39 protein-coding genes, 1 tRNA gene and 9 pseudogenes (1 of these 49 cut by a window edge) are annotated in these 51498 nt (G+C 59.7%); 35 read left to right on the top strand and 14 right to left on the bottom strand.

Annotated elements, in window-relative coordinates; all coding sequences use genetic code 11:
• Positions 1-108: 108 nt before the first annotated feature.
• On the bottom strand, positions 109-2541 hold the full coding sequence (locus tag JCM15831_RS06315; RefSeq protein ID WP_084490577.1) for a TonB-dependent receptor: 2433 nt from the start codon (positions 2539-2541) through the stop codon (positions 109-111).
• Between the two features lie 538 nt (positions 2542-3079).
• On the opposite strand from JCM15831_RS06315, the gene JCM15831_RS06310 reads away from it, so the two are divergent.
• The gene (locus JCM15831_RS06310; RefSeq protein WP_084490576.1) at positions 3080-3844 is read left to right on the top strand and encodes a DUF2167 domain-containing protein; all 765 of its coding nucleotides are present in this window, start codon (positions 3080-3082) and stop codon (positions 3842-3844) included.
• 257 nt (positions 3845-4101) lie between these two features.
• On the opposite strand, the gene JCM15831_RS06305 is transcribed toward JCM15831_RS06310, so the two are convergent.
• Positions 4102-4175, bottom strand: a tRNA-Gln gene (locus JCM15831_RS06305).
• A 199-nt stretch (positions 4176-4374) separates the two neighbouring features.
• Here JCM15831_RS06305 and JCM15831_RS06300 point away from each other — a divergent pair.
• Together JCM15831_RS06300 and JCM15831_RS06295 are read left to right on the top strand one after the other, a co-directional pair.
• Positions 4375-5508, top strand: coding sequence for a Ppx/GppA phosphatase family protein (locus tag JCM15831_RS06300; RefSeq protein ID WP_198024258.1), 1134 nt, complete (start codon positions 4375-4377; stop codon positions 5506-5508).
• 5 nt (positions 5509-5513) lie between these two features.
• On the top strand, positions 5514-6311 hold the full coding sequence (locus tag JCM15831_RS06295) for an RlmE family RNA methyltransferase (RefSeq protein ID WP_035773993.1): 798 nt from the start codon (positions 5514-5516) through the stop codon (positions 6309-6311).
• On the opposite strand, the pseudogene JCM15831_RS17120 reads toward JCM15831_RS06295, so the two are convergent.
• Positions 6312-7246, bottom strand: a pseudogene (locus JCM15831_RS17120) (ROK family protein).
• A gap of 132 nt (positions 7247-7378) precedes the next feature.
• On the opposite strand from JCM15831_RS17120, the gene JCM15831_RS06285 reads away from it, so the two are divergent.
• The 9 genes and pseudogenes from JCM15831_RS06285 to JCM15831_RS17115 all read left to right on the top strand — a co-directional run bounded on the left by JCM15831_RS06285 (position 7379) and on the right by JCM15831_RS17115 (position 15336).
• A complete protein-coding gene (locus JCM15831_RS06285) occupies positions 7379-7648 on the top strand; it encodes a sulfurtransferase TusA family protein (RefSeq protein ID WP_025823532.1) in 270 nt (89 codons plus the stop codon).
• Positions 7649-7801: 153 nt separating this feature from the next.
• A pseudogene (locus JCM15831_RS20925) lies at positions 7802-7984 on the top strand (exodeoxyribonuclease VII small subunit); the annotation flags it as partial.
• 73 nt (positions 7985-8057) lie between these two features.
• On the top strand, positions 8058-8978 hold the full coding sequence (locus tag JCM15831_RS06275; protein ID WP_025823530.1) for a polyprenyl synthetase family protein: 921 nt from the start codon (positions 8058-8060) through the stop codon (positions 8976-8978).
• A 4-nt stretch (positions 8979-8982) separates the two neighbouring features.
• Complete coding sequence (gene dxs, locus JCM15831_RS06270) at positions 8983-10977, top strand: 1-deoxy-D-xylulose-5-phosphate synthase (protein WP_025823528.1); 1995 nt, start codon at positions 8983-8985, stop codon at positions 10975-10977.
• Positions 10977-11717: a TlyA family RNA methyltransferase gene (locus JCM15831_RS06265; protein ID WP_025823527.1), complete on the top strand. Its 741-nt coding sequence runs from the start codon at positions 10977-10979 to the stop codon at positions 11715-11717. Before dxs ends, JCM15831_RS06265 begins: the two co-directional genes overlap by 1 nt.
• Before the next feature lie 122 nt (positions 11718-11839).
• Complete coding sequence (gene rlmN, locus JCM15831_RS06260; protein WP_025823526.1) at positions 11840-13033, top strand: 23S rRNA (adenine(2503)-C(2))-methyltransferase RlmN; 1194 nt, start codon at positions 11840-11842, stop codon at positions 13031-13033.
• A 96-nt stretch (positions 13034-13129) separates the two neighbouring features.
• Complete coding sequence (locus JCM15831_RS06255; protein ID WP_025823525.1) at positions 13130-14392, top strand: argininosuccinate synthase; 1263 nt, start codon at positions 13130-13132, stop codon at positions 14390-14392.
• Positions 14383-14871, top strand: a complete 489-nt coding sequence (locus tag JCM15831_RS06250; protein ID WP_156938760.1) for an FKBP-type peptidyl-prolyl cis-trans isomerase — start codon at positions 14383-14385, stop codon at positions 14869-14871. Before JCM15831_RS06255 ends, JCM15831_RS06250 begins: the two co-directional genes overlap by 10 nt.
• Positions 14872-14931: 60 nt before the next feature.
• Positions 14932-15336, top strand: coding sequence for a c-type cytochrome (locus JCM15831_RS17115; RefSeq protein WP_156938759.1), 405 nt, complete (start codon positions 14932-14934; stop codon positions 15334-15336).
• Between the two features lie 43 nt (positions 15337-15379).
• On the opposite strand, the gene JCM15831_RS06240 is transcribed toward JCM15831_RS17115, so the two are convergent.
• A complete protein-coding gene (locus JCM15831_RS06240; protein ID WP_232228023.1) occupies positions 15380-15913 on the bottom strand; it encodes a thymidine kinase in 534 nt (177 codons plus the stop codon).
• Between the two features lie 122 nt (positions 15914-16035).
• Here JCM15831_RS06240 and trpS point away from each other — a divergent pair, with 122 nt between their 5' ends.
• Together trpS and JCM15831_RS06230 are read left to right on the top strand one after the other, a co-directional pair.
• Positions 16036-17031, top strand: a complete 996-nt coding sequence (gene trpS, locus JCM15831_RS06235; RefSeq protein WP_025823520.1) for a tryptophan--tRNA ligase — start codon at positions 16036-16038, stop codon at positions 17029-17031.
• 50 nt (positions 17032-17081) lie between these two features.
• Positions 17082-17498: a secondary thiamine-phosphate synthase enzyme YjbQ gene (locus JCM15831_RS06230; protein ID WP_025823518.1), complete on the top strand. Its 417-nt coding sequence runs from the start codon at positions 17082-17084 to the stop codon at positions 17496-17498.
• Positions 17499-17515: 17 nt separating this feature from the next.
• On the opposite strand, the gene JCM15831_RS17110 is transcribed toward JCM15831_RS06230, so the two are convergent.
• The 3 genes and pseudogenes from JCM15831_RS17110 to JCM15831_RS06215 all read right to left on the bottom strand — a co-directional run bounded on the left by JCM15831_RS17110 (position 17516) and on the right by JCM15831_RS06215 (position 20242).
• Positions 17516-18274: a ribonuclease T2 family protein gene (locus JCM15831_RS17110; protein ID WP_232228022.1), complete on the bottom strand. Its 759-nt coding sequence runs from the start codon at positions 18272-18274 to the stop codon at positions 17516-17518.
• On the bottom strand, positions 18271-19125 hold the full coding sequence (gene fghA / locus JCM15831_RS06220; protein WP_025823516.1) for an S-formylglutathione hydrolase: 855 nt from the start codon (positions 19123-19125) through the stop codon (positions 18271-18273). The genes JCM15831_RS17110 and fghA overlap by 4 nt, the downstream gene beginning before the upstream one ends.
• Positions 19122-20242 (bottom strand): annotated as a pseudogene (locus JCM15831_RS06215) (S-(hydroxymethyl)glutathione dehydrogenase/class III alcohol dehydrogenase). Before JCM15831_RS06215 ends, fghA begins: the two are co-directional and overlap by 4 nt.
• 132 nt (positions 20243-20374) lie before the next feature.
• Here JCM15831_RS06215 and JCM15831_RS17105 point away from each other — a divergent pair.
• The 6 genes and pseudogenes from JCM15831_RS17105 to JCM15831_RS06185 all read left to right on the top strand — a co-directional run bounded on the left by JCM15831_RS17105 (position 20375) and on the right by JCM15831_RS06185 (position 25306).
• Positions 20375-21249, top strand: a pseudogene (locus tag JCM15831_RS17105) (bestrophin family protein).
• A gap of 52 nt (positions 21250-21301) precedes the next feature.
• Positions 21302-21890 (top strand): annotated as a pseudogene (locus tag JCM15831_RS17100) (CarD family transcriptional regulator).
• Positions 21891-21990: 100 nt separating this feature from the next.
• Positions 21991-22791, top strand: coding sequence for a glucose 1-dehydrogenase (locus tag JCM15831_RS06200; protein WP_025823512.1), 801 nt, complete (start codon positions 21991-21993; stop codon positions 22789-22791).
• A gap of 20 nt (positions 22792-22811) precedes the next feature.
• Positions 22812-23177: a response regulator gene (locus JCM15831_RS06195; protein ID WP_025823510.1), complete on the top strand. Its 366-nt coding sequence runs from the start codon at positions 22812-22814 to the stop codon at positions 23175-23177.
• A 3-nt stretch (positions 23178-23180) separates the two neighbouring features.
• A complete protein-coding gene (locus JCM15831_RS06190) occupies positions 23181-24680 on the top strand; it encodes a tetratricopeptide repeat protein (protein WP_025823508.1) in 1500 nt (499 codons plus the stop codon).
• Positions 24677-25306 carry a nucleoside/nucleotide kinase family protein gene (locus JCM15831_RS06185; RefSeq protein ID WP_025823506.1) on the top strand — a complete coding sequence of 210 codons (630 nt, stop codon included), beginning with the start codon at positions 24677-24679 and terminating at the stop codon, positions 25304-25306. The genes JCM15831_RS06190 and JCM15831_RS06185 overlap by 4 nt, the downstream gene beginning before the upstream one ends.
• A 43-nt stretch (positions 25307-25349) precedes the next feature.
• Here the strand turns inward: JCM15831_RS06185 and JCM15831_RS22495 are convergent, their stop codons facing one another.
• The 3 genes and pseudogenes from JCM15831_RS22495 to JCM15831_RS17090 all read right to left on the bottom strand — a co-directional run bounded on the left by JCM15831_RS22495 (position 25350) and on the right by JCM15831_RS17090 (position 31588).
• Positions 25350-27710, bottom strand: coding sequence for a translocation/assembly module TamB domain-containing protein (locus JCM15831_RS22495; protein ID WP_232228021.1), 2361 nt, complete (start codon positions 27708-27710; stop codon positions 25350-25352).
• Positions 27635-29560, bottom strand: a complete 1926-nt coding sequence (locus JCM15831_RS22490) for a translocation/assembly module TamB domain-containing protein (protein ID WP_232228020.1) — start codon at positions 29558-29560, stop codon at positions 27635-27637. The genes JCM15831_RS22495 and JCM15831_RS22490 overlap by 76 nt, the downstream gene beginning before the upstream one ends.
• Positions 29560-31588: pseudogene (locus JCM15831_RS17090) on the bottom strand (autotransporter assembly complex protein TamA). Before JCM15831_RS17090 ends, JCM15831_RS22490 begins: the two are co-directional and overlap by 1 nt.
• 302 nt (positions 31589-31890) lie before the next feature.
• Here JCM15831_RS17090 and JCM15831_RS06165 point away from each other — a divergent pair.
• The 12 genes and pseudogenes from JCM15831_RS06165 (at position 31891) to JCM15831_RS06110 (ending at position 45499) form a co-directional block, all read left to right on the top strand.
• Positions 31891-32853 carry a lysophospholipid acyltransferase family protein gene (locus tag JCM15831_RS06165; RefSeq protein ID WP_025823504.1) on the top strand — a complete coding sequence of 321 codons (963 nt, stop codon included), beginning with the start codon at positions 31891-31893 and terminating at the stop codon, positions 32851-32853.
• Positions 32854-33111: 258 nt separating this feature from the next.
• Entirely contained in the window at positions 33112-34494 is a 1383-nt protein-coding gene (gene miaB, locus JCM15831_RS06155; protein ID WP_025823499.1) for a tRNA (N6-isopentenyl adenosine(37)-C2)-methylthiotransferase MiaB, read from the top strand.
• A gap of 76 nt (positions 34495-34570) precedes the next feature.
• A pseudogene (locus JCM15831_RS17085) lies at positions 34571-35658 on the top strand (PhoH family protein).
• A 97-nt stretch (positions 35659-35755) separates the two neighbouring features.
• Positions 35756-36169, top strand: coding sequence for an rRNA maturation RNase YbeY (gene ybeY / locus JCM15831_RS06145; RefSeq protein WP_232228019.1), 414 nt, complete (start codon positions 35756-35758; stop codon positions 36167-36169).
• Positions 36166-37086, top strand: coding sequence for a hemolysin family protein (locus JCM15831_RS06140; RefSeq protein WP_025823495.1), 921 nt, complete (start codon positions 36166-36168; stop codon positions 37084-37086). Before ybeY ends, JCM15831_RS06140 begins: the two co-directional genes overlap by 4 nt.
• Before the next feature lie 160 nt (positions 37087-37246).
• Positions 37247-37849 carry a thioredoxin domain-containing protein gene (locus JCM15831_RS06135; protein WP_025823493.1) on the top strand — a complete coding sequence of 201 codons (603 nt, stop codon included), beginning with the start codon at positions 37247-37249 and terminating at the stop codon, positions 37847-37849.
• Positions 37850-37972: 123 nt separating this feature from the next.
• Positions 37973-38664: pseudogene (locus JCM15831_RS20070) on the top strand (AAA family ATPase); the annotation flags it as partial.
• Between the two features lie 176 nt (positions 38665-38840).
• Complete coding sequence (locus JCM15831_RS17080) at positions 38841-42488, top strand: coiled-coil domain-containing protein (protein ID WP_051528350.1); 3648 nt, start codon at positions 38841-38843, stop codon at positions 42486-42488.
• Between the two features lie 96 nt (positions 42489-42584).
• Positions 42585-43301, top strand: coding sequence for a metallophosphoesterase (locus JCM15831_RS06125; RefSeq protein WP_035773966.1), 717 nt, complete (start codon positions 42585-42587; stop codon positions 43299-43301).
• Positions 43294-43596, top strand: a complete 303-nt coding sequence (locus tag JCM15831_RS06120; RefSeq protein ID WP_025823489.1) for a chorismate mutase — start codon at positions 43294-43296, stop codon at positions 43594-43596. The genes JCM15831_RS06125 and JCM15831_RS06120 overlap by 8 nt, the downstream gene beginning before the upstream one ends.
• A 15-nt stretch (positions 43597-43611) precedes the next feature.
• Complete coding sequence (locus JCM15831_RS17075) at positions 43612-43905, top strand: SixA phosphatase family protein (RefSeq protein WP_051528349.1); 294 nt, start codon at positions 43612-43614, stop codon at positions 43903-43905.
• 277 nt (positions 43906-44182) lie between these two features.
• Complete coding sequence (locus JCM15831_RS06110; protein WP_025823485.1) at positions 44183-45499, top strand: citrate synthase; 1317 nt, start codon at positions 44183-44185, stop codon at positions 45497-45499.
• Between the two features lie 113 nt (positions 45500-45612).
• Here the strand turns inward: JCM15831_RS06110 and JCM15831_RS20920 are convergent, their stop codons facing one another.
• Entirely contained in the window at positions 45613-45849 is a 237-nt protein-coding gene (locus JCM15831_RS20920) for a hypothetical protein (protein WP_084490575.1), read from the bottom strand.
• A gap of 177 nt (positions 45850-46026) precedes the next feature.
• On the opposite strand from JCM15831_RS20920, the gene JCM15831_RS06100 reads away from it, so the two are divergent.
• Together JCM15831_RS06100 and JCM15831_RS17070 are read left to right on the top strand one after the other, a co-directional pair.
• Positions 46027-46824 (top strand): orotate phosphoribosyltransferase, encoded by a 798-nt coding sequence (locus JCM15831_RS06100; RefSeq protein ID WP_025823482.1) that lies wholly within the window; start codon positions 46027-46029, stop codon positions 46822-46824.
• On the top strand, positions 46779-47540 hold the full coding sequence (locus tag JCM15831_RS17070; RefSeq protein ID WP_232228018.1) for a glutamate racemase: 762 nt from the start codon (positions 46779-46781) through the stop codon (positions 47538-47540). Before JCM15831_RS06100 ends, JCM15831_RS17070 begins: the two co-directional genes overlap by 46 nt.
• 111 nt (positions 47541-47651) lie before the next feature.
• Here the strand turns inward: JCM15831_RS17070 and JCM15831_RS17065 are convergent.
• Positions 47652-48598 (bottom strand): annotated as a pseudogene (locus tag JCM15831_RS17065) (polyprenyl synthetase family protein).
• Between the two features lie 275 nt (positions 48599-48873).
• Between JCM15831_RS17065 and JCM15831_RS06085 the strand changes: the two are divergent.
• A complete protein-coding gene (locus JCM15831_RS06085; protein WP_051528348.1) occupies positions 48874-49689 on the top strand; it encodes a tRNA1(Val) (adenine(37)-N6)-methyltransferase in 816 nt (271 codons plus the stop codon).
• Between the two features lie 94 nt (positions 49690-49783).
• On the opposite strand, the gene JCM15831_RS06080 is transcribed toward JCM15831_RS06085, so the two are convergent.
• Together JCM15831_RS06080 and JCM15831_RS06075 are read right to left on the bottom strand one after the other, a co-directional pair.
• A complete protein-coding gene (locus JCM15831_RS06080) occupies positions 49784-50809 on the bottom strand; it encodes a ribonucleotide-diphosphate reductase subunit beta (RefSeq protein ID WP_025823477.1) in 1026 nt (341 codons plus the stop codon).
• Positions 50806-51498, bottom strand: partial view of an META domain-containing protein gene (locus JCM15831_RS06075; RefSeq protein ID WP_025823475.1) — the 3' portion only. Its footprint extends 123 nt past the window's final position; 693 of the gene's 816 nt are visible here — the last part of the coding sequence; its start codon lies beyond the right edge, outside the window; the stop codon is at positions 50806-50808. Before JCM15831_RS06075 ends, JCM15831_RS06080 begins: the two co-directional genes overlap by 4 nt.

Raw genomic sequence — 51498 nt, 5'->3', positions numbered from 1 at the left:
CATCTGGCGCCAAAAAGTTCGTTCAACGTCTCTTGATGAGGGAACAAAAAAAGGGGGCCGGGGCCCTCCCCTTTCGAGCTACCTGCGCTCGATGAAGACGCCCGGCGATCAGAAATCGACGCTCGCCGTCCCCCCGACAAAGAAGGGCGCTGCGACGAGATAGGTTGTGCTGCCGGCCGCGATCTTGCCGCCATAGACACCCGTTGTCGCCAGACCGTTCGATGCAGAGCCGTTCACGAAGCCAAGGTAGTGCTTGTTCGTGATATTCTGCAGGTTCAGCTGCAGAACAGGGTTCTTCATGAAACCGAAGCTCTTGAAACGATATCCTGCATGGACGTTCATCGTCACATAGCTCGGGATCGAGAGATCGTTGTTGAATGTCGAGTACTGCTTACCGACATATTTGAGATTGAACCCACTGAAGAGATGGCCATCGTCGTAATCGAGGTTGAAGGCCACCTGCGTCTTGGCAGTCTGCGGCGCAAACTTACCCTTGCTCGCGACATAGTCACCGCTACCACCCGCAGCGACATTGCTGTCGGTGCGGGCGTCGATGTATTCCGCCGACACATAAGGACGCAGGTGGTAGAGGATCGGGCGTGTCCCGATTTCAAAATCGACACCATTAGCGTGGGATCCACCGCCGTTGATGCTCTGAGAGTAGGTGCTGCCATTGGGCAGAATGACTGTCTGCGAGTAGAGACGGTTCGTGAAGTTGTAATGGAAATAGGTGAGCGTACCGTTGAACAGCGAGCCCTGATATCTCACACCGGCTTCTTCCGAGATCGAGATTTCCGGCTTCTGATTGAGATTCGCCTGCGTGCTGTAGCCCACACCCTTGGTGTAAGTTCCCGCATCGTAGAGCGACGTGTTCATCGGGATACGGAAATTGGTCGTTCCCGAAACGAAGAGCTGGAACTGATTGTTCAGCTTATAGCGGATCGAAGCCGCTGGAAGCGGTTCGTACCAGCTTCCGCTGACATAAGGTCCAGTTGACGTGTCGGGAAGGTTGTTCTGACCGCGACGAGTGATCATCGCGTATTTCAGACCCGCCTCCAGGGTCAACCGGTTGTTCAGCAGCGAGAGCGAGTCATCGATGAACAGCGTGTGGATCCGCGTTTGCGTCAGCGTATCGCGATACTGCGCGGTCACCCCGTTCGACAGCACCATGTTGGGCCCATTGCCGTATTCATCCAGCGGTGCGCCGGTCTCCATATTGATCAGACTGTAAGGGCTGGTCTGGATCTGTTTGGAGTATTCGAACCAATAGCCAACCATCAGACGGTTCGCACCCGTATGGAGTGCGAACTTGGTCACGGCACCCGGGCGATAGGTCTGCGTGTTGGACGGATTATAGACGAGCAGGCTCTTCGTATTTGACGAATTATAAGGCCCAATCGACGCAGAAAGATTTTGCGACCCGTATTGCTGGCTGCTCAGGCTCTCGCTGTAAGCACCGCCGCCATTACCGTTGCCGTACCAGAAATACGGCGTTTCGGTCAGTGTCAGGTGATCCGTAAGCGTGAACGTTGAAGGCGCACTGGCATAGATATTGGTGAACGGGTTCTGACGGAGCTTGTAGTAATTGGCGCTCGGGTTTTTAGGATCCCATGTTCCGGAATAGGTATAAGTCGTTCCGAGCTTCTTCCAGTTGGCGAGAGACATGGAGGGGAAAAGCGTATTGTTGAGCTGATTGCCGACAATTGCGAGCGAGATACGGTTGCCCTGACCCCACTCATTGACCCATTTCGTCTCACCATGAAGTTTCTTCTGTGCGCCCGGACCACGCCATGAATCTTCATGCGCTGCCGAAAACGAAATGTACCCCTTCAGATGGGTATTGCCGATACGTCCAGTGTCGACGCGACCGAAAATACGGCGCGCATTGTAGCTGCCGTACGTGCCGTCGAGATGCCCACCAAAATGGTCTTTAGGATCGAGCAGGTACATATTGACCGCACCGCCGGACGCGCTGATATGCGGACTGTCGAGATCGGCAGAGCCCTGTTCGACATTGATGGTGCGCAGGTTCTCTGAATCGACGATTTCCTGCGGATAAACGGCGTAATTCCCAATGTCATTGATCGGGAAGCCTTCAAGCGTAAAGCCAATCTGGCTCGCATTGAGGCCGCGCATTGTCAGGTTGCCACCATTGAGCCCGAGCGGATCGACCGACGTCGTGTTTACGCCGGGAAGCGACGCAATAAGCTGCATCGGGTTCAGGCCCGGCGCCTGCTTGGCAATGAATTCCTGAGTCACGGTTGAGCGCGACTTCGCAGCATCCTCATGCACCATCAAGCCACCACCGGGCGAGGTGTGACGGCTGGCTCGCACCTGGACCGTCTCTGTCTTGGCTGCGTCGGTTGGCGAGGTCGATCCCATCATTGAGGGACCATCATCAACCGTGTTCGTCGGCTTCTGAACAGCGCGAGGTTGGGAAGATGCTGCGCTTTGCGAGATGCTCTCCTGAGCCGCAGCGGTCGAGACCTGAAGCGCCAGAAGGGAGGTGGCACAGAGAAAAAAACGGGCTCTCAAACTCATCGGTGTTCCTGAAGCGCAAGCGCTGATCGTTAATGATTTGCCGGGGATGAACGGCGATGCACTAACACGCTGTCGTAACGATCACGATGAAAGTTTGATGACGAAACTCTTTATAAAAGTTGTTTAGTTTCAGTTACATAGAGAGATTTATTGTATCATTGACGAGCAATTATCCGGATACTCTCCGCGAGGAATGGCGCAGTAATTAATGTATTTCTCGCCCTCATTCTCACCTCCCCTGAGAAAATAGAGATAAAATTATGAAATTATCCTGAAAAGGCACTCTATTTCCATCGCGATATCTGGTGTTGTGTAATGTAACATAATATGACTTGTTTTTACTGACGTTAGAAAAGGTTACTATTGTGAGTACGAGACAGCGCCCCCTCTCCCTGATCGGCATGATTGCCTTCTCGACTCTCACACCCCTGTTCTTCGCTTCGCAGGGCGCCCTAGCTGCAGCCGATCCTCAGCCTCCCGCAACAGAGAGCCTCGGCGCGCAGGTGTCCCATCTGCCTGGGTCCACGGACCGAGCACACTGCGCATCGAAGGCAATTCGGATCTCAAGATCCCCGCCGGTTACGAGGCCCTGCCGCCACCGCACGGAAAACGCTTCCTCGCGCTGATTGGCAATCTCGTTTCAGAACGCGACGACCGCGACTACATTCTGCAGCCGGAAGCACGCGATAAAGACTGGTTCATGGATTTCAGCTACGCAGATTCCGGCCATGTCGACGACACCGATCAAATCGACGCTGGGAAACTCCTCGACGGGGTCCGTGAACACTCAACAGAGGAGAACAAGGAACGGCGCGCAGCGCACCTGGCTGAGCTGAACCTCCTCGGATGGCAAACCCCACCTCATTATGACCAGCAGCTGCATCGCCTTGAATGGGCATACAAGTTCAAGTCGAGCGAAGGCGATCTGATTACCAATCTCAACACCAGGGTACTCACCCGCACGGGGTATTATCGCGTCCTGATGGTTGGCGATGTAGAGACCTATGCGACCGACCGTCAGGAATTCAATCAGGCGCTGACATCCCTTCAGCCCATTCCGGGCAACCGCTACAGCGACTACAAGACGGGCGATAAAATGGCCAAATATGGCCTGATGGGTCTGATTGGTGGCGGTGCGGCAGCGATCGCCGTCAAGACCGGTCTTGTCGGCGCAGCAATCGCCTTCATCGTCAAAATTGGCTCGGCTCTTCTGGGATCCAAAGCGATGGTTGCTGTGATCGGAGCCTTTGCCGTGGCGTGGAAAGGTCTGAAGGCTTTCTTTTCCCGCAAAAAGGAGAAGTGACATGCATCCTCTGGATGCTCCTGTCGCCTTCGCCGTTTGCGCCGCCCTCGGTTTCTGGGCGGTTGCAAAGCTCGTGCCAAAGCGCGAACCCAAAAACACATCAGTTTCGACGCAACCGACACAGGAGGAGGCAAACTGGGACAGAGGGGCTTACCCCCACAGATTTGGCCACCAACCTAAAAACGAGCAGGTTGAACGAGAACCGTGAGAAGCCTTGAGCGGCTATCCCAGTATCGTCTTTAATTTTTTGGAGTTTTTGGCTGGGGGACCTGGATTCGAACCAGGGCTGACCGGGTCAGAGCCGGTAGTTCTACCGCTAAACTATCCCCCAGCATCTGTGCAGAAGCTGTTTGCCTTGCGGTGGCGGTGAGATAGCACCCTGCCTGATGGGCGACAACCCCTGTTTTCGCATTTTTTTTCATCAATCGGACATAAGGAGACGATAAAGTGCTTGCTGCGTTGTCATGACGCTATCACATTGTTTTTTGTCGTAACATTTCCGATGGATTCAGGACGAGGGGAGGATGATCATGGGCTACCGAAGCTACGATTCACTGCCCGCGTCCCAGCCTGGAGGTTTTTTACCGAGACATTACGCAGCGCTCGATCTGGGTACCAATAATTGCCGACTGATGATCGCGAAACGCACAGCGCATGGCGTACAGATCGTCGACCGTCAGAACCGCATGGTGTGTTTGGGCGAAGGTCTTGTGGAAACAGGGGCGTTGAGTGCCCACGCCATGGAACGTGCGGTGCGTACGCTCGATTCCTATGCCGCACGTATGAAAGACCTGCCCTCCCTCCAGATCCGCGCCGTCGCCACCGAGGCGTGCAGGCGGGCTGTCAACCGCGAGAGCTTTCTGTCGCGCGTGCGCTCGGAAACAGGCCTCTCGCTTGAGGTCATCTCTCCGAGGGAAGAAGTCGAGCTGGCAGTAGAAGGCTGCCGTACACTGCTGCACCGGGAGCAGAAACCCGGCAGCAGAGCCATTGTTTTCGATATTGGAGGCGGCTCCACAGAAATCGCGTGGCTGCGTCTGTCGCCGGAAACACGCGGACACGAACTTGTTGGGTTGGTCAGCCTTCCTTTCGGGGTCGTCACGCTTTCAGAGCAGTTCGGACATTCGCGCCTCTCATCGGGCAAGCAGACGACGACTGAGCTCTACCGTTCAATGATGGATGCTGTTCGGGAGCCCCTGCTCGCATTCGAAGCCATCCATCAGATTGGACGCGAGATGCGACGCGGCGCGGTGCAGATGCTCGGCACGAGCGGTACGGTTACAACCCTCGCGAGCCTCGCCCAGAGACTTCCCCGTTATAGCCGTCACGCAGTCGACGGGTTTACGCTCTCGGCCGACGCCGCTCACGATGCGATCTCGCTCATTCAGAACGCAGCCATGAAGGCTGAGCCGCCCCCGCCCCCTCTCACCCCCGAGCGGCAGCATTTCATGTTGCCGGGCTGTGCGATTTTTGAGGCCATTCATTCTGTCTGGCCTGCTGAACAAATCATCGTGGCTGATCGCGGGTTGAGAGACGGCATGGTGGCGCGCATGGCAGCTCAGTCGAAAACTGGACGCGCAACCGGTTCAGCGCAGACAGGAAGCAACGCGATGAGACGAAACAACGCGGAATATCGTGGCCATGTGGCGTCGTCTTCCTTTATGTGACGCCTATGAGCAAAGATAGCGACAAACGAGGCGGCAAAAACGCGAAGTCTCGAGAGAAGAGAGTTCCCGGCAAGGCCCTCAAGAGTTCCACCGCACCGGGTGAGTCAGACAGCACCCTCGACGGCAGCTCGGTTCAGACTGCACGAAACAAGACGGTCATGCTTCGTACGGCGCGAGGCCGAACGACGGCCCAGCAGCGATGGCTGAATCGCCAGTTGAACGACCCCTATGTGGCTGCTGCCCGTAAGCAGGGCTGGCGCTCACGCGCGGCATTCAAGCTGATCGAGATCGACGACAAGCTGAATCTCATCAAGCCCGGCATGAAGATCATCGATCTTGGAGCGGCCCCCGGTGGGTGGACCCAGGTCTCGGTCAAGCGTGGCGCAAGTGCCGTTGTCGGGGTCGATCTCCTCCCCGTCGATCCGGTCAGCGATGCGACGATCATTGAGGGCGACTTCACCGATCCGGACATGCCCGCTCGCTTGATCGAGCTTCTGGGCGGTCCGGCTGACCTTGTTCTTTCCGACATGGCACCGAACACGACAGGCCATGCTCCGACGGACCATATGCGGATCATGGGTCTTGCCGAAGGCGCGCTGGATTTTGCGATGCAGGTATTGGCGGTCGGCGGTGGTTTTGTCGCCAAAGTGTTTCAGGGCGGATCGGAGCGACAGATGCTCGAGCCCATGAAACTGGCCTTTTCGACCGTTCGACATGTCAAGCCGCCCGCATCCCGTAAAGACTCGAGCGAGCTCTATGTTGTGGCGACCGGGTATCGGCCCGATCGCCTCAAGCAGGACTGATTACTCAGCCACGTCCCACAGCCAGGCGGCGCCGCGCACGCCTGAGCTGTCGCCGTGTTTGTTTCTCACGATCGGTGTCGTGCATGTCGGCGTGATGACATGACGCGCCAGCAGCGGCGGCACGCGCTGGTAGATGCTGTCGAGATTCGAGACACCACCACCAAGAACGATGATATCCGGATCAAGAAAATTGATCGCCATCGCGCAGGCGCGGGAGAAGCGGTCCATATAACGGTCGAGTGCACCGATGGCGGCGAGGTCACCCGCTGCCGCGGCTTCTTCTATCCCGCTGTGTTGTGATGCCCGACGCCTTTCCAGTCCTTGGCAAGTTCAGGTCCACAAAGATAGCGCTCGAGACAGCCCTCATTGCCGCAGAAGCATTTCGGAAGGGGGAACTCTTCCAGACGCGTCCAGGGAAGCGGCGTATGTCCCCATTCACCTGCAATGCTGTGACGGCCGCCGATCACTTTGCCGTCAACAACGATACCTGCACCCATGCCGGTACCGATGATGATCCCGAACACCGTGCGGTTGCCGGCACCGGCCCCGTCTGCCGCCTCTGAGAGCGCAAAGCAGTTCGCATCGTTCTCAACCCGCACGGAGCGATTGAGCGCGCGGTCGAGATCGATACCGAAGGGCTGATTGTTCAGCCAGGTCGCATTGGCGTTCTTGATCAGGCCTGTCTCAGGCGAGATCGAACCCGGAATGCCGATACCCAGCGTGGAGCTGAGCTGACCCGGCTTGGCGAGATTCGACGCAACGCTCCCGAGGCGCTGATCCACGCTTGCCACCAGATCGCGCACGGCGATCACGGCTTCCTCGTAAATCCCCGGATTGGGAACGCGTTCGCGCAATTGCAGATCGCCGGCGCGATCGAGAACTGCGATTTCGATTTTTGTTCCACCGAAATCGATGCCGAGGCGATAATCAGCCATCTCATGCCTTACTGATGTTGCTTTGAAAACTTGCGGCGCATGTTGCGGACGAATGCGGTCCGAGTAAAGCCGTAATGCCAAAACAGCGCGCGAACTTGAAACATAGTATGGCCTGCGCGCATAGTCACACTCATGAACCAGCCCTCACCAGAAACCCTTCTCGACGTGCGCGGGCTCGCCTGCCCCCTGCCCGTCCTGCGCGCGCATCGCAGCCTCAGAGGGCTGCCTGCAGGTTCTCGCCTGCGCGTTCTTGCAACAGATCGCGCGAGCGTGGCGGATTTTCAGGCATTCTGCCGCGAAACCGGACATGCTCTCGTCGCTTTTTCCGAAGATGGCGAGACGCTCTCCTTCGTTATTCGTCGTAAATTGGACACAGCTGTGTCCTCAACTGTCACGGAATAATCATAGTCATTCCTTCCTTTGTCACGGAATAATCATAGTCATTCCTTCCTTGGGCTTGGAGATTGGAGTGTGACAGGCTATCCCTCCATCCCATCAGGCCGTCAGCGTTGGCGGCTTCTTTCCGAAACAGCGGAGCGGGACGGCTAACACGGCATGGATGCACAGCTTTCACAGCTCTCTTTCGAGGACGCCTTGTCTGAACTCGACAGGATTGTGCGCGGCCTTGAAAGCGGCCAGATGAAACTCGAGGACGCGATCAGCGCCTATGAGCGAGGTGCCGCCCTGCGCCGCCATTGTGAAACAAAACTCTCCGAGGCTGAGATGCGCGTCCGCGCATCACACAACGTGATGGAACAGCCAGTACCGCAGCGATGCCCGAGTTTAACGAGACTACTGGCGGTAAAGCCCCATGACGAATTCCTCCCCCACCCCTGTCGCGTCGCCGGAAGCGCTTGCCGCGTCCCTGAGCACGGCAGCGCGCGCTATCGAAGCCACGATCGATCGGCTTCTGCCCTTGGTCGATGGTGACGAATCGGTTCTGCTCGAAGCGATGCGTTATGCCGCCCTCGGCGGAGGGAAGCGTCTGCGCGGCTATCTCGTGACCGAGGTGGCATCGATTTTCGGTGCCGATCCGGCGGGGGCGCTGCGCGTGGCGGCCTCCGTCGAAATGCTGCACGCCTATAGTCTGGTCCACGACGATCTTCCGGCGATGGATGACGATGATCTGCGCCGTGGCCAGCCTTCGACGCATAAGCAATTCGACGAGGCCATTGCGATCCTCGCCGGCGATGCGCTTCAGACATCCGCTTTCGAGATTCTGGCCGACGAGGCCACCCACGCCGATCCTGCCATCCGGATTGCTCTGGTGACCGCTTTGGCACAGGCTTCTGGTGCTGCCGGAATGGTCGGCGGGCAGGTGGTCGATATTCGTGGTGAAGGCAAGTCGCTACCACTCGATCAGGTACGCCGCCTCCACGCCATGAAGACCGGTGCGCTTATCCGCTACGCCGCAGAAGCTGGTGCGATTCTGGGTGGGGCGAGCCGCGAGCAGCGCGACGCAATCATCACCTACGGGCGCGATATCGGCACTGCGTTTCAGGTTGCCGATGACGTGCTCGACACGACAGCCAGCGCGGAAGAACTCGGCAAGACCGCCGGCAAGGACGAAGCCTCCGGCAAATCCACTTACGTTTCCCTGCTTGGAATAGACGGAGCCCGTGCCGAAGCCGCGCGCCTCTCCGAGCAGGCCACACAGGCCCTTACTTCTTTCGGGACCGAAGCAGCCGCGCTCAGAGCCCTGGCACAATACATCGTCGAGCGCAGGAATTAAGAGAATGAGCGATACCACCAAGCCAAACACCGCCTCGTCAATTCCGACGATGGGCCGTTTCCCCCATCTCGACCGGGTCGTCGTCCCCGCCGATCTGAGAAACTTTTCGACCGAGCAGCTCAAGCTGCTGGCTGAAGAGCTGCGCTCGGAAACGGTCGATGCCGTCTCGACCACAGGCGGGCATCTCGGCGCCTCGCTCGGTGTCGTCGAGCTGACTGTCGCCATGCATGCCGTGTTCAACACGCCTGACGACCGGATCATCTGGGATGTCGGCCATCAGGCCTATCCGCACAAGATCCTAACCGGACGTCGTGACCGGATCCGCACCCTGCGCCAGCCGGAAGGCCTCTCCGGCTTCACGCGCCGTGCGGAGAGCGAATACGACCCGTTCGGTGCCGCGCATTCATCGACGTCCATCTCGGCCGGGCTTGGCATGGCCGTCGCCCATCATCTGCGTGCCAATGACGACCCGTCCTATCATGAGCGCAATGTCATTGCCGTGATCGGCGATGGCTCGATCTCTGCAGGCATGGCCTATGAGGCCATGAACAACGCTGCCGTTGCAGGCGCGGGTGCCAAGCGCCTGATCGTCATCCTCAACGATAACGAGATGTCGATTGCTCCCCCTGTCGGCTCGATGTCGAACTATCTCTCGCGCCTGATGACGTCGAGCAAGTTCCTGAGCCTGCGCGACCTGGCTGGCAAACTTGCAAAGCGTCTGCCTGCGGGTCTGGAGCGCACAGCAAAGCGTGCCGACGAGCTGACCCGTGGCCTGATCACCGGCGGCACGCTGTTCGAGGAACTCGGCTTTTACTATGTCGGTCCGGTTGACGGCCATGACATGAACCAGCTTGTCCCGATCCTGCGCAACCTGCGTGACGCCGAAGAAGGCCCGGTCCTGCTGCACGTCATCACCGAGAAGGGTCGCGGCTACAAGCCTGCCGAATCTGCCGGTGACAAGTATCATGCTGTCAGCAAGTTCAACGTGGTGACGGGTGAGCAGAAGAAGGCCCCTGCCGGTCCGCCGAGCTACACCTCGGTCATGGCACGTGAATTGCTGCGTCGCGCCGAAAAAGACGATCGCATCGCCGCTGTGACAGCCGCCATGCCGTCGGGCACCGGTCTCGACAATTTCGCAAAGAAATATCCCGAGCGGTTTTTCGATGTCGGTATCGCCGAGCAGCACGCGGTAACCTTTGCCGCCGGTATGGCGACAGAAGGACTGCGTCCGTTCTGCGCCATCTATTCGACCTTCCTACAACGCGCCTATGATCAGGTCGTGCACGACGTCGATCTGCAGAACCTGCCTGTCCGTTTCGCGATTGATCGCGCCGGGCTTGTCGGTGCAGATGGCGCGACCCATGCCGGGTCGTTCGATTTGAACTATCTGTGCTGCCTGCCGAACATGGTCGTCATGGCACCGAGCGACGAAGTCGAGCTGACCCATATGACGGCAACAGCCTGCGTCTATGATTCGGGACCGATTGCGTTCCGCTATCCGCGTGGCAGCGGCGCCGGGCTCGAATTGCCGGAAGCAGGCGAAGTGCTCGAAATCGGACGCGGCCGCATCGTTCGTGAGGCAACGCGTCAGCCGGGTGGAAAATCCGGTGTCGCGATCCTCTCGCTCGGCACCCGCCTGACTGAGTCTCTCAAGGCGGCCGATCATCTCGCAGCTCAGGGCATTGCGGTGACGGTTGCGGATGCGCGCTTTGCCAAGCCGATCGACAAGGCTCTGGTCGAACGTCTGGCGCGCGAACATGACGTACTGATCACGATCGAAGAAGGCGCTGCTGGCGGCTTTAGCAGCCTCGTCGTGCGTCACCTGGCTGAGACTGCGCTGCTCGATCAGGTCAAGTTCCGTCCGATGGCGCTGCCCGACTGCTATATCGATCACAACCTGCCTGACGTGCAGTATGACGAAGCCGGGCTCAACGCACCGCAGATCGTCACAACGGCGCTTTCCGCACTTGGGGCCCAGAACACCCAGCAGACGGCCTGATGGCCAAAAAACGGGCCGACCTCCTGCTGGTCGAGCGCGGTCTCGTCGAGAGCCGCGCCCGGGCACAGGCGCTGATCATGGCGGGACTTGTCTTCAGCAAGGACCGTCGTATCGCCAAAGCGGGCGACGCGCTTCCTGAAGATGCTCCGCTCGACCTGCGCGGTCAGGATCATCCCTGGGTGTCACGCGGTGGCTTGAAGCTCGACCATGCCTTGAGCCATTTCGCGCTGAATCCAACCGGCGCAACGGCAATCGATGTCGGGGCATCGACCGGCGGTTTCACTGATGTCCTGCTGACCAAAGGGGCCAGCAAGGTCTTCGCCGTCGATGTGGGACATGGCCAGATCGCCTGGAAGCTGCGCTCTGACCCACGCGTCGTGGTGATGGAAAAAACAAACGCGCGACTTCTGGACGCCGCGCTTATCCCGGGCCCGATTTCGATCGTGGTCTGTGATGCCAGCTTTATCGGGCTGCGTACGGTACTGCCCCCTGCTCTTGCCCTGTGCCAGCCCGGAGGCTGGGCTGTCGCGCTCATCAAGCCGCAATTCGAAGCGGGCCGTGCCGAAATCGGCGCCAAAGGGGTCGTGCGCGATCCTGCGGTGCATGAACGGGTGTGCTCGGAAATCCGTAGCTGGTGGGAAGGTCTCGAAGGCTGGGAGGTGCTCGGTATCGAGCCCAGTCCGATTACCGGGCCCGAGGGTAACCACGAATTCCTGATTGCCGCTCGTCGCAAAGCTTAGTCAGGCAGACACGCGCGGGGTAATTCTCTCTGCGCGATGTGATCCCACAGCTTGCAACGACCTCCTCTTCATAGCTCGGTTTTTCTTGCTTTTACGGAGCGCTTCCATGATAGAGCAGCGCCATGTCCGACATTTCGACCTCTCTTGACCTGAACGAGCAGGAGCGCGCGCGCATCCTGGCCAAATCTGCTCTTTTCGCGCCGCCACCGGCAGTGCTGCCCGATGGACGCCGCGACCTCGTGGGCCTGTCACGCGAAGAGCTGATCGCCGAGATGGCTGAATTTGGTGAAAAGCCGTTTCGTGCCAAGCAGCTCTGGCACTGGATCTACCACCAGGGCGCAACCGATTTCGAACGCATGAGCAGCATCGCCAAGCCGCTTCAGGCCAGGCTTGCCGAGCGCTATGTTGTCGGTCGCCCTGCGACATCGCTCGAACAGACATCGAACGACGACACACGCAAATTCCTTTTCCGCTTCCGCGACGGGCAGGAAGCAGAGACAGTCTATATCCCCGATCGGCGTGAGGATCGCGGTGCCGTCTGCATTTCCTCGCAGGTTGGCTGCACCCTCTCCTGCACCTTTTGCCACACAGGCACGCAGAAGCTCGTTCGCAATCTCGGCGCTGCCGAAATTGTCTCGCAGTTCATGGCTGCCCGCGATTCCTACGGCGAATGGCCAAGCCCGAAGGGCGATACACCCCGCCTCCTCTCGACCATCGTGCTGATGGGCATGGGTGAGCCGCTCTATAATTACGACAATGTCGCCAAGGCGATGAAGATCGTCATGGATGGCGAGGGCATCGGTCTCTCCCGTCGTCGAATCACGCTCTCGACCTCCGGTGTCGTTCCCATGATGGATCGCTGCGGCGAGGAACTGGCGGTCAATCTCGCCATTTCCCTGCACGCGGTCACCAACGAGCTGCGCGACAAGATCGTGCCTCTCAACCGCAAATATCCGATCGAAGAGCTGATGGCGGCTTGCCGTCGCTATCCGGCTGCCTCCAATTCGCGCCGCCTCACTTTCGAATACATCATGCTGCGCGGGATCAATGACAGCGAAGCCGATGCGCGTGAGCTGGTCCGTCTGATCAAGGGGCTTCCCGCCAAGGTGAACTTGATCCCGTTCAACCCCTGGCCCGGTTCGGACTTCAAGCCGTCCACCCGTGAACAACTGCAGAAATTTGCCGCCATTGTGATGGATGCCGGTTTCGCTTCGCCCATCCGTATGCCGCGCGGACGCGATATCCTTGCGGCCTGCGGTCAGTTGAAGACCGAGAGCGAGCGCCAGCGCCGCAATGTGACGGCAGAGGCCGAATAAGGGCCGTTACCCGCCGCCCGGAGGCTGGCCTGATCGGCTGACGGGTGATAAGCACGAGGCTGTCTTCGTCACTTTTGCAGAGGGAAGCCTGGCCTCATGACCGCCCGGGACGTTAAAAAAGTTGTTCTCGCCTACTCGGGCGGGCTGGATACCTCAGTCATCCTGCGCTGGCTGCAAAAGGAATATGGCTGCGAGGTCGTTACCTTCACAGCCGATCTCGGCCAGGGTGAAGAGCTTGAGCCGGCACGCCGCAAGGCAGAAATGTTCGGCGTCAAGGAGATCTTCGTCGAAGATCTGCGCGAGACCTTCGTCAAGGATTTCGTGTTCCCGATGTTTCGCGCCAATGCGCTGTACGAAGGTCAGTACCTTCTCGGCACGTCAATCGCGCGTCCTCTGATCGCTCAGCGTCAGATCGAGATTGCCAAGATGGTCGGGGCCGACGCCGTTGCTCATGGCGCAACCGGCAAGGGAAATGATCAGGTTCGTTTCGAGCTGGGCTATTATGCGCTTCAGCCCGATATCAAGGTCATCGCACCCTGGCGTGAGTGGAACCTGACCTCACGCACCAAGCTTCTGGCTTTTGCCGAAGAAAACCAGATCCCCGTCACCAAGGACAAGCGCGGCGAAGCCCCGTTCTCGGTTGACGCGAATCTGCTGCATTCATCTTCAGAGGGCAAGATCCTCGAAGATCCCGCCATGGCGCCTGACGAGATCGTCTTCCAGCGCACGCTGTCACCGGAGAACGCTCCTGACGTCGCAACAGAAATCGCCATCGATTTCTTCGAAGGCGACCCGGTAGCGCTGAACGGCGTCACGCTGTCCCCCGCGGAGCTGCTGACCCGCCTGAACAAGCTTGGTCATGATAACGGTATCGGTCGTCTCGATCTGGTCGAAAACCGCTTTGTCGGCATGAAGTCACGCGGCATCTACGAGACGCCGGGCGGCACGATCCTTCTGACGGCGCATCGCAGCATCGAATCCATCACGCTCGACCGTGAGGCCATGCACCTCAAGGACAGCCTGATGCCGCGCTATTCAGAGATCATCTATAACGGCTTCTGGTTCTCGCCAGAGCGTTTCATGCTGCAGGCGCTGATCGATACGAGCCAGAAATCGGTAACCGGTCGCGTGCGTCTCAAGCTCTACAAGGGCAATGTGATCTGCGTCGGGCGCGAGAGCCCCAACAGCCTGTACGACACGCGCGTCGTCACGTTCGAAGATGACGAGGGCGCCTATAACCAGGTCGATGCCCAGGGCTTCATCAAGCTCAATGCCTTGCGCCTGCGTCTCGGTGGCCAGATCGGCCGTACCGGCGGCAAGCCTGATCGTCAGCGTTTAAGAGGTCCATCATGCGTCTAACCCGCTCCATCAAGACCCTCGTTGCCGGGGCGTCTTTTATCGCCCTGACCGCCTGCGGTGGCCCGAAGGACGAGCCGGAACTGACACCTGCCCAGTTCATGGCGAAAGTTCGCGCCGAGCCGGGTGTGAAGACCCTGCCCGACGGTCTCGCCTACAAGGTGCTGAAGTCGGGGCCCAAGGATGGCGAGCAGCCGTCCAAGGGGCGCATGATGATGCTGATCTATGAAGGCCGCCTGCCCGATGGCGGGATTTTCGACAGCTCCGAGCAGCATGGCAACGGTGCGTATATGCAGATGGCGCTGGACGGTCTCGTCAAGGGATGGATGGAAGCCCTGCCGATGATGCATGTCGGCGATAAATGGATGCTCTACGTTCCGCCTGAGCTGGGCTACGGAAAGCGCTCCATGGGCATCATCCCGCCCAACAGCCCTCTGGTGTTCAAGATCCAGCTTCTCGGTCTGGGCGGTCAGGAACAGTAAGGCGTAAACGATGCGTTTTCCTTTTGCCCTCGCTCTTCTCGCCGCCCTCGCCCTGACGAGCTGCGGCAAGAAAAGCGCCGGCAGAAGCTTTACGGTCCCAATTGCGGGATCTGCCATCACGGAGGCAGCGGTCTTCCGGGAGAAGTCCCCCCACTGGTGGGGCGCCTCGATCTCATCGCGAAAACCCCTGAAGGACGCGACTATCTTGCTCGCGTCATGCTGAATGGCCTCGATGGCCCGATCAAGGCCGATGGTCAGCGCTATAATTTTTCGATGCCGAGCTTCCGCCGGCTCAATGACGAGCAACTCGCGCTTATCCTGAACTGGCTGATCTCGCGCGGGGCGACGACGCCAGCGCCCACCCTCACCCCTGATGTCTTTGCTGCTGCCCGCAAGGAAGAAATGGGGTCGAACCGCGTGCACGATCTACGTGAACGCCTGACGGCAAAAGGACAGATGCCCTGAAAGGCGTCGGCTCTATGCGAGATCCACGCGCAGAATAAATGTCCTATTCAGGCGCAGACCAATGGGCGTCGCAGCGCGCCTCGTAAAGATCCTCATCGCCCGCTTCGAGCAACTGGTCGGTTTGTCGCTTTTTCGCCGTCCAGAAGGCCGTCTCATTACAGACATGGCATCGCGCCGTCAGGGCGACATACCGGTCGGCTCTCTCCCGAAGCTGACCCATCACCGCAAAATCCTGCCTGAGATAATCCGTATCGAGCCCCGCAACACTGATATCGACACCTTGCGCAAGGCTCGCCTCGATATCGGAGACGACGTCGCCCTGATAATGAGGGGCGATCATGAAATGCCCCTCATCGAGCAGGATGTGACGGAAGTTTAGAAAATCCTCGGGCCAGACGGAAACTGAACGCGCCGGGCGGCTCTGACCGGTCCGGCTGTGTATCTGCGCGCCAGAGCGCGTGTCGAAAGCCGGAGCGAGGCAAAGCGTCGGCTCGCGCCCGGCATAAGCCTGAAGCAGATGCGCCGATTTTCCGGCAAACATCGGCCCGGCATAAACAGTCAGAATGCCCCTTTGCACGATGCTCTCCATTCAGCGTTACGCCTCGGTTTTCGAATGCCTCGCAGCCCTTACAGTCTTTTGCGCGGGCTCGGCAATGTTTCCCCTTGACCGTTGGCGAGACGCATTCGACAACATCGCCCATGCAACGTGTATTTTCCGGCATTCAGCCGACCGGCGTCCCTCAGCTTGGCAATTACCTTGGCGCGATCCGCAACTGGGTCCGGTTGCAGGAGGATCATGACTGCGTGTTCTGTCTGGTCGACATGCACGCTCTCACCGTGTTCCGCGAACCCGGTCAGCTTCGTCAGGATACGCTGGCCCAGGCCGCCTGCCTGATCGCGTCCGGCATCGACCCCACAAAACATGTGCTCTACAATCAATCGGCTGTCAGTGCGCATGCCCGGCTGGGGTGGATCTTCAACTGTATCGTTCGCCTGGGCTGGCTGAACCGCATGACCCAGTTTAAGGAAAAAGCCGGGAAAGACCGCGAGCAGCATTCTGCCGGGCTTTTCGTCTACCCTGCCCTGATGGCAGCCGATATCCACGCCTTTCATGCGACGCGTGTTCCGGTCGGTGAAGATCAGAAGCAGCATCTCGAGATCGCCAATGATATCGCGGCGAAGTTCAACCATGATTACGGGGTCGATTATTTCCCGACGATCGAGCCGCTCATTCCCCCCTCCGCGGCACGTGTGATGAGCCTGCGCGATGGCACGAAGAAAATGTCCAAGTCGGATCCCTCTGCGCAATCGCGCATCGAGCTGACGGATACGGCAGACGATATCGCGCTCAAAATTCGAAAGGCCAAATCGGACACGGAAGCCCTGCCCTCAGAAACTGCCGGGCTTGAAAACCGTCCCGAGGCCCGCAATCTCGTGACCATCTTTGCCGCGATGGCCGATCGGAGCAGCGATGACGTTCTCGCTCAGTTTGGCGGACAGGGCTTCGGTCCGTTCAAGGCGGTGCTCGCCGAGTTACTGGTCGAGACCTTGTCACCGGTCGCAAACGAGACACGTCGCCTGCTCGAAGATCGGACGCATCTTGAGGACATTCTCCGCAGCGGCGCCGCTCGCGCCAGCGCCATCGCCGAGCCCATCGTGACCGAGGCAGAGCGTCTCGTGGGCTATCTGCGTTAAGGAGCGGAGAGAACCGCTCCCTCAGGGAAAGGGATAAAGGAACGATACCCATGCAGCAGGCTCTTCACCGTCTCTCGATCCGCACGCGTGGCAAAGGCCTGACCATGATTTCAGATCCGGTCTTGGACTGGGTGGCGCAAACCGGAATTGAAGATGGATTGCTCACCCTGTGGTGCCGCCACACCTCGGCGTCGCTGATCGTGCAGGAAAACGCCGATCCGACCGTCCAGCAGGATATTGCCAGCTATTTCGACGATCTGGTGCCAGAGGCCCGCGCCTATCGTCATGACTATGAAGGCGCGGATGACATGCCCGCCCATATCCGCTCTGTCCTAACCAATGTGCAGCTGACAATCCCCGTGATGGGAGGAGCGCCCGTCCTTGGCACATGGCAGGGGATCTACCTGTTCGAGCACCGTCGGGCGCCTCATAACCGCGAAATCGTCCTTCACCTGCTAGGCGAGTGAGGGGTCGCTCCCCTCACTCACGACGCGAGAACACGGCTAGGACCACTTCTTGAGCCAGAATTCAGCCGGGCAATTATCCTGCATCTGGGGTGAGTCCAGATAACTTCTGCGGCTGGAAACCGATCCATGCGATCGGGCCGCAATGTAAACCAGAGTTGCGTGAGCGCGATTCTGCCCTCATGATCCTTCTCGCAGCGGAGCTGGAGCGCCCGAGGCGGCGTGGCCCCTGTCGCTGTGCTAAAGAACCCTAGGACATCCTCTCGCCGGATTTTGCTCCCGGCACGAGCCGCGAGGAACTGCATCATCGGGGAACGAACGAAACGATGGTGAAGACTGCTCGCCGTAGCGAAGAAGACTCCCGGATCATAGCCAAAGCAGGCGCCGTGCTTGACCCATTCATGCGTCACCAGAGACGATTTCGTATGAGGCACGATCTCCAGCAGCGTCGCCTGCATCGCGCCATCAAGCACCGGTGGCGGCGCTTGCGGCCCAAGCAGATCGCACCCTTCTCGCCACCAGCGTTCGACCGGGACGTTCTCGGCCTCAAGCGCATGCGGCTCTGACGCCCAAAGCCCATGCAGCCCAACCAGAGTGCTTTGCGGTTGGCCCTCCGCACAGCCTGACCCTGTCGAACAGAACCCCGGCTGCCAGGTCAGAGCGAGCGTGTTGTGATCGAAGTCACCATGGGCGCTCGGTGTCAGCCCCGGCGAAATACCCGGTTCACTCGAGCAAGCCGCCAGAGCAAGCAGCGAGAGACAGAAGACCTTGCGGATCATGAACCGCCTCCGAGAAGACGCGCGTGATGCGCGACATGATCCCTAATCACGCTCTGGATGAACCAGTAGGAGTGATCGTAGCCGTCATGGTAACGCAAGGTCATCGGCTGACCGGCAGAAGCGGCTGCGTTCTCCAGCAGATCCGGTCGAAGTTCCTGCGCCAGAAACTGGTCAGCGGTGCCCTGATCGACGAGGATCTCGCCGGGATGACGCCGACCGGCTTCGATCAGAGAGACAGCATCCCATTCCGCCCAAAGCTTCCTGTCAGAACCGAGATAGGCGGAAAAGGCCTTCTCACCCCAGGGCACGATTGCAGGGTGCACGATCGGAGCAAGCGCGCTGATGGAACGCCACAGATCAGGCTGACGCAGCCCGTGGACCAGGGCCCCGTGCCCCCCCATGGAATGGCCCATGATCCCGAAGGATGAGCCACTCTGCCCAAACGCGTAGGCGACGAGCCCCGGGAGCTCCTCGGACACATAACTGCCCATGCGGTAATGGGCTGACCACGGTGCCTGCGTGGCATCGAGGTAGAACCCGGCTGACGTGCCGAGATCCCAGCTTTCCTCTTCGCCCTGAGCACCCGCACCCCGTGGAGAGGTGTCAGGTGCAATTAGCATCATCCCTGCTTCGGCTGCGTAGGCGATCACGCCCGATTTTTGCAGGAAGGTCTCATGCGTGCAGGTCAGCCCGGCGAGGAGGAAAAGGACCGGCACCTTCTCGCCACGCAACGCAGCTGCAGGCTGGAACACCATAAAACGCGCTTCGAGCCCCAGACTTGCCGAGTCATGGGCCATGACGCTGACCGCGCCCCCATGACAGAGCTGGCGGGAGACGGTCTTCAACGTCATGCGTCGAATTCCACAACCGAGCGGATCGATTTGCCCTGGCTCATCAAATCAAAGCCGTGATTGATCTCAGAGAGCTTGAGATGCTGGGTAATGAGGGATTCGATATTGATCCGGCCCTCCATATACATATCCACGATCTTCGGAACATCGGTACGTCCACGTGCCCCGCCGAAGGCCGAGCCGATCCAGCGCCGTCCGGTCACGAGCTGGAAGGGACGCGTGCTGATTTCCTGCCCAGCCCCGGCCACGCCGATCACACAGGAAACACCCCAGCCGCGATGCGCGCATTCCAGAGCCTGCCGCATGAGCTTGACGTTACCGATACATTCGAAGGTGTAATCAGCGCCGCCGCCTGTCAGCTCGATGATATGGCCGACTAGATCACCGTCAGGTCCCAGATCGGCAGGATTGACGAAATCGGTCATTCCGAATTCCCGGGCGATTTCCGCACGGGCTGGATTGAGGTCCACACCGATGATCTGACGCGCACCGACCAGCTTGGCGCCCTGGATCACGTTCAAGCCAATGCCACCCAGACCGAAGACGACAACCGTGGAATTGGCTTCTACCTTGGCGGTGAACAGAACAGCCCCGACACCCGTCGTGACGCCACAGCCGATATAGCAAATCTTGTCGAGCGGCGCGTCGCTCCGAACCTTGGCCAGCGCAATTTCAGGAAGAACGGTGTAATTCGCGAAGGTGGAACATCCCATATAATGATGCACCGGCTTGCCGCGATAGGAGAACCGCGTCGTGCCATCGGGCAGAAGTCCCTTGCCCTGTGTCGAACGGATCGACGTGCAGAGATTCGTCTTGCGCGACAGGCAGGATGGGCAGCTCCGGCATTCCGGGGTGTAGAGCGGGATCACATGGTCGCCGGGCTTGAGCGACGTCACACCCGCTCCGACTTCACGAACGATCCCGGCGCCCTCATGGCCGAGGATCGCCGGGAACAAGCCCTCAGGGTCTTCGCCGGAGAGGGTAAATTTATCGGTGTGACACAGGCCCGTGGCCTTGATCTCGACCAGAACCTCGCCCGCACGCGGGCCTTCAAGCTGCACGGTATCGATTTCAAGGGGGCGGCCAGCTCGAGAGCCAACGCTGCGATGACATCCATGCTCAGTTTCCTCTGAAAAACAGGGGTTTCACGATACGTCACTTAACGTGGTGACTTTTAACGCGTTTTATCGCGATCGTCGTGGCAGGATCTTTATCTTGCCGCACTCAACAGATTGAGGACCAACAGACTTTGATCGTCGATAAAACTTACGGCCTGTGGATCCTGCTGCGCGAAACAGCCGTCCCTCTGGGTATTCTGGCCCTGTGGGATTTCGTTGTCGTCATTCTCTATCAGGTTTATCATCAGGAGTGGATGGAGCAGCCTGCCCTTCCCGTCTCTCTCATGGGTTCCGCCCTCGCCCTGTTTCTGGGTGTGCGAAACAATGCCGCCTATGCGCGCTGGTGGGAGGCCCGCTCTCTTTGGGGTCTGATCACCAATAACTCCCGCTCATTCGCCCGCGAGGCTGCGACCCTTCTTGGTGGTCGGCCCGATCTGGCGCGCGCATGGCAGCCTATCCCTATCTCCTGCGCACGGCGCTCTCCAATCTGGAACAGGGGCCTGAAGCCAAAAAGCTGCTCACCCCGGCGATGTACGCCCGGGTGATGTCGCGCACCAACAAGCCCAATGCGCTTTTGTATGAAATTGGCCTGGGTGTGGCTGAAGAGGTCGCGTCGAAGAACATCGATGGCGCGGTTCACGGCACAGTGGACCGTATCCTGTCGGACCTTGCCAATGCTCAGGGCGGCCTGGAGCGCATCAAGAACACGCCTCTGCCCGTTCAGTATTCGGTGCTGCCGCTTCTTGTGGTACATGTGTTCTGCATTCTCCTTCCCCTGTCTACAGTGCAGTCTCTTGGCTGGATTACCCCGCTGGGCTCGAGCCTGGTCGGTTTTCTCTTCCAGGCACTGGACAAGAGCGGTCGCGATCTTCAGGAGCCTTTTGTCCCCAGCAAGCACGCCCTTCCCATGCTCACCATGTCGCGCAACATCGAAATCGATCTGCTGCAACCGATTGGAGACGAGGTCGGCAAGCCTATCGCTGCAACCCGCGGCGTTCAGCCCTAAATCTCGTCGCAACGCGAGACAAACTGTGGAATTTCTGATATAGGCCTTGGCCATGAGCACGTTCAAAACTCCTCCTAAGGGAGGCATGACAGATGCGATGGCACGTACCGCCGCCGCGCTGACCGCCACTCAAGCTGACTCTCATGGCGGAGACGACGATCCCTTCCAGGAAGGGGACTCAATCGTCTATGCCGCCCATGGTGTCGGGCGCGTTGACCGCATCGGCATTGACGAGATTGCCGGAACGAAGCTGGAGATCATTCAGATCTCCTTCCCCGGCAACCAGATGACCCTGCGTATTCCGCTTTCGAAGGCTCGCAAATCGGGCCTGCGCAAGATCGTGACGCGCGATATCGTCGACAAGGCAATGTCGATCATCAAAGGCAAGCCTCATGTCAGCAAAGGCATGTGGGCGCGTCGTGCGGTTGCGTATCAGGAAAAGATCAACTCTGGCGATCTGATCCAGATTGCGAGGTTCTTCGGGATCTGCGCCGCAACGTCGACAGCTCGATGGCAGCTTCAGCGAGCGCAAGCTCTTCGAAGCCGCTCAGGAACGTTTCGTCAGCGAGGTCGCCGTGCTCGAGGGCAAGGACCCGACTGCCGTACTGCAGGCTCTGACCGAGACCATGAAGGCAGCCTGATCCGTCAGGCATCCTTTTTCCGTCGCCGGCGTTTCACCTCCCGAATTGATCTATCAGGGCTGCAAACCCTGACAGATGATCTGAACAAGGAGAGTGCCGCGTGACGGAAAATTCCAGCAAACGCTTTGCCAACAAGAAAATCCTGATCACTGGTGCGTCACAGGGCATCGGCGAAGATGCCGCCCTGTATTTTGCACGAGAGGGCGCTCAGGTCGCGATCAATGCGCGTAAAGCCGAGAAACTCGAACCCCTGCTGAAAAAGCTCGCCAAGCCCGCCGCTGGAGAGCATCTGATCGTCGCGGGTGACATGTCGGTCGAGGAAGACGTCGATCGGGTGATGAAAGAGGCGCTCGATGGTTTTGGCGGTCTCGATGTCTTGATCTGCAATGCAGGCATGCAGATCGAATGTCCTTCGGAAGACATCACCTTCAAGGATTTCAACGCCGTCATGGCGGTGAACGTGACGGGTGTCGTGCTCTGCGCTCGTGCCGCGCTCAAATACTGGCGCGAGAATGAACGCGAAGGCAACATCATCATCAATAGCTCTGTGCACCAGCAGGTCCCGAAGCCTCATTATCTCGGCTATTCGGCCAGCAAGGGAGCTGTCGGGAACATCGTTCGCACGCTGGCTCTGGAATATGCCCGCTACGGCATCCGTGTGAACGCCGTTGCCCCGGGCGCCATTGTGACGCCCATCAACGATGCCTGGACCAAGGATCCTGAGAAGTACGACGCAACGGCCAAGCACATTCCGATGCGCCGCCCCGGCGAATGTCGCGAAATCTCGGACGCTATGGCCTTTCTTGCGTCGAAGGAATCGAGTTATATCACTGGCCAGACCTTATTCGTCGATGGCGGCCTGACACTCTATGCCGATTTCGAACAGAACTGGTCATCCTGAACTGACCGAGATCCGCACCAATGCCTACCCCGCCTACCGTCCTCGTCGTCGAGGATGATTTTCTTATCAGGGCTTGCCTGATCGAATTTCTCGAAGACAGCAATGTCGAGGTGCTTGAGGCGGATAGTTGTGAGACAGCGCGCGGTTTCATCCAGAGCGACCGCGCGCTCGACCTCGTGATCCTAGATATCAGCCTTCCTGATGGAAGCGGCACGGATCTTGGCCGGGAAACGCGGCAGCTCCACCCCACCCTGCCCATCATCTACACGACCGGTCACGGCGTCGCCCTGGAGGGTCACTCTCCCCTTGATCGCGTGATGACCAAGCCATACCAGTTCGATGCCATTCTCTCTGTCGTGCACGAGCTGGTGCCTGCTGCCGCCTGAGTCATGTCCCCCGCCTCTCTCTCACTCTCCGGCGCATGCCATTCACAAGCCGCGCTGAAAGAGGCCTTCCTCGAGGGCAAGACAGAGTCATGTCTGGAGATTATCCGCGATCTGGCCTGCGTATCGGGGACCGGTCGCCATCCAGCAGAAATGCTCCTCCCGGTTGCCGAGGCCCACGACAGACGTGCGGAATTACTTCGTCTGACCGAAACCCTCGCACAGACGAACGCTCAAGATTGCCGCCTCTTGGAACTTGGCGCTGTCCTGCACATGCAGCTCGGCCATCTCCAAGAAGCCGAAATGCGCCTGCGTGAGGCGCTCCGACGGCGCCCCCGGCATTTGCCTGCCCTGAGTGCTCTCGCTCTGACGCTCACTCAGGCCGGACGCTTCGACGAGGCGCATGACGTGCTGTGCACCATGCGCGATCTCGATCCGGGCGATCCCAGTGCGCTGTCCAACGTCGCCTATCTGACCGCAGCTAGGGGCGACGTTCAGGGCGCAATCAATCTCTACCGTCAGGCAATTCAGCTCAAGCCAGACCATCCTCAGATGCGGCTGAACTACTCGATCGCCCTTCTCAAGGCAGGCTATTTCCAACAGGGCTGGTCGGAGCATGAATGGCGGTTCCGTCTGCCTGGCCACACAAGTCTGCCCATGTCCCGCCTTTTGCCCAACATCACGCCGGCTCTCGATATTAGGGGCAAGCGGGTGCTCGTCACGCAGGAAGAGGGCTATGGCGACACCTTCATGTATCTGCGATTTTTGCCTCTTCTCGCAGAGCTCGGTGCAGTCATCCGGGTCTGGGGCGCGGATATCATGGCCGATCTCTGTGCCCGGGTTCCCGGGGTCGCGGAAATACAGGTCGGTGGTGAAACGCCGGAATACGACTATCACTGCCCGTTCATCAGTCTGCCTCGCGCTTTTTCGGGAACCAGACATCCTTTCGGCAGAGACATGCCCTATCTCGCCGCCGACCCGGAAAAATCGGCGCGTTTCGCCGAGCAGCTTGCCCATGATCGCGCTCTGCGTGTCGGGCTGGTCTGGGCCGGTGCATCGCGCAGAGATCAGACCGAGCCTTTCATGCTCGATCAGCGGCGCTCAATGCCCCTCGAGACGCTCCAGCCCCTCTTCAATATTACCGGCGTGAGCCTGTACAGTCTGCAAAAAGGCCCTGCTGCTACGCAACTCGGAAATGTCGAAAGCGGTATCGTCGATCTGATGGATCAGTGCCACAGCATGGACGATACGGCGGCCCTGATCGATAATCTCGACATGATTGTCTCGGTCGACACCTCGGTCGTGCATCTGGCTGGCGGCATGAACAAGCCGGTCCTGCTTATGGACCGGGTCAACCCCTGTTGGCGCTGGCTGACCGATCGGGTCGACAGCCCCTGGTACCCTTCCCTCCAGATTGTGCGCCAGACCAAGGCCTGGGACTGGAGCCCCGTCATCTCCTCCGTGCGCGATATTCTTGACGACGCAGCAAGGCAGAAAACTTCATGACCTCAAGCTTTGACATGGCAAGACAGCGTCTCGACGGGCTTCTGACCCAGCCGGGACGGGTTATTCTAGGACTGGTCGGCGCCCCCGGTGGCGGCAAGTCGACATTGGCAGAGGGCCTTGCCGCGCATTATCCCGATGAGGCCGTCGTCGTGCCTATGGACGGGTTCCACCTCGCCAATTGCGAGCTGCGTCGTCTGGACCGCGCAGGCCGTAAGGGAGCGCCCGACACATTCGACGCCGCTGGTTTCACAGCCCTTCTGGCGCGCATCCGTCACCAGAAAACGGAGACCGTCTACGCACCGTATTTTGCGCGCGAGATCGAAGAGCCGATCGCAAACGCAATCCCCGTTCTGCCTGACCGCAAACTGGTCATCGTCGAGGGGAATTACCTTCTCTGCGACGGCGCATGGGCCGGAGTCCGGGAATATCTGGATGAAAGCTGGTTCGTGGCGACAGACGAAACGCTCCGCAATCAGTGGCTCGAGGCACGCCATGTCCATTTTGGCCGGACGATTGAAGAAGCCCGTGAGTGGATCGCCGTCACCGACGCCCCCAATGCCCGGATCATCCTGGAGACCCAGGCCAAAGCCGACTGGCTCTATCACCCTGAATGGCAACAGGCCTGAGAACACAGGCGATCACGCGTGGGGCAGAGCGCCGCCCCACGGCTCAGTAATCAAAGCCGTAGCTGACACCCACACTTGAACCCGGATCGTTTTCCGGCGTGGTGAACCCTGTCACCTGACCGCCCGTTCCGACTGTCGTGTTAAGCTTCAGTCTCTTGGTCAGATCGACCTGAACCTGTGCCTGCGTTCCGGTGCCGCCTGTGGCCTGCTTGGCGCCCACATAGACGCCCTTCATCACATATTTACCCGCTTCGAGGCTCGCACCTCCATTATCGACGCCACTGCCGCCGCCCACGGCGAGACGGTCGAGCCCCAAAAGACCGCGCACCTTGTTGAGCGGGTCGAAGGACGATCCGCCGGTCATCTGCGCGACTGCTGCCGCCAGACTCGCAAGCTGCGTCGGAGACAGCGACGCAGTGGAGCTGCCGAAGAGCAGCATGGAGAGGACCTGATCGCGCGGCAGGCTGGGCTGCGAGGCAAAATCGATCTTGGGCGCGCTCGCATAGCCGCCGACAACCAGACTCGCTATTGCGCCCTGCACATTGCGGTCGGCCCGGAAATCGAGTGACGGATCGAGCTTGTGATCGACGCCTGACCCGTCAAAGGCAACACGTCCCTTGGTGAAGTTGAGATTGACGCCCGCAAGATTGAAGAAGCCCCTCTTGAGGTCGAAGCCACCGGAGATGTCGGGCGCCGAGCTCAGACCGCCCACATGGAGCTTGCCGGACATCTCGGCATCGAGACCGTGACCGCGGACAAAAAACGAGCCCGGTGACAGCACGGAGACGTCCAGTCCAATCACCAGAGAGCTCGCACTGGTCTCCTGCTTCTCACCGGGCCGGATAACCGTCAGTTGCGGCACAGAAGCTGGCATGGAGTTCGGGATATTGACCACGACGGAAGGCAGGCGAATACCGCCATCGACATCAAGACGCGATGAGAGCTGTCCATGGGCGCGTAGATCGGTATCGATCACGGCTGTGAGCAAATCACTCGTTACAGGCTGGGCCTTACGCGCCACGATCCTGATATCGATTGGCAGGCCCGGTCTCAAAACACCGACCGATCCGCTGAGCCCGATTGTTCCCTTGCCCGCATGAGCCACAACATTTTGCAAGGTCAGGCTGTCATTGGCGGCAACGATGGCACCGTTGATTTCTGTCAGCCTTACGCCTTGGCCATAATGCGCAAAATTGATGTTTTCGAGCGTGACCTGTCCGTTCGCTTTGGGCGCCGTAGCCTGCCCGTTTACGGCCAGATCGATCCTGCTACGACCGCTCACCCCCATTCCCTGAGCGCCAAGAATGGCATTGGCGACCGAGAGATCGACGCTCCCATTCATCCTGACATCGATCGGCCCTGTTGCCGTCAGCGGGACCTTTCCTGCGACACGCAGCGCGATGGATTTTCCAGCATCGGCCTGAGCCGTGAGCTGCGCAGACTGGCCGGAAAGAGTCGTGTTAGCCTGAAGCGCGAGCGGCGGCAGGGAGGCGGCCGGTCCGTTCCGAAGCCTGAACCCATGCAGGGTGACGGAAGCCGTCCCGGTCGGTCGGGCAATATCGCCGCCAAGATCGGCCTGAGCAGAGAGAACACCAGCCGCGTCGAACCCCGTGACGAACGGCTTGGCCAGAGCGGGCGTGACCTGAGCGAGACGCAGATGCAGATTGAGCTTCGGTTTGACTGTTCCCGCAAGGCTGAGCGTCGCAGGAGCCACCCCGGCAGGCGCGACCGCAAGTTGCAGACGATCGACGCCCATCTCCGTTCCAAAGACGATCTGGCTTCGTCCTGAAAGACGGATCGTCTCGCCTTTGACAAGGCCGGCAAGGCGATCAAGGCGCACAGTCTTGCCCGGCAAATCGAGCAAGAGCGCCGTATCCAGCGTCGCAGGAGCGGCCATGACGTTCTGAAACGCCCCGTTCAGGGAAAGCGCGAGCGCATCGAGCGGGCCCTGCGCGGCAAGCTTCGCCGAGCCTTTGATTGCCTGAGCCTCAATCCCCGCCAGAGCCAGTTTCAGATTGAAAGCAGGCTTGTTGACCGGGTCGTTGATTGTCCCGCCAAGGTCAATCTTGCCGATACGGGCCTCAGGCGCGCTCACGCCTCCCTTGAGCGAAAGGGTGACGATGGGCGGTGTTTTTTCAGAGGCCTCGCTGGTGTGAAGGTCCAGAACAAGGCGACCGCCAAGCCGCTTTCCGGCCAGAGCACTGAAATCGTTCAGGTTGCCAGCGGTGATTGCCAGCGTTCCCAGCGGGATCCGCGCAGCCGGTGGGAGGGTCAGATGCGCCTTGCCAACTAGGCTGGCCCAGTCCAGCTCGGTCAAAGTGAGTTCTGTCAGACCGTCTTCGTGACGCGAAAACGCGGCATCGAGCGCCAGCTTGCGACCGTCCAGCTTGCCATCGGCGCGCAACGTGCCTCTGGCCGGGAGGGGAGATGCGACGCGGCGAGATCGAGCATCAGCGGGCCCGCAGGCACATCGCTTGCCCCGATATCACCCTTGATCTGTATTTTTGCTGCGAGATCCTGAAACGGCCCCTCACTATGAGCCTCCAACCCCAGATGCCCATGAAGCTGCGGCGCTGCCGCCTTGAGATCAGGCAAGGTCAGCGACAGATCGTTGATCAGAGACGAAACCTTACCCAGCTCAACAGACCCGTGATCACGCAAAGTGAGCGCGCGACCATCGACACTCAGGTTCTTGATCTCGACATGCCGCCCGTCCCTGCTTTCGGGTGACGCCGTCACATCGAGACCGATTTTGCCGTCCTCCCCGATGAGAGAAACAGCCTGCTTCATCCCCCCGGTAATCGAGAGCTGATCGAGCAGCTTGAGCTGTGTTTCCCCCTGTGGGCGATAGATAAAATCGGCGTGGGTGACGCTATGCCCCTGCAAGTCGACATGTCCGATCGACGCAAGCGGTGCGAGATCGGGGAGGACGAGATCGATCACCCCGCTGAGATCCGGCTTCAGCTTCGCCGAGCCGTTGAGCTGAAAGAGTTTATGAGAGACTGCGAGCATTACAGGCTGCCCCTCGGCATTCGGGAGCGCGGTAAGACTGGCATCGATCGGCGCCCCGGCAAGGAGAGCGCTGGGCACGCCAGGCACCCGCACACCCTCGGCACGCAGCGTCAAAGCGAGCTTATCGGCGCGTGACGCCCTCCCCTCATCCCCCTTGAAACGAGCCGAAAGATGCGTGACTCCGGCATCGGCCGCTGCCAGAGAGTCGAGATCGAGCGAGCCACTCCCCGATGGGGCAAAGAGATCACCGTGCAGCTCGGCGGCCAGTGCGAAGCTCGACCACGCGACGCCGGGCATGGGTGCCATTGCCGGTGTCGTGGCGTTCAGGCTGAGCGCACCTTGATGGTGGACAAGATCGAGCGTGCCTTTCGCCTGAGTTTTGACCGCGCCCGCCGCCAGATCGAGATGGAGCTGATTGGCGCGCAGCTTGCCCTTGAGGTCGAGATCCAGCGTCAGAGGATCGAGCGTCTCGATCTTTGCAAACTGGGTGACGAGACCCTGGGCACCATCTTCGACTCTCAGATGCATATCCAGCGTGTCACGCGGTGTGTTCAGAGCAAGAGCGATAGTCGCCGGACGGTCAAGCCGCTTGAGGATCAGACCCAGATCGGCCTCAGGAAGACGATCGACTTTCAAACCGTCGAGAATGGGCGCCAGATCGGCGAGGGTCAGATGACCATGAGCCGATACGCTCAGCGGAAAGCCTGCAAGTGACTTCCCAATGTCGATACGCCCGATATCGAGCGTCTGAAGCGCAATCCTCAGATGCAGGCTGGAGGGTTCATTCGAGCTGGGCGGTGACGGCGGCGCGGCTGGATCGGAAACCGGCAAACGGTCGAACCGTAGGGCTTGTGCCTGAAGCAGCGAGGCCGAGACCGATTTATGCAGCAAAGCGAGAGGCGACCAATTGAGCCGCAGCTCGTCGATCGCCAGATACGTCCCCAGATGATCGTTGATTTTGAGCTGGCGAAGGTGAAGCCGGTAAGGGAAAGCCCCATCCAGCCCCTCGATCTGCACCATGCCCCCCGTCAGGCTCGCAGTCTGGCGTTCGATGACACGCTGACCGTACGGGATATTGGCAAAGACAAGAATTCCCGCCGAAGCGAGCGTGACCAAAGCAACAGGCACACCGATGATCAGTGCCGCACACCAGAGCGAAATGCGCTTCCAACGCGCCATGCGCGGTGTTTTGCGTGACGATGTACGCGATGCTGATGCTGCGGTTTCGGGATGATCGTTCATCAGAATGTCTCCCCGAGACCGATATAAAGTTCCCATTTATCGCCGTGAGGCGGCCGATTGGCTGGCAGGGCAACGTCCAGACGGACGGGGCCGATCGGCGTGTAGTACCTCACACCGACGCCATAGCCGACGCGCAATGTCCCCTGAAAAGGACGGCTTCCCGCACCGACCTGACCGGCATCGACAAACGCGGCCGCACCGAAGCTTTTCAGGATACGCTGGCGGAATTCGACAGACCCCGCATCGAGCGATGTGCCGCCCACGCCGTATTTCCCGTTTTGCGGACCGACACCCTGATAGCGGAATCCGCGCACCGTCGCCGGACCACCGGCATAAAGACGCTGATCGGGAGGGATGTCATAGGTCGTCGCTCCCTGCACCGACCCAACAAGGCCGCGAACCGCAATCACCGAACGGCCGGGCGCGGTCCACCCAAAGCGGTGCAGATCGAAATAGGTCGATGCACTGGCGCTCATGATGGTGAAAAAGGATGTGCCACTCTCCAGCGAGACCGAAGGCGTCAGATTGACTGTAGCTTCATGCCATGGGTCGCCGGTCGATCGGATTGGCAACGTCGGTACTGTCGTAAACAGCGCCCAGAGGAAGCTGGGCAATCAGATAATCTTTCGAATTTCCGAACTGCTTGATGTTTTCCTGCTCGGCAAGAACACTTCCATTGACGCTCCAGCGCTTGCTCAACCGTCGGATCAGCCCCCCGCGCACAAGGATCGCAGTCTGCTGGTAGGAATAGAGCAACTGACGAATGCCCTCGACACGCAAGCTCAAATTCTGGTCACGACGCAGAAAATCGGGCTTGAGAAAATCCGCATACACATCGTAGCCAAGCCCTTGCTGGGCAGACCCACCCAACCCCGTGACAAGGGCCGTCAGCTTGAGCTGTTCTGCTCCGCCAAGCAGGTTCCGATGCGTCCAGCTCGCCCCGGCGCGCCCGCCAAGATCGGTCGAATAGCCGAGCTGACCCGAGACCGTGTGACGCTTGCCCTCAGTGAGCGAAAAATGCAGGGGCATCGCCTGAGAGACGTCCGGCGTCCCCTTCCCCTGAGCGACGGCAACGAGCGGCGGGGCATCATGCACGCCGACTGAAGAAAAGATCCCCACACCCGCAAGATCCTGCCGGGCCTCCTCGATCTTGCTCGGCCTGTAGAGCTGTCCTTCATGCATCAGAAGCCGTTCACGCAGGAATTTCTCTCTGGTGCGTTTCTGGCCGCTGAAGCTGATGGGGCCAATATCGACCACCGGGCCCACACCAACCGCAAATTCGAGGTCGAGGGTGTGCGTGGCTGGGCGCAGATAGGCAACAGGCGTGCCGACGGTCGCGAGAGCATGCCCCTGTTCCAGTAAGGCGTGCTGGAGACCGGACTGCGCAGTCAGCACATCCGATGCAATCGCCTTTTGCCCCGTCTGCAGACCGAACGCCTTACGTGAGTCCGCATCCAGCGTGACCGGATGCCGGGACGGCTGCGCGGCAGCCTGACCCAAGCTGCCCTTGGCAGGCACTTTCTCAGAGGTCTTTTCAGACGACGGCGGCGGATCACCCCGAAGGGGCCCTTCAACCAGCGTCACCTTCCCAATGTGGAATTGGGGCCCCGTTACGGGTTTGATCGTGATCCGCAGCTTTTTGGACGACCCTTCTGCCCCAACAGATGCAGCCGCCAGACGATCGGGCAAAGCAGGGTCCTGACCATCGACAGTCTGGCCATCGGGCAGCCGCACCGTGATCTCGACCTTTCCCGCATAAAAACCCCGGCTTTCAAGCGCCGTCTGCACGCGATCGAAATCGCCTCTGATGCGTCCAGCCAATGCGTACGGATCGACCGCTTTCGTCTTTTGCAACGTCACAAGGGTAGAGGACGCACGAACCATCGGATCGAGCTCGGGGTCCGAGGAGGGAGGGATCTCGACAGCGTAGCTCTCATCCTTACCCGGCGCCGTATTGTCGGTCTTGGAAGACTCTTTGGGCGCTGCAAAGGCGGCTGGCCCCTGAGAAACAACACTGGCAAGGCACAGTGAAACCGCAGCACGGATCAGGAGCCCTTCACTGGAAAGCGGGGCCCTCGGTCCGGCGGAGGAATAACGAAGAAGCGAAACGCGGCAGAACGACAGCAATGGAGCTCCTGCTGTTGGGTCAATTTTCTCAAGCCATGGATGAAAAGCGTGTCGAGATCATGTCATGGGCACATAGGCAATAAAAGACGCGGGAGTTGTCTTTTCGTTCAAACCTTAATCAGGTGATGCTTCATGCACTCTTAACCAAATCGTCGCAGCAACGCAGTTGTCCGAGATGGCCCTCTTGCGTTAGAGAGAACGTAATGACTGACGCCATTACGCGCCGCCGTCCCACGAGTGACGCTCCCGGCCCCGATCCCTGGACCGCTCCTTTCGAGCCGGCTCTTCCGCTTGCGCCTGCGTCGGGAAACCGCGTCGTCTGTCGCCTCCGTGCGATCCGACGTATGGGTCTCTCCTGCCTCTGGACCCTGGTTGCCAGCGTTCCGCAACGCCTTCTTCTTCGTCGCAAGAGCGCGGCCAAAATCGTTTTCGCCCGTTTTTACTGGGCATCGATCTGCAGAATTCTCGGGCTCAAAGTCCATGTCATCGGCGACGTGGCTGGCACGATCCGTGACAACGTCGCGGTCAAAAATGGTGAGCGGCCGATCATCTTTGTCGCAAACCATTCTTCCTGGCTCGACATTGCCGTAGCTGGCGGCATCCTGCCGACTGTGTTCGTAGCCAAGCAGCAGATTGCGGACTGGCCCGTCATTGGAACACTGGCGCGTCTGGGCAGAACGATCTTTGTCAGTCGCCAGCGCAACAATACGGGGCGTGAGCTTCAGGCAATGACCGACCGGCTCAATGACGGCGACAACCTGATCCTTTTCCCTGAGGGCACCTCGACCGATGGCACACATGTGCTGCCGTTCATGTCCTCATTCTTCGCCATCGCCAAGCCAAGCCGGATCGACAACGCCCAGCCGACGCCCCCTTCCGTCCTGATTCAACCGGTCTCGATCGTCTATGACAAGCTGGACGGCCTGCCCATTGGCCGTGCGCGACGCACCGCGCTTGCCTGGTATGGCGATATGGAGCTGGCCCCTCACATCTGGTCCGTCACGCAATGGCGCTCCCTTGGGGCGACGGTTATTCTCCACCCCCCGGTCGATCCCGCAGATTTTCCGAGCCGGAAAGAGCTTTCAGCCGCTGTTCAGGACATCGTGGCACGCGGGGTTGCCGAGCTTCATCAGAATCCTGATCGTCTTGATGCCGTTGCTTCCTGAAGCGCACCTGCCTGTCCGGATGCCTGCCGCCAGAGGCAGATCTAGCAACATCCAGACCAATATTAGCCATGCATTCATCGATCCTTTCCGCTACCATGCCGACAGGATCTTCAAAAGCGGGTTTCTTGATCGAGATTTGAGAAGCCTTTCCAGCTCTCTGGAGAGTGCTCTTATTCGGTCCCGCCCGCATTCAAGCGCCCCTGAGGCTAAAGGTAAGGACACGTGACCGTCGAGGCTTTGACAGAGAGCAACTCCCCCATGCAGGGTAACGATGAGAGCCCTGCACGCGGCCTGCACGTCATTACCTGGGGCTGTCAGATGAATGTCTATGACAGCGCGAGAATGACGGACGTTCTCGCGCCGCTCGGTTACCGGGCGGTCAAGACGCCTGAGCAGGCCGAGATGGTCATTCTCAATACCTGTCATATCCGCGAACGTGCCGCCGAAAAGGTCTTTTCCGAACTTGGCCGCCTGCGCAAGATCAGTCAGGAGCGCGAAGCCTCGGGGTTAAGCCGCTCGATCATTGCTGTCGCTGGCTGCGTCGCCCAGGCAGAGGGTGAAGAGATTCTGGCCCGCGCGCCCTATGTCGACATCGTTCTGGGACCGCAGACCTATCATCGCCTGCCAGAAATGGTTGCGCGCGCCGCGCGCGCCGGTGGCGCCGTTATCGACACCGATTTCCCGGTGGAGATGAAGTTCGATTTCCTCCCGCAGGCCGCAGCGCCTCAGGTGGATGGCAATCTCACCGCCTTCCTCACCATTCAGGAAGGATGCGACAAGTTCTGCTCCTTCTGTGTCGTGCCCTATACGCGTGGCGCCGAAACCAGCCGTTCCCTGCCTTCGGTCATCGCTGAAGCACGACGCATGGTGGAAAGCGGCGTGCGCGAGATCACGCTGCTGGGCCAGAACGTCAACGCCTATCATGGCGATGACGGCCAAGGCGGCACGGCAGATTTGCCTGCGCTGGCTTCGGCGCTGGCAGCCCTGCCCGGTCTGGCCCGCATTCGCTACATGACCTCGCATCCTCGGGATATGGATCAGTCGCTGATCGATGCCCATCGCGACAATCCGGCGCTGATGCCCTTCCTGCACCTTCCGGTGCAGTCAGGCTCGGACCGCATTCTCAAAGCGATGAATCGTGGCCATACGGGTGACGAATATCGTGCTATCATTGCGAATCTGCGTGAGGCCTGCCCCGATATTGCCCTGTCTTCCGATTTCATCGTCGGCCATCCCGGCGAGACGGAAGAGGATTTCGAAGCGACGATGCAGCTCGTCCGCGATATCGGCTTCGCTCAGGCCTTCTCATTCAAATATTCGCCTCGTCCCGGCACCCCCGCTGCCGGACAGCCCTTTCAGGTCGAAGAATCCATCAAGGATGCCCGCCTGCAGCGCCTTCAGGCCCTGCTGCGCGAGCAACAGGATGCTTTCAATGCCGACATGGTCGGCCGTACCCTGCCTGTGCTGTTCACCGGACGTGGCCGCAAACCCGGCCAGATCTCCGGGCGTTCCCCCTATCTGCAGCCTGTACATGTCGAAGGTTCCGATGATCTCATCGGGCAGACCGTGCAGGTTGTGATAACCCAGCGTCTGACCAATTCGCTGGCTGGTACACTCTTACGGGAGAGAGTCTGCGCTTGAGCCACCCCACGGCACCCCAGTCGCATCCCGGTTCCGGAATAATGACCGTAACGCCAGACGGCATGCACCGTCTGATATCCCTCCTCAGGAACAAGGTCACCGCACGACAGCGCTGCGCTTTGGCGACAATATTCTGCTCCAGCAGCTTTTAGGCGATCATGATCGACATCTGATCCGCCTCGAGCAGGGTTTCGATGTCCGGCTCACCTGCCGTGGCAATAAGATCGCCATCACAGGCGAAGCCGCTTCGGTGGCGCGTGCCCAGGCAGCGATTACCGCGCTGTATAATCAGCTCGAGCATGGCGGCAAGATCGACGGTCCTGTTGTCGATAGCGTCATTCGGCTCTCGGCCCTTCCCCGTCCCACGCGACCACCGGAAGCCCGCGTTGCGCAAACGCGCCCGTCCACTCCGATCCGTCCGGATGGCGAACACTCAACACCGTTTCAGGATCTTCCGGCGATCCGCACAAAGCGTGGCGCCATTGCTCCGCGCTCACGTGGACAGGCCGCCTATATGGAGATGCTGGCCAAGACCGAACTGACTTTCGGGATCGGTCCGGCGGGGACTGGCAAGACCTATCTCGCTGTTGCGCAAGGCGTCGCCATGCTCCAGGCAGGTCAGGTCGATCGCATCATTCTCTCGCGTCCTGCCGTTGAGGCCGGGGAACGTCTGGGCTTCCTGCCGGGCGATCTGCGTGAGAAAATCGACCTTATCTGCGCCCGCTCTATGACGCACTCAACGACATGCTGCCCGGCGATCAGGTGGCCAGGCGTATGGCGAATGGTGAGATCGAGGTCGCACCGCTCGCCTTCATGCGCGGTCGGACGCTGGCGCATGCCTTTGTCATTCTCGACGAAGCGCAGAACACCACCCCGGCCCAGATGAAGATGTTCCTGACCCGCATGGGACAGGGCGCGCGTATGGTCATTACAGGGGATCTCAGCCAGATCGATCTGCCATCCGGGGTTGCCTCCGGACTGCGCGAAGCTGTCGAGACCCTTGAAGGCCTGCCGGGAATTGGTATTACCCGTTTTGAGTCTGCCGATGTCGTGCGCCACCCGCTCGTGGCCCGCATCGTCGACGCTTATGATCAACGAGTGGCTGCGGCACGGGATTACTCCCGAGGCAGGCCGCGCCGGGAATACAATGGAACCTCGAAGTAGTCTTACCCCATCCGCCGAAGAACCGTCCTCTACACAGAGGGCGGCTTTTCGCTCGAAGCCTGACCTGATCATCACCGATCGGAGATGGCGCGCCAGCGTGCCTGGCCTTGAAGATCGTGTTGCACGCTGTCTCGACGCAAGCCGCCCCTGGCTCGATCGGGACCGGCTTCCCGCTTTCCTGCTGACCGATGACCGCACCGTCAAAGGGCTCAACGCGACCTTCCGCGACAAGAACAAGCCGACCAATGTCCTTACCTTTGACGGAAACGACACATTCGGCGATGGCGACATCGCGCTCGCCTATGAGACCTTGCGTCGGGAATCGATCGCCAGCGGCAAGCGCTTTTCGCATCATGTCTGCCATATGGTCGTGCATGGCCTGCTGCATCTTGCCGGATATGATCATCACCGCCCTGACGAGGCCCGCCTGATGGAAATGACCGAAGCGCGTATCCTGTCGCGCCTGCGTATTCCCAACCCGTGGCGTATGGGCGGGAGGCGCGGCGCATGAGTGAGAGCGACGAGCATCAATCGCGACGCAATAAAGGCCTGTTCGGCATCTTCAACCGCAAGGGACGCGAACAGGGGCTGAGGCTTTCGATCGCGGCCCTTGTGGAAGAGGCCGCCGCCCCCCACCCGGAAACGGGGTCAAGGCCAGAGCTCGACCGTCAGGAACGCGCACTCATCACCAATGTCCTGCATCTGCGCGAGAAAACCGCAGATGACGTGATGGTCCCGCGTGCCGACATCGTCTCGATGTCGGCCGATATCACGCTCAATGAAGCGCTCGATTTCATGCGGCGCGAAAACCATTCACGCGTGCCTGTCTATCGCGAGCATCTCGACAACGTCATTGGCATGATCCACGTCAAGGATCTGATCGCTTATGTTGGCACGTCAGAAGCCTTCGACATCGAACCCCTCCTGCGACAACCCCTTTTGGTTGCCCCGCAGATCCCGGTTCTCGATCTGCTTCTTCAGATGCGTCAACGACGCACCCATTTGGCGCTGGTGATCGATGAATATGGCGGTGTCGACGGGCTCGTCACGATCGAGGATCTGGTTGAGACCATCGTGGGCGATATCTCCGACGAACATGACGAACCGGTCTCGGCCATGATCTCGGAACGTGCGGACGGATCCTTCGATCTGGATGCCCGTCTGCCGGTCGATGAGCTCGAGACACTCATGGGCCCTGTCCTGAGCGACTCAGAGCGCGAGGCCGAGATCGAAACCGTGGGGGGGCTGATCTTTCGCCTCGCCGGACATGTGCCGATCCGGGGTGAGGTCCTAACCCATGAGAGCGGTCTCGTTTTCCGGGTCACCGACGCCGATGCACGGCATATTCGTGGCCTGCGGATGCGTGTGCCTGCTGACTGGGTGCGCAGCGACACGCCCTCGGACAAGAGAGACAGTGACAAGCATTAACAGATAAGGCTCCGGCATCGCCTCCGCGCAATCGGGGCGATAAAGAGAGCGGGAAGCTTCTGCGCAAGAGGGCGTTTCAGGAAACGCCCTCTCCAGACACTTGACGCGCAGACGCCAACAGTCTTCAAAACTTTGACATCATTTAGCGGGAGTGTTCTCAATGTCTTTATACAGACGCAGCTTTCTGGCTGCCATTCCAGCCCTTGCCCTGGCGTCGCAAGCCCGCGCTGAAGACGCCCGTCTGACCCCGCGTACGCTTGGCAATCCTTCGGCTCCGGTCAAGGTCAGCGAATGGTTCTCGCTCACCTGCACGCATTGCGCGCATTTCGAAGAGACGGTCTTTCAGGAAGTCAAAGCCAAGCTGATCGACACGGGCAAGATCTTCTACGTCTATCACGATTTCCCGCTCGATCAGATCGCCCTTCTGGGTGCCATGGTCGCGCGTTCGCTTCCCGCTGATCGCTATGTGCCGTTCGTCAACTCAATGTTGTCGAGCCAGGATCGCTGGGCTTTCGCCCGTGATGTTGACCCCAAGAAGCAGATCCAGCAGATGGCCGCTCTCGCGGGGATTTCGGCAGACCAGTTTGCCAAGATCGATGCCGATGATGCGTTCCGTCAGGCTCTCTCGAGCCAGCAGGACGCCGATCAGGCAAAGTACAACATTGGCGGCACACCGTTCTTCAGATTCAACGACCAGGCCTATAATCAGGAATTGCTGACTTATGCTGCGTTCGAAGAGCAGGTCAAAAAGGCAGGCGGCTGAAATCCTCCCATCTGTCAAAAGCGTGTAGTGGACACATAACCTGCACGCCGATACTTAACGCGACTGGTCTCACCCCTATTCGAGACCTGTCGCGTCACAAATAGAGGACCCCGCTTTTCGCGTATGTCAGCCAAGATCACGCGCCTGCGGATAGCGGGTTTCAAGAGTTTCGCCGATCCCGCCACCATCGATATTCTTCCGGGTCTGACCGGCATCGTCGGGCCGAATGGCTGTGGCAAATCCAATGTTGTCGAAGCCCTTCGCTGGGCCATGGGAGAGAGTTCTGCAAGAGCCCTGCGCGGCGGCGAGCTCGACGATCTCATTTTTGCGGGCACCAGCGCCCGGTCTGCCCGCTCTCTCGCCGAGGTAACGCTCTGGCTCGAAGAGGCAACTGGGCTGGCCCCTGCCCCCTTCTCCGATGCCGATGGGCTTGAAATCTGCGACGCGCGGAACGCGGATCGGGCAGTGACTTCCGCCTCAACGGCCGTGCCTTGCGCGCGCGCGACATCACGACACTCTTCGCCGATCTGTCATCCGGCGCACGAAGCTCGTCCATCGTCAGCCAGAACCGGGTCAGCGCGCTCATCAGCGCCAAGCCGGAAGAGCGCCGCTCCCTTCTGGAAGAGGCCGCCGGGATCACCGGCCTCCACGCGAGACGTCATGATGCAGAACTGAAGCTGCGTCAGGCAGAAGGGAATATGGAGCGCTCGGAAGATCTGAGGCAGCAGATCGATCTCAGGCTTGAGCAACTCGAAGCCCAGTCTACCCAGGCTCGCGCCTATCGCAGTCTGTCCGAAGCCATTCGTGACGACGAACAAACGCTCTCGTGGCTGCTCCATAAACGCGCCGAACTTCTGGTTGAGCGCACGACCCTGGCGCTTCAGGCAGCGAGAAGGAGCGTGACGACTCAGCCGCCTCGGCAAGTCTCGCCGAGCAGGAAAGTGCATCCCAGAAAGAGCGCATTTTCGAGCTGCGCGAAAAGGTTGAGACCTTGCGCGACGCGCGAGACCGACTGCGCGTCATCGCCGAGACTACGCGTGAAGCCTTGTCTCAGGCACGGAGCGCTTCGGAACAGAGCCTCAAGCGCCAGGAGCAGCTTCACGCTGACCGGCAGATCACCCTGACGCGCCTCGAAGAAACGCGCCTGCGACAGGATGCTCTGACTGCAGAGCGTGCGCGTCTCTCAACCCTGCTCGAAACCCTGCCACAGACCGTGCTTGAGCTCACCGAAGCGTTGCAGACGAGCAGCCGGACACTGACCGACGCTGAAAAATCGCGCGCCGAGCTGACTGAGACGCTCAACGCCAAGCGTCTGGTCGCCCAGTCGATCATGGCAGATCGCGAAACAACCGAACGGCGCCTGACGGCCCTCGTCACAGAGGAGCGTCGGCTCTCCGAGGCTCTGACCTCTGTCAAAGGCAATCTGCCCGACGAGGCTCGATTGCAGGCGCTGCAACAGCGTGTGGACCAGAAGCGATCCGAACGCAGCACCCTCGATGAGCGATGCGCGGTCCTTACCCATGATCGACAGGACGCACGAATTGCCCTGTCGCAGGCTGAGCAGGAAACCGCGCGAACAGCAAAAGAAGCCGAGCAGACCCGCAGCGCTCTGGCCCAGCTCGCGACACGAGCTAAAAGCCTCGATACGCAAATTACCTCTCTGGAAGCGGACCTCGAGCGCCTGAAGGCCGCCCATCTGGGCGAGGAAGCGCTCGGAGGCTTTGATCTCAAGGCTGAGGCCCTGAAGACGCGCCGCGATCAGGCACGGCTCGATTCCGAGTCCACACGGACAGCACTAACCCAGTGCGAGCAAGCCCTTGCGCAGGCCGAAGCCGAATCGCGTGGCATTGAACAGCAACGCGCCCTCCTGACGCGCGAGCTCGACCAGGCACTTCAGGCGCAATCTCGCCAGGAAAACCAGCTTGCGAGTTTGGCGGCTCAGCGGAAGACGCTCGATCAGGAGATGCCCGATCAGGCTCTTCTCACCCAAGCCCAGCAAGTCCGAACGGAAACACAGGATAGGGTCGCCTCTTTCCACGAGGAGATCGATGCCCTCACAACCGCACTCAATGTCGCCAAGCGCGACCACGAAGAGGCCGAAAAGGCGCAGCGCAGCGCAACGGCCAATGTTTTGGGGCTTCGGGCGCGTCAGGAGGCGCTCGAGGCCACCAAGCCGGAAGACACGCTTCCCTCACCGCTGATCGACTCTCTCGTGATCCCAGCAGACCTCGAACGGGCTGTTGCGTCTGCTCTTGATGACACGCTCGAAGCCTCTCTCGACGCGACCCAGAATCGGGCATGGACCGCCCTGCCCGATCTCGAGGCCCAGCCTCTGCCCCAGCCGTGCCAGGCACTGCTCTCCTTGATTGACTGTCCCCCCGCCTTACGGCGCTGCCTCGGCGGGATCGGTCTCGTCACGGATGCCGAACTCGGCGCGGCCCTTCAGCCCAAACTCGAACCCGGCCAGTGTCTCGTTACGCGCGAGGGAGCCTTGTGGCGCTGGGACGGTTATCGCGAGGCTGCGAACCTTCCATCGAACGCCCTCAACCGCGTCGCGCATAGTTCGGCTTTACGGGCTCTTGAAGCCGAGATCGCTCAGGCAGAGGCGAAACTTGCGCCCCTCGCCGAGCAGGTCGCAGGGCTTGCGCAGCAGGAACAGGCGTACGGGTCGCAACTGACCTCCTTGCGGGATCGCCTTCACCAGCAGGAAACCGCCCTCGTCGATCTCCGTAACAAGGAAGCCGCGCTTCTCGACCGCCATGCCCGCGTCACTGGCCAGTGCCGTCACCTTGAACAGAGCGTCGAAGAAGCGACAATCCAGCATGATGAGGCCGTCAAACGAGCCGACGCCGCCCGGAGCGCGCTCTCTGCCCTGATAGAAGCCGCCACGCTCACATCGCGCGCTGACACGCTCCGCCAATCCCTCTCCACAGCGCGTCAGGCCGCGCAGATCGCACAGGATCGGGCCCGAACGGCAGAGACGGAGCACGGCACCGCTCAGGAAGAAGCCACCCGCCTGCGCCTGCTGGAAGAGTCGAATACGGCTAAAACGGCCACTCTGACCGACGCTCTGGAAAGAGCCCGGCAGGATCGGGCTGAGCTCGCTACCCAGCGCGAGAGCCTGGAACAGGGCAATCACGACAGACAGCTCGCGTCGTGCCGCGAGGCGGTTGCGACCCAGAAAGCGGCCCTCGTTTCGCTCGAGAGCCAGCTTGCCGAAACACAGCGCCAGCTCGACGCCATCGGTAAGGAAATCGGTGCAGCAAGCCGTGAGCTTCAAGCAGCACGCGACATCAAACTCAGCCTGACAAGCCGCCTCTCGGCGCTAGTCCCCCAGCATGAGGCCGTTCTGAAAGATCTGGAACAGCTACGCGATCACCAGACTCGTCTCCCCGAACCTCTGAACCTCGCCCCTCTTGAAGCTGAGCTTGCGACGGCACTTGAGAGGGTGACCGCACTCCGTGTCGCAGATCTGGAAGCCCGCGACCGTCTCCGTGACGCTGAGACCGCACGAGATCGTGCCGGGCAGGAGCATGACCAACTCAGCCAGCGTCAGAGCGAAAACAACGCGCTGAGCCACGGCCTGAAGGAGGATCTCGCCCGTCTCGACGAGCGTGTCGCGCAGGGCGACGCTGAAATCTTGCGAAACGACGCCGAAAAGACCCGCCTTGAAGGTGTCGCAGGTGAGACGGGATCCTCTCTCGGAGAGGCAGAGGAAGCGTTCTCTCAGGCCGCCACGATGCAGTCGGACATCGAATCTGCCCTCGACCAGCTCGGCAAAACGCGCCAGCAGGAAGAGCAGCGGTGTCATACGGCACGCGAAAACGCGATCCGTTTGCAGGAGCGGCTGACCCAGGCCTGCGCGCAGCTTGAGAAACTTACCGAAGCGCGAAATGGCGTCATGATCGAGCCTGCTCAGGACGTCCCGCTTACGGAACAGAGTGAAACAACGCTCAAACGACGCCTGACCCGAAACCAGAACGAGCGCGAAGCCCTCGGCCCGGTCAATCTTCTCGCCGAAGAAGAGTATACGCAGGCGCGCGCTCAGTCCGATCATCTTGCACGCGAGCACGAAGAGCTGACATCGGCCATTGATCGTCTGCGCGGATCGATCTCCGGGTTGAAAAAAGAGGGTCGAGAACGGTTGCAGGCCGTCTTCGTCGAGGTGGACCGTCACTTTCAGGCGCTGTTCAGCCGGATGTTCAACGGTGGCAAGGCGCATCTGGGTCTCGTTGGGAGTGATGACCCGCTCGAAGCAGGTCTCGAAATCTTCGCGCAGCCCCCGGGAAAGAAGCTCTCGACCCTGTCGCTTCTCTCTGGCGGAGAGCAGGCACTGACCGCCCTGTCGCTGATCTTTGCGACATTCCGCTGCCAGCCTGCCCCTTTATGTATACTGGACGAGGTCGATGCGCCGCTTGACGACGCGAATGTCGAGCGGCTTTGCGGCCTGCTCAAGGAAATGGCTGAGGAATCCCAGACGCGCTTTCTGATCGTGACGCATCACCAGCTCACCATGGCCCATATGGACAGGCTTTTCGGGGTCACCATGCAGGAGCGCGGCGTCAGTCAGATCCTGTCGGTCGATCTTACTCTGGCCGCTTCCTTCGCAGAAAGCGGTTCACTGGCAGTAGCGCCCTGACCCGGAACCGTTATAACCATGTCTTTATTGTGTTTTTCGCTCGATAACGCTCATAGTGTCTGTTCGGCGATTACCTGACACCGAAAGGCCAGACCAATTACATTCTCCCCCCACCTTCTACCCGATCTATCGAGGTTGAGCGCCGGGCGCGGCTTGCGCGTGGTGGGAGATGTGCATGGTGATCTCAACGCTTTCGAGCATGCCGTCGCGACAGACCGTTTCATTATCCAGCTCGGCGATCTGGTGGATCACGGCCCCGATAGTGCCGGAACCCTGCGCCTCATGCTCGATCTGATCGATGACGGGCGTGGTCTGTTCATTCTCGGCAATCACGATCGCAAACTTGGCCGAGCGCTGGAAGGTCGTCGACTGCGACGCGATCCGCCGCTGGAAGAGACCATCCATCAACTCTCCGGCCCGATGCAGGCAGGGTTGCGCGAGCGTGCCTACGAGGCGATAGCAGATGCCCCGGCCTGGATCGTCCATAAAAACCTGATCTTCGTTCACGGTGGCTTTCACACCGACATGCTGATTGAGGCGCCTCCTCCGGCTCTGGGCCAGATGACACCGCTCCTGTCCCGCGCGCTTTTCGGTGAGACAACCGGGCGGATGCAGCCAGATGGCTATCCCGAGCGCCGTCTGCGCTGGATCGACCATATCCCCGATACGCATATCGTGTATTGCGGGCATGACAGACGCTCCACCGATGGCCGCCCCTGGATCAAGGACGGACGCAACGGCGGACGTGCCATTTTCACCGACCTTGGCGCCGGAAAAGGCGGCCATCTTGCCTGGATTGATCTCGATGTCTGACCAAGAAACACTCTCCCTTCTCGAACGGCATCGCCAGAGCATCGATAATATCGATGCCGCGGTCATCCATATGCTGGCTGAGCGATTCCGTCAGACCCAGGCAGTGGGCGAGCTCAAGGCCCGATCCGGCCTTCCTGCTGCCGATCCGTCCCGCGAGGCACGTCAGATCGAACGACTGAGGCAGCTTGCGTCTTCGGCGCGGCTGGACCCCGATTTCGCGGAAAAATTTCTTGCCTTCATCATCCGTGAAGTCATCCGCCACCATGATTCTATCGCAGGGCGCGACCCGCGCTAAATTGGGGAGCGTGCCATGACGTCGCACCATCTTATCCTCGTCAGACACGCTCAGGCCTCGCCAGAGCTGTTTGGCGGCGTCGACCGCGAGCGCGCCCTCACACCGCAGGGCGAGATCGATGCCCAGACCATAGGGGCCAAACTCGCTTCTGTCGGTATCGATTTTTCAGGTGCCCATCTGTGGCACAGCACCGCGCGACGGACCACGCAGACAGCACTCGCCGTGACGGAGCATCTGCCGCCTCCTGTGTGGTACTTGGCCTGGACGCCCTCTATGACCTCGATCTTTACGGCATTCTCGAACTTCTGAGGGAGACGCCGCAATCGCTCGGAACCCTCATTATCATCGGCCATAACCCGGCAATCGCCGAAACGTGTCGTCATCTGGCGAGCGATGCAATCGACGGCCCGATCGCCCGTGAGCTAATGCAGGGATATGAACCGGGTACCGCCACGCTTTTCAACGTCGCATCAGATTGGGCTGGATTGTCGCCCAACACGGCGACACTTGGCACCGTCCTTCGTCCATAGGTTACTTCACCCATACGTTGATTGCCTCACTGAGGCTAACTTCCTAAGGCACGTCCATGGCTGATCACGACACAAACGGATCCACTCCCGAAACGGCAACACTCAGCATTGGCGAGCGCTCTGCCGAATTTCCCATACTCAAAGGCACGCTCGGCCCCGATGTGGTCGATATCCGCAAGCTGACGACCCAGTCGGAGATGTTCTCCTTCGATCCGGGCTATGGGGAGACCGCGTCCTGCCGGAGTGCCATCACCTTCATCGACGGGGACGAAGGTGTCCTGTTACATCGTGGTTATCCGATCGAACAACTTGCCACGGGGGCGAGCTTCACCGAGACAGCCTTCCTGCTGGTCTATGGCGAGCTGCCGAATCAGGCGGATTACGAGCGCTTCCAGCAGGACATCAAGGAGCAGGCTCTGCTTCACGAGCAGATCCGCAATTTCTTCAACGGCTTTCGCCGTGACGCCCATCCGATGGCCATTCTATGCGGCACGGTGGCAGCACTCTCGGCGTTCTATCCCGATGCAGTCGATATCTCGCATGCTGCCTCACGCGATCTCTCTACCCGCCGTCTGATTGCCAAAGTGCCCACCATCGCTGCCTGGGCCTATAAATACACTGTCGGTGAGCCCTTCGTTTATCCGGATAACGAGCTCAGCTTCTCCGAGAACTTTCTGAAGATGCTGTTTGCGCGACCGAACGCGGAATACAAGGTCAATCCGGTTCTCGCCCGAGCGATCGATCGCATCCTGATCCTGCACGCCGATCACGAGCAGAACGCCTCGACATCGACTGTGCGCCTTGTCGGCTCAACCGGCTCAAATCCTTTTGCCTGCATCGCAGCCGGCATCGCTGCCCTGTGGGGACCCGCTCATGGCGGCGCCAATGAGGCCGTGCTCGGCATGCTGACGCAGATCGGCTCACGCGAGAATATTCCGTCGTTTATCGAGCAGGTCAAAGATCGCGAAAGCGGCGTCCGGCTCATGGGCTTCGGCCATCGCGTTTATAAAAACTTCGATCCTCGCGCGAAGATCATGGAGCAGACCTATCACGAGGTCGTCGCCGAACTCGGCCTCAAGCATGACCCGATGTTCGACCTTGCGGCCGAGCTCGAGAAGATTGCCGTCAACGACCCCTATTTCGTTCAGAGACGCCTGTATCCCAATGTCGATTTCTATTCGGGACTCATCCTGAGAGCGATCGGCATCCCGACATCGATGTTCACGGTTCTCTTCGCCGTTGCGCGCACCGTTGGCTGGATCAGCCAGTGGCGGGAAATGATCGAGGAACCCGGACAGCGCATCGGTCGCCCCCGTCAGCTTTATGTTGGCGAGACGCGGCGCGACTTTGTCCCTCTCGACAAGCGCAGCTGAGAGAAAAAAGAGCCGAGACACAAAAAAGGCCGGAGAAACTCTCCGGCCTTTTTATTCAGGATCACCGTTGGGTGATCAGCTATAGAGACGAAGACGCCCTCCTCGCCGAGGGATCAGCAATCGCACCCCGGGGTCGCGCCCTTGTCCTGACGAACGATATGATGATCGATCCATTCAGAAACGAGGCGACGCGCTTCGTTGATAGAGGCTTCAGGATGGTGGATGCGGTAAAGGGTCGTGCATGCCGTAAAAGCCTGAATATCAGGCTGGCCAACATCCCGCAGTTCTTCGTACGCCGTGATGACGGCGCGTTCGCACTTTCGTGAAATGCGGTTGAGATCAACAGTCACGCAAACTGATCCTAGTTGAGAATTATTATCAATTAGGACATTGTAAATCCTTTCCTATCGTAATTGCAAGCATCGCCTATCGACCAATTGTGCGAGGACTTTCTCTTCTTATGTGTCTTACTTTTCTCTCAAAGGCCGGATAATCCTGCACGCACAAAGATTATGGAGTGATAACAGATGGCTCTCAGCAACGAGATCAACGGTGGCACAGTCCGTCAGACACAATGGGACAGGGATGCGGCGCTCACCACGGCGCGGATCCTTCTGGAGATCAAGGCGATCAACTTTCGCCCTGAAGATCCTTACACCCTGACTTCGGGCTGGAAATCGCCCGTTTATATCGATTGCAGAAAGATCATCTTCTTCCCGCGTGCGCGTGCGAAGATCGTTGAGCTGGCTGTCGAAAAAATCGGCCGTCATATCGGCTACGAAAGCATCGACTGCGTCGTTGGCGGCGAAACTGCCGGGATCCCGTTCGCTGCATGGATTGCCGATCGCATGCTCGCGCCGATGGCCTATGTCCGTAAAAAGCCCAAGGGCTTCGGTCGCAACGCCCAGATCGAAGGCGACGTGCCCGAATCGATGCGCACCCTGCTGGTTGAGGATCTGACGACCGATGGTGCGTCGAAGGTCCGCTTCGCCAATGCCCTGCGTTCGGCTGGCGCGATCATCGACCATACCTTTGTCGTCTTCTTCTATGGTGTGTTCCCCGGCGCCCAGAAGACACTGGCTGACATGAACGTGTCCCTGCACTCGCTCTGCACCTGGTGGGACGTTCTCGAGGCCTGCTCTGGCGCCAACTACTTTTCGGAGAAAGACATCCACGAAGTGCGTCGTTTCCTCGAAGACCCCTGTGGCTGGTCCAAGGCCCATGGCGGCGTTGGCAGCGCCGAAGAAGCAGCCGCTCTCAAGGCGAAAGCAGAGCTGATTTGTCCTACACACCGGGGCGCGTTCTGGCTTTCGATTCGGGTATAGGCGGGTTGGGCGTCGTGCAGGCACTGCGTACGACCCTGCCAGACGACACCCTTATCGATTATCTCGCCGATAATGCACTTTTCCCTTATGGCGAGCAGGAAGATTCCCTGCTCGTGGCGCGTATCGTCGCGTTGATGGAAGAGCGCATTACCAGTCTGTGCCCCGATGTCGTGCTTATCGCCTGCAACACCGCCAGCACGCTTGCGCTGGATGCTCTGAGGGCGCGGTTCGAGGTTCCTTTCGTCGGCTGTGTTCCACCGATTCGCTGGGCCGCTCGGATCAGCGAGACGCGCGTCTTCGGGCTTCTGGCGACACGGAGCACAGCCCGACGCCCTTATCTCCGTAGTCTTCGGGACAGCTACGCGTCAGATTGCGAGATGATTGTTCACGGCGCCCGAACGCTTGCCGATCTGGCTGAGCAGGCTTTTCTCGGTCACGCCATCGACGACACTCTGGTTGCGAAGGAACTGCGCCATCTTTTTGACGCGCCAATGGGCGATCGCATCGATACGATCGGGCTCGGTTGCACCCATTATACATTCCTGACAGACGCTTTTCTGCGCGTCTGCCTCCGGGGATCAACTGGCTCGACCCGGCAATCCCTGTTGCCCAGCAGGTCAATCGTGTTCTGGAATCAAGACGCCCCCGACCAGACCGCGACAATCGTGCTGAAACTCTGGCACTCACTGGTCCTGCGACCGACACAGTCGCCCTGAAGCAGGCTGTGACGCGTCTGGGCTATCACAGCATCGACGTCCTGAGCGGCGCTCCAGCACCCTGAAACAGGGCCCATTGCACCGCCCAGGCGTCGAAGACGCGTTTGAGCGCTAGTTGGCGCGGCTCACCGTGTAGGAGGCGGCATCCATCATCAATTGGCGGATCGGGCTTTCGGGGAAAATCGACAAAGCGTCAATCGCGGCATCGGCATAGATCCGTGCACGGTCGAGCGTGGTCTGGATCGCGCCACGACGTCCGATCAGCTCAAGCGCGTGCGGAAGATCTTCTTCGGTCTGCTCGCCCGTCTCAATGACGCGGAGCCAGAAGGCGCGTTCCGCCTCATCCCCTGCCTGATAGGCTGCGAGCACAGGCAGGGTGATCTTGCCCTCGCGCATGTCATCCCCGACGGTCTTGCCCAGAACCAGCTGGTCTGCGGCGTAATCCAGCGCGTCATCGACGAGTTGGAAGGCCATTCCGAGATTGGTGCCGTAAGCCTCCAGCGCCGCTTCCTCGTGTTCGGGACGTTCGGCCACGACGGCACCGACGCGACAGGCTGCCGCAAAAAGAGCTGCCGTCTTGCCGTGGATGACTTCGAGATATTTCTCGATCGGTGTGGAGAGGTCGTTCTGCGTTGCCATCTGCAACACCTCGCCCTCGGCAATCGTTGCCGAGGCCGAGGAGAGAATGGCCATGACCTTGAGCGAGCCATCGGCGGTCATCAGCTGGAAGGAACGGGCAAAAAGGAAGTCGCCCACAAGGACGGAGGCCTTGTTTCCGAATACCGCGTTGGCGGAGGCAAGTCCGCGTCTTAGATTGCTCTCATCCACAACATCGTCATGAAGCAGCGTTGCCGTGTGAATGAACTCCACACACGCCGCCAGACCGACATGACGCTGATTTTCAGCATCGGGCTGGTAGCCGCAGAGTCGCGCCGAGGCGAGCGTCAGCAGTGGGCGTAGTCTCTTGCCTCCCGCTGCAACGAGATGCGCCCCAAGCTGGGGAATCAACGGCACAGGCTCTGCATACGCGCGACGATCTCGCGGTTGCACGCCTCCATGTCATCCTTAAGAAAGGCCGAGAGCGCCTGTAGTGCGGAGCCTTCGCGGTTATCTGGGCTGGCGACGCCACTTGTCTGCTGCGCCTTCGTCTCGGTCAGGCTGTCGGCACCACCCAAGGCAACTCTCCACTTCCTACTTGGCCACTGACGACCCTAATGCAGTATAAGACACAAGCTGGTATTTTATCCCGGCGCAGGAACACACCGAGGCAGAAACCGAACTTCATGAACAACCCAGGCAGACCGGAGGACCAGCCTCTGACAGTGCAAACCATATGAGCGGCACGGCGGCCTCGGTCAACCCGGCCACCCTAAAAGCAGACGCGGCGCTGATGACAGCAACCGAGACAATGGACGGTTATCTGCTCGACAGGAGAGTGCGTTACAAACAATTCATCCAGGGATATCGCACCGGGATCGAGCCCGTTCTGCTGGCGGCTTCCGTTCCCGCACAACCAGGACAGACTGTTCTTGAAGCCGGTTGCGGCGCTGGAGCGGGGCTTTTGTGCCTTACAACGCGTTGCCCCGACATCGACGGTGTCGGGCTCGAAGCCGATGGCGCGACGGCTCAGCTCGCAACAGAAAATTTCGCTGAAAATGGCAAAAGCGGACGCGTCAGGATCGTCCATGGCAGCATCCCGCGCATCCCGCCGACGCTGCGCGCCCTCACCCCCGGGGTAAACGGGCGGTTTCATCACGCCATGGCCAACCCGCCCTGGCACCCGTCAGACCATACCGGAGCTCAGGATGCGAGACGGCGGCTCGCCATGACCATGCCCGAAGGGGGCTGGCACGACTGGATTACGACGCTGTCTCGCTGGGTGCTTCCTGGAGGCAGCCTCAGCCTCGCCTTGCCTGCCTCGGTCGTAGACCGGGCTTGCGAGGCGCTGCGGGACGCTGGGTTTGGCGGGATCGCGCTTTTTCCCTTATGGCCCAAACAGGGACGCAGCTCGAAGATCGTGCTGATGCGCGCGGTTCAGGGAGGGAAAGGTGTCTTCTCCCTGCTACCGGGGCTGGTTCTTCATCGCAATGAAGGCGGTTACACGCCTCAATGCGAGGCCATACTGAGAGACGCTGAGAGACTTTTCTAGGCGCCGATAAGACCACCTCACCCCCGCGCAACTGGGCCGTCGATTGTCAATCTTGAGCCTGTCCCGTCTTTGTTGACGGGACAGGAGACCGGCATCAGGAGGCGAACACGTCCGCCTCGAATGCTTCTTCCCACGATCCTGACGTGGATGCGCGTGAATATTCTGTCGAACGGTTCTCGAAGAAATTCGCATGCTCGACGGCATTGAGCATGTCATCGAGCCAAGGCAGCGGATTTTCCTCGATACCGTAGAACGGATCGAGACCGAGCTGGGTCATGCGACGATCAGCGATGAAACGGATATAGCGCTTCACCTGATCTGCGCTCAGCCCTTCGACATCGCCCATTTCGAAAGCGAGATCGATAAAGGCATCTTCATGCTCGACCGTCGTGGCACAGATATCGGCGAGTTCCTTGCGGAAATCTTCGGTCCAGATCTCACTGTTTTCACGCACGAACGTACGGAAAAGGCGGATCATCGACAGGCAATGCAGGGTCTCGTCACGCACTGACCACGAGACGATCTGGCCCATGCCCTTGAGCTTATTGAAGCGCGGGAAGTTCAGCAGAATCGCAAAGGAAGCGAAAAGCTGGAGCCCTTCCATGAACGCGCCGAAGGCGGCCATGGTCTTGGCGATTTCACGCTTGTTGTTGATGTTGAAGGACTGCATGAAATCATACTTGTCCTTCATCTCCTTGTATTTCAGGAACGCCGAATATTCGGTTTCCGGCATACCGATCGTATCGAGCAGATGCGAATAGGCCGCGATATGAATCGTCTCGATATTCGAGAAGGATGACAGCATCATCAGCACTTCGGTCGGTTTGAAGACCTGGCTGTAATACTTCATGTAAGCCGAGTTCACCTCGACATCCGCCTGCGTGAAGAAACGGAAGATCTGCGTCACGAGATGACGCTCGCCCTCGCTCAGCGTACGGTGCCAGTCCTTCACATCGTCTGCCAGGGGCACTTCCTCAGGCAACCAATGCACGCGCTGCTGGATCAGCCACGCGTCATAAGCCCAAGGATAACGGAAGGGCTTATAGACCGGATTGGCGGTCATGAGGTCGAAATGCTGTTCCTCGGTGGGCTTGGCACCGGGAGTCTGTGTCTCGCTCATTGGCTTTTCCTGTTCTTGATATGCGCTGAGTCTGAGGGATGGACGGGCGCGCCCGTCTTTACAGGGCTCAGCGTCAGCACCGTCTTGCCTTGGGCGTCGGCGAGCAGAAGCGCTCCGCTCTCGAGACGCCACGTGGCGACTTTAGGGGTTGCGGCGAAAACCGCGTCTTCCTGCATCATCCTGTTGCCGAAACAGGCCATGCGTGTCCCGGCGAGGGGGCCGAATTTGAAGGCCTGATCCGTCACCGTCACGCGGCCCATCATGCGGTTGCAGCCGCCCGTACCCGACAAAAACCCATCGGCACGCAAGGTGATGAAAGCCGGAACGGTCGGGTCGGTGGCGGAACCGCCGATCCTGTCGATCTTCCAGTTTCCAACCAGAGCATCAGGAAGCTGAGCTGTGACGGGTTCGACCATGAGATGCGTCTGTTCCGGCACCTTCCCTGTATCGAGATCGGCACTCTTGGTCAGATAAAGCAGTCGATCGCCAGCCCGTATTTCCGAACGAAGCGTATAGCGATGACCTGCCTGCAAGGCCTTCGGATCGTAGGACAGAACATAGGCGAGACCGTTCGGCGTCACGGGAGCGAACACGGTTTTGCTGAGTGTGACCGAGGGCGCGTCAGCAAGGCTGACATCCTCAAGTGTCACTGTCACTCGAGCCTCGGGGGGCAAGTCGGCTTTGCCCTG

It is taken from the genome of Asaia astilbis JCM 15831, assembly GCF_000613845.1.
GTDB lineage: Bacteria > Pseudomonadota > Alphaproteobacteria > Acetobacterales > Acetobacteraceae > Asaia > Asaia astilbis.
This window is presented reverse-complemented; position numbering and strand designations above follow the sequence as displayed.

Excerpts from the sequence above, each read along its gene's own strand:
- JCM15831_RS17110 (WP_232228022.1), bottom strand. The coding sequence starts at position 18,274 with ATGATCCGCAAGGTCTTCTGTCTCTCGCTGCTTGCTCTGGCGGCTTGC.
- JCM15831_RS06195 (WP_025823510.1), top strand. The coding sequence starts at position 22,812 with ATGCCTACCCCGCCTACCGTCCTCGTCGTCGAGGATGATTTTCTTATC.
- JCM15831_RS22490 (WP_232228020.1), bottom strand. The coding sequence starts at position 29,560 with ATGAACGATCATCCCGAAACCGCAGCATCAGCATCGCGTACATCGTCA.
- JCM15831_RS06285 (WP_025823532.1), top strand. The coding sequence starts at position 7,379 with ATGAACCAGCCCTCACCAGAAACCCTTCTCGACGTGCGCGGGCTCGCC.
- JCM15831_RS06080 (WP_025823477.1), bottom strand. The coding sequence starts at position 50,809 with ATGAGCGAGACACAGACTCCCGGTGCCAAGCCCACCGAGGAACAGCAT.
- dxs (WP_025823528.1), top strand. The coding sequence starts at position 8,983 with ATGAGCGATACCACCAAGCCAAACACCGCCTCGTCAATTCCGACGATG.
- JCM15831_RS06085 (WP_051528348.1), top strand. The coding sequence starts at position 48,874 with ATGAGCGGCACGGCGGCCTCGGTCAACCCGGCCACCCTAAAAGCAGAC.
- JCM15831_RS06315 (WP_084490577.1), bottom strand. The coding sequence starts at position 2,541 with ATGAGTTTGAGAGCCCGTTTTTTTCTCTGTGCCACCTCCCTTCTGGCG.
- trpS (WP_025823520.1), top strand. The coding sequence starts at position 16,036 with ATGCAACGTGTATTTTCCGGCATTCAGCCGACCGGCGTCCCTCAGCTT.
- JCM15831_RS06100 (WP_025823482.1), top strand. The coding sequence starts at position 46,027 with ATGGCTCTCAGCAACGAGATCAACGGTGGCACAGTCCGTCAGACACAA.
- fghA (WP_025823516.1), bottom strand. The coding sequence starts at position 19,125 with ATGACGTTGAAGACCGTCTCCCGCCAGCTCTGTCATGGGGGCGCGGTC.
- JCM15831_RS06295 (WP_035773993.1), top strand. The coding sequence starts at position 5,514 with ATGAGCAAAGATAGCGACAAACGAGGCGGCAAAAACGCGAAGTCTCGA.
- JCM15831_RS06190 (WP_025823508.1), top strand. The coding sequence starts at position 23,181 with ATGTCCCCCGCCTCTCTCTCACTCTCCGGCGCATGCCATTCACAAGCC.
- JCM15831_RS06255 (WP_025823525.1), top strand. The coding sequence starts at position 13,130 with ATGACCGCCCGGGACGTTAAAAAAGTTGTTCTCGCCTACTCGGGCGGG.
- miaB (WP_025823499.1), top strand. The coding sequence starts at position 33,112 with ATGCAGGGTAACGATGAGAGCCCTGCACGCGGCCTGCACGTCATTACC.
- JCM15831_RS06165 (WP_025823504.1), top strand. The coding sequence starts at position 31,891 with ATGACTGACGCCATTACGCGCCGCCGTCCCACGAGTGACGCTCCCGGC.
- JCM15831_RS06140 (WP_025823495.1), top strand. The coding sequence starts at position 36,166 with ATGAGTGAGAGCGACGAGCATCAATCGCGACGCAATAAAGGCCTGTTC.
- JCM15831_RS06275 (WP_025823530.1), top strand. The coding sequence starts at position 8,058 with ATGACGAATTCCTCCCCCACCCCTGTCGCGTCGCCGGAAGCGCTTGCC.
- JCM15831_RS06230 (WP_025823518.1), top strand. The coding sequence starts at position 17,082 with ATGCAGCAGGCTCTTCACCGTCTCTCGATCCGCACGCGTGGCAAAGGC.
- JCM15831_RS06135 (WP_025823493.1), top strand. The coding sequence starts at position 37,247 with ATGTCTTTATACAGACGCAGCTTTCTGGCTGCCATTCCAGCCCTTGCC.
- JCM15831_RS17075 (WP_051528349.1), top strand. The coding sequence starts at position 43,612 with ATGACGTCGCACCATCTTATCCTCGTCAGACACGCTCAGGCCTCGCCA.
- rlmN (WP_025823526.1), top strand. The coding sequence starts at position 11,840 with ATGTCCGACATTTCGACCTCTCTTGACCTGAACGAGCAGGAGCGCGCG.
- JCM15831_RS06185 (WP_025823506.1), top strand. The coding sequence starts at position 24,677 with ATGACCTCAAGCTTTGACATGGCAAGACAGCGTCTCGACGGGCTTCTG.
- JCM15831_RS06120 (WP_025823489.1), top strand. The coding sequence starts at position 43,294 with ATGTCTGACCAAGAAACACTCTCCCTTCTCGAACGGCATCGCCAGAGC.
- JCM15831_RS06300 (WP_198024258.1), top strand. The coding sequence starts at position 4,375 with ATGGGCTACCGAAGCTACGATTCACTGCCCGCGTCCCAGCCTGGAGGT.
- JCM15831_RS06250 (WP_156938760.1), top strand. The coding sequence starts at position 14,383 with ATGCGTCTAACCCGCTCCATCAAGACCCTCGTTGCCGGGGCGTCTTTT.
- JCM15831_RS06110 (WP_025823485.1), top strand. The coding sequence starts at position 44,183 with ATGGCTGATCACGACACAAACGGATCCACTCCCGAAACGGCAACACTC.
- JCM15831_RS06265 (WP_025823527.1), top strand. The coding sequence starts at position 10,977 with ATGGCCAAAAAACGGGCCGACCTCCTGCTGGTCGAGCGCGGTCTCGTC.